At 71.3% G+C, this 50359-nt stretch carries 42 protein-coding genes and 3 tRNA genes (1 of these 45 cut by a window edge); 18 read left to right on the top strand and 27 right to left on the bottom strand.

The annotated features are described in order from the left end of the window. Window positions 1-319: 319 nt before the first annotated feature. A complete protein-coding gene (locus AB0947_RS26550; RefSeq protein WP_366752817.1) occupies window positions 320-1204 on the top strand; it encodes an AfsR/SARP family transcriptional regulator in 885 nt (294 codons plus the stop codon). Between the two features lie 825 nt (window positions 1205-2029). Here AB0947_RS26550 and AB0947_RS26545 read toward each other — a convergent pair. The 3 genes from AB0947_RS26545 to AB0947_RS26535 form a co-directional block, all read right to left on the bottom strand. Next, window positions 2030-3073, bottom strand: a complete 1044-nt coding sequence (locus AB0947_RS26545) for a 3-oxoacyl-[acyl-carrier-protein] synthase III C-terminal domain-containing protein (protein ID WP_366752816.1) — start codon at window positions 3071-3073, stop codon at window positions 2030-2032. After that, complete coding sequence (locus tag AB0947_RS26540) at window positions 3073-3567, bottom strand: cupin domain-containing protein (protein ID WP_366752815.1); 495 nt, start codon at window positions 3565-3567, stop codon at window positions 3073-3075. The genes AB0947_RS26545 and AB0947_RS26540 overlap by 1 nt, the downstream gene beginning before the upstream one ends. A gap of 227 nt (window positions 3568-3794) precedes the next feature. Beyond that, on the bottom strand, window positions 3795-4670 hold the full coding sequence (locus AB0947_RS26535; RefSeq protein WP_366752814.1) for a helix-turn-helix transcriptional regulator: 876 nt from the start codon (window positions 4668-4670) through the stop codon (window positions 3795-3797). Window positions 4671-4727: 57 nt separating this feature from the next. Between AB0947_RS26535 and AB0947_RS26530 the strand changes: the two genes are divergently transcribed. Continuing rightward, window positions 4728-6197 carry an MFS transporter gene (locus tag AB0947_RS26530; RefSeq protein ID WP_366752813.1) on the top strand — a complete coding sequence of 490 codons (1470 nt, stop codon included), beginning with the start codon at window positions 4728-4730 and terminating at the stop codon, window positions 6195-6197. A gap of 37 nt (window positions 6198-6234) precedes the next feature. After that, window positions 6235-7269: an aldo/keto reductase gene (locus tag AB0947_RS26525; protein WP_366752812.1), complete on the top strand. Its 1035-nt coding sequence runs from the start codon at window positions 6235-6237 to the stop codon at window positions 7267-7269. 263 nt (window positions 7270-7532) lie between these two features. On the opposite strand, the gene AB0947_RS26520 is transcribed toward AB0947_RS26525, so the two are convergent. After that, a tRNA-Leu gene (locus AB0947_RS26520) sits at window positions 7533-7616 on the bottom strand. 447 nt (window positions 7617-8063) lie between these two features. On the opposite strand from AB0947_RS26520, the gene AB0947_RS26515 reads away from it, so the two are divergent. From AB0947_RS26515 to pknB, 6 genes are all read left to right on the top strand, one after another. After that, window positions 8064-8933 (top strand): DUF3662 and FHA domain-containing protein, encoded by an 870-nt coding sequence (locus tag AB0947_RS26515; RefSeq protein ID WP_366752811.1) that lies wholly within the window; start codon window positions 8064-8066, stop codon window positions 8931-8933. Between the two features lie 10 nt (window positions 8934-8943). Next, window positions 8944-9474 carry an FHA domain-containing protein gene (locus AB0947_RS26510; protein ID WP_225808661.1) on the top strand — a complete coding sequence of 177 codons (531 nt, stop codon included), beginning with the start codon at window positions 8944-8946 and terminating at the stop codon, window positions 9472-9474. 140 nt (window positions 9475-9614) lie between these two features. Continuing rightward, window positions 9615-11228: a Stp1/IreP family PP2C-type Ser/Thr phosphatase gene (locus tag AB0947_RS26505; protein ID WP_366752810.1), complete on the top strand. Its 1614-nt coding sequence runs from the start codon at window positions 9615-9617 to the stop codon at window positions 11226-11228. Window positions 11229-11255: 27 nt separating this feature from the next. Continuing rightward, window positions 11256-12701 carry an FtsW/RodA/SpoVE family cell cycle protein gene (locus AB0947_RS26500; protein ID WP_366752809.1) on the top strand — a complete coding sequence of 482 codons (1446 nt, stop codon included), beginning with the start codon at window positions 11256-11258 and terminating at the stop codon, window positions 12699-12701. Next, on the top strand, window positions 12698-14185 hold the full coding sequence (locus tag AB0947_RS26495; protein WP_366752808.1) for a penicillin-binding protein 2: 1488 nt from the start codon (window positions 12698-12700) through the stop codon (window positions 14183-14185). Before AB0947_RS26500 ends, AB0947_RS26495 begins: the two co-directional genes overlap by 4 nt. 195 nt (window positions 14186-14380) lie before the next feature. Next, entirely contained in the window at window positions 14381-16399 is a 2019-nt protein-coding gene (gene pknB, locus AB0947_RS26490) for a Stk1 family PASTA domain-containing Ser/Thr kinase (RefSeq protein ID WP_366752807.1), read from the top strand. 60 nt (window positions 16400-16459) lie between these two features. Here the strand turns inward: pknB and AB0947_RS26485 are convergent, their stop codons facing one another. The 5 genes from AB0947_RS26485 to AB0947_RS26465 form a co-directional block, all read right to left on the bottom strand. Then, window positions 16460-17215 (bottom strand): class E sortase, encoded by a 756-nt coding sequence (locus AB0947_RS26485; protein WP_366752806.1) that lies wholly within the window; start codon window positions 17213-17215, stop codon window positions 16460-16462. A gap of 28 nt (window positions 17216-17243) precedes the next feature. Next, window positions 17244-18416 (bottom strand): class E sortase, encoded by a 1173-nt coding sequence (locus tag AB0947_RS26480; RefSeq protein ID WP_366752805.1) that lies wholly within the window; start codon window positions 18414-18416, stop codon window positions 17244-17246. Beyond that, window positions 18413-19051, bottom strand: a complete 639-nt coding sequence (locus AB0947_RS26475; RefSeq protein ID WP_366752804.1) for an aminodeoxychorismate/anthranilate synthase component II — start codon at window positions 19049-19051, stop codon at window positions 18413-18415. Before AB0947_RS26475 ends, AB0947_RS26480 begins: the two co-directional genes overlap by 4 nt. Continuing rightward, on the bottom strand, window positions 19048-19209 hold the full coding sequence (locus tag AB0947_RS26470; protein WP_103813562.1) for a hypothetical protein: 162 nt from the start codon (window positions 19207-19209) through the stop codon (window positions 19048-19050). Before AB0947_RS26470 ends, AB0947_RS26475 begins: the two co-directional genes overlap by 4 nt. A 219-nt stretch (window positions 19210-19428) precedes the next feature. Continuing rightward, entirely contained in the window at window positions 19429-20217 is a 789-nt protein-coding gene (locus AB0947_RS26465; protein WP_366752803.1) for a DUF881 domain-containing protein, read from the bottom strand. Window positions 20218-20369: 152 nt separating this feature from the next. Here AB0947_RS26465 and crgA point away from each other — a divergent pair, with 152 nt between their 5' ends. Then, the gene (crgA, locus tag AB0947_RS26460; RefSeq protein WP_014673794.1) at window positions 20370-20624 is read left to right on the top strand and encodes a cell division protein CrgA; all 255 of its coding nucleotides are present in this window, start codon (window positions 20370-20372) and stop codon (window positions 20622-20624) included. A 248-nt stretch (window positions 20625-20872) separates the two neighbouring features. On the opposite strand, the gene AB0947_RS26455 is transcribed toward crgA, so the two are convergent. After that, a complete protein-coding gene (locus AB0947_RS26455) occupies window positions 20873-21760 on the bottom strand; it encodes a rhomboid family intramembrane serine protease (protein ID WP_366752802.1) in 888 nt (295 codons plus the stop codon). 85 nt (window positions 21761-21845) lie between these two features. Beyond that, window positions 21846-22376 carry a peptidylprolyl isomerase gene (locus tag AB0947_RS26450; protein WP_366752801.1) on the bottom strand — a complete coding sequence of 177 codons (531 nt, stop codon included), beginning with the start codon at window positions 22374-22376 and terminating at the stop codon, window positions 21846-21848. Window positions 22377-22664: 288 nt separating this feature from the next. On the opposite strand from AB0947_RS26450, the gene AB0947_RS26445 reads away from it, so the two are divergent. Continuing rightward, the gene (locus tag AB0947_RS26445) at window positions 22665-23366 is read left to right on the top strand and encodes a DUF5324 family protein (protein WP_366752800.1); all 702 of its coding nucleotides are present in this window, start codon (window positions 22665-22667) and stop codon (window positions 23364-23366) included. A gap of 140 nt (window positions 23367-23506) precedes the next feature. Here the strand turns inward: AB0947_RS26445 and AB0947_RS26440 are convergent. Continuing rightward, window positions 23507-23579, bottom strand: a tRNA-Ala gene (locus AB0947_RS26440). A 182-nt stretch (window positions 23580-23761) separates the two neighbouring features. On the opposite strand from AB0947_RS26440, the gene AB0947_RS26435 reads away from it, so the two are divergent. Next, entirely contained in the window at window positions 23762-24310 is a 549-nt protein-coding gene (locus tag AB0947_RS26435; RefSeq protein ID WP_366752799.1) for a DNA-binding protein, read from the top strand. Between the two features lie 111 nt (window positions 24311-24421). Continuing rightward, window positions 24422-25780 carry a serine/threonine-protein kinase gene (locus AB0947_RS26430; RefSeq protein WP_366752798.1) on the top strand — a complete coding sequence of 453 codons (1359 nt, stop codon included), beginning with the start codon at window positions 24422-24424 and terminating at the stop codon, window positions 25778-25780. On the opposite strand, the gene AB0947_RS26425 is transcribed toward AB0947_RS26430, so the two are convergent. Further along, window positions 25744-27036 (bottom strand): hypothetical protein, encoded by a 1293-nt coding sequence (locus tag AB0947_RS26425; protein WP_366752797.1) that lies wholly within the window; start codon window positions 27034-27036, stop codon window positions 25744-25746. The genes AB0947_RS26430 and AB0947_RS26425 overlap by 37 nt on opposite strands. A gap of 371 nt (window positions 27037-27407) precedes the next feature. After that, window positions 27408-27536 (bottom strand): DLW-39 family protein, encoded by a 129-nt coding sequence (locus tag AB0947_RS26420; RefSeq protein ID WP_003999697.1) that lies wholly within the window; start codon window positions 27534-27536, stop codon window positions 27408-27410. A gap of 254 nt (window positions 27537-27790) precedes the next feature. Between AB0947_RS26420 and AB0947_RS26415 the strand changes: the two genes are divergently transcribed. Together AB0947_RS26415 and AB0947_RS26410 are read left to right on the top strand one after the other, a co-directional pair. Continuing rightward, the gene (locus AB0947_RS26415) at window positions 27791-28168 is read left to right on the top strand and encodes a DUF6344 domain-containing protein (RefSeq protein ID WP_366752796.1); all 378 of its coding nucleotides are present in this window, start codon (window positions 27791-27793) and stop codon (window positions 28166-28168) included. 159 nt (window positions 28169-28327) lie between these two features. Then, window positions 28328-29110: a glycosyltransferase gene (locus tag AB0947_RS26410; RefSeq protein ID WP_366752795.1), complete on the top strand. Its 783-nt coding sequence runs from the start codon at window positions 28328-28330 to the stop codon at window positions 29108-29110. 24 nt (window positions 29111-29134) lie between these two features. Here AB0947_RS26410 and AB0947_RS26405 read toward each other — a convergent pair whose 3' ends face one another. Further along, window positions 29135-29335: a ferredoxin gene (locus tag AB0947_RS26405; RefSeq protein ID WP_366752794.1), complete on the bottom strand. Its 201-nt coding sequence runs from the start codon at window positions 29333-29335 to the stop codon at window positions 29135-29137. A gap of 539 nt (window positions 29336-29874) precedes the next feature. Here AB0947_RS26405 and AB0947_RS26400 point away from each other — a divergent pair. Both AB0947_RS26400 and AB0947_RS26395 read left to right on the top strand, forming a co-directional pair. Continuing rightward, the gene (locus AB0947_RS26400) at window positions 29875-34353 is read left to right on the top strand and encodes a WD40 repeat domain-containing protein (RefSeq protein WP_366752793.1); all 4479 of its coding nucleotides are present in this window, start codon (window positions 29875-29877) and stop codon (window positions 34351-34353) included. A 216-nt stretch (window positions 34354-34569) separates the two neighbouring features. Next, the gene (locus AB0947_RS26395) at window positions 34570-34740 is read left to right on the top strand and encodes a hypothetical protein (protein ID WP_366752792.1); all 171 of its coding nucleotides are present in this window, start codon (window positions 34570-34572) and stop codon (window positions 34738-34740) included. Between the two features lie 274 nt (window positions 34741-35014). On the opposite strand, the gene AB0947_RS26390 is transcribed toward AB0947_RS26395, so the two are convergent. The 3 genes from AB0947_RS26390 to AB0947_RS26380 form a co-directional block, all read right to left on the bottom strand. After that, entirely contained in the window at window positions 35015-35314 is a 300-nt protein-coding gene (locus AB0947_RS26390; protein ID WP_366752791.1) for a hypothetical protein, read from the bottom strand. 621 nt (window positions 35315-35935) lie between these two features. Beyond that, on the bottom strand, window positions 35936-36601 hold the full coding sequence (locus tag AB0947_RS26385; RefSeq protein ID WP_366752790.1) for a YdcF family protein: 666 nt from the start codon (window positions 36599-36601) through the stop codon (window positions 35936-35938). Further along, the gene (locus AB0947_RS26380) at window positions 36598-37392 is read right to left on the bottom strand and encodes a GntR family transcriptional regulator (protein ID WP_366752789.1); all 795 of its coding nucleotides are present in this window, start codon (window positions 37390-37392) and stop codon (window positions 36598-36600) included. The genes AB0947_RS26385 and AB0947_RS26380 overlap by 4 nt, the downstream gene beginning before the upstream one ends. Window positions 37393-37484: 92 nt before the next feature. Between AB0947_RS26380 and AB0947_RS26375 the strand changes: the two genes are divergently transcribed. Beyond that, on the top strand, window positions 37485-38177 hold the full coding sequence (locus tag AB0947_RS26375; RefSeq protein WP_366752788.1) for a site-specific integrase: 693 nt from the start codon (window positions 37485-37487) through the stop codon (window positions 38175-38177). Between the two features lie 55 nt (window positions 38178-38232). Here AB0947_RS26375 and AB0947_RS26370 read toward each other — a convergent pair. The 9 genes from AB0947_RS26370 to dnaA all read right to left on the bottom strand — a co-directional run. Then, a tRNA-Ile gene (locus AB0947_RS26370) sits at window positions 38233-38309 on the bottom strand. A gap of 112 nt (window positions 38310-38421) precedes the next feature. Then, window positions 38422-39171 (bottom strand): DUF3566 domain-containing protein, encoded by a 750-nt coding sequence (locus AB0947_RS26365; protein WP_366752787.1) that lies wholly within the window; start codon window positions 39169-39171, stop codon window positions 38422-38424. Window positions 39172-39189: 18 nt separating this feature from the next. Beyond that, complete coding sequence (gene gyrA / locus AB0947_RS26360; RefSeq protein WP_366752786.1) at window positions 39190-41784, bottom strand: DNA gyrase subunit A; 2595 nt, start codon at window positions 41782-41784, stop codon at window positions 39190-39192. A gap of 42 nt (window positions 41785-41826) precedes the next feature. Then, window positions 41827-43908, bottom strand: a complete 2082-nt coding sequence (gene gyrB / locus AB0947_RS26355; RefSeq protein WP_366752785.1) for a DNA topoisomerase (ATP-hydrolyzing) subunit B — start codon at window positions 43906-43908, stop codon at window positions 41827-41829. Between the two features lie 395 nt (window positions 43909-44303). Beyond that, window positions 44304-44864, bottom strand: coding sequence for a DciA family protein (locus tag AB0947_RS26350; protein WP_366752784.1), 561 nt, complete (start codon window positions 44862-44864; stop codon window positions 44304-44306). Further along, entirely contained in the window at window positions 44861-45982 is a 1122-nt protein-coding gene (recF, locus tag AB0947_RS26345; RefSeq protein ID WP_366752783.1) for a DNA replication/repair protein RecF, read from the bottom strand. The genes AB0947_RS26350 and recF overlap by 4 nt, the downstream gene beginning before the upstream one ends. A gap of 76 nt (window positions 45983-46058) precedes the next feature. Next, entirely contained in the window at window positions 46059-46934 is an 876-nt protein-coding gene (gene gnd, locus AB0947_RS26340) for a phosphogluconate dehydrogenase (NAD(+)-dependent, decarboxylating) (RefSeq protein ID WP_225808687.1), read from the bottom strand. A gap of 228 nt (window positions 46935-47162) precedes the next feature. Continuing rightward, window positions 47163-48293, bottom strand: coding sequence for a DNA polymerase III subunit beta (gene dnaN / locus AB0947_RS26335; RefSeq protein WP_366752782.1), 1131 nt, complete (start codon window positions 48291-48293; stop codon window positions 47163-47165). Between the two features lie 914 nt (window positions 48294-49207). Beyond that, window positions 49208-50359 carry the 3' portion of a chromosomal replication initiator protein DnaA gene (gene dnaA, locus AB0947_RS26330; protein WP_366752781.1) on the bottom strand. The gene runs 798 nt beyond the window's last position, so only the last 1152 of its 1950 coding nucleotides appear in the window; its start codon lies off the right edge, out of view; its stop codon occupies window positions 49208-49210.

Below are 50359 nucleotides of genomic sequence, written 5' to 3'. Positions count from 1 at the left end.
GCCGCCCTCGGTGCGTGGGCCGACACTGATCGTCCCGCCGTAGAGCGTGGCCCGCTCCCGCATGCCAATCAAGCCGTGACCGCCCCCTGTGGGCACCGCCGCCTTTCCGTTGCCTCCGTGCGGTGTGACCTGCACAACATCCCGTGTAGCCGACTGATTAACTCTGGTTTCACACTCAAATAGGGGGGATGGTTTTCAGCCGGGTCCTGATATACTCGATTCGTCACTCAGGGTCACCGGCACGGCCGGCGTGCCCCTGGGCGGTGAATGAATCCGTCATACCGGTAACCGACGGGATGACGTGTGCCAACAAGGGGGAATGGTGCAGATTCATGTCCTGGGTCCGATGGTCGTCTTCGACGAGGAGTCGGAGCCGGTCGTCCTGGCTCCGAAACCACGGCGGATTCTCGCGATGCTGGCGGTCAACGCCGACCGGGCGATATCCGTCAGCGCGCTCGTACAGGAGCTGTGGGGAAATAATCCGCCCCGCACCGCAACTGCCACGATTCAGACATACGTGGGACATGTCCGGCGCACGCTCGCGGAAGCACTCCGGGTCAGCGTCGCGGAAGTCGCCGACGAAATCCTGGTCACCGAGGGCAGCAGTTACGTGCTGTCCTCGTCGCGGGTCGCGCTCGATATCACCGAGTACGAAATGCTGGCCGAGGAGGGAAATGCCGCGGTCGAACGCGGCGAATTCGCCCGCGGTGCGGATGTGCTCCGCCGGGCGCTGTCCCTGTGGCGCGGGCCGGCCCTCGTCAACGTCGAGGCCGGTGAGTTGCTGAGCGCGCGCATCGTCTGCCTGGAGGAGTCCATGCTCTGCGCCGCGGAGCACCGGGTCTACGCGGATCTCCAGCGGGGCGCCCACCGCACGCTGGTACCGGAACTGTCGGAACTCACGGCCCGGCACCCGCTGCACGAGAACTTCCACCGTCATCTGATGCTCGCCCTGTACCGGTGCGGGCGCAGGGCGGAGGCGCTGGCGGTCATGCGGAGACTGCGCACCCGGCTGGTGGAGGAGCTGGGACTGGAGCCCTCGCCGTTCCTGGTGCAGATGGAGCAGGACATCCTGCGCGGCGAGCCGTCGCTGGACCTGGTCCAGACCGCCGCGCCCTGCCAGGGCCCCACGAGGTCACCGGTCCGCCCGTCGGGTCACCTGCGGCTGCACCCGGCGTCGGCAGCGGTCATGCAGCCCACCGGCTGACGACACGCACGAGACCGGGGCCGCGGGGCGAACCACCCCGCGGCCCCCGCCGGTTCCACGACGCCCGCGGCCTCCCGCCGCCCTCCCCACGACCGACCCGGGCACCGGCCGAACGGAGCCGCGCACCCCAGAGCCGGCAACGCCGCGCCCCACAGCGCCCCCTCACCCCGGCCGCACCCACAGAGCCCGGCCCCGCACCACGGCATCCGCCGTACCGGCAGCCCACAGCCGGACGCAGTGCCCCACCAGCCCCGGCGGCAGCCGGACGGAGTCGCGCGGTCCCGGAGCCGAGAATTCGCGCCCCGCAGCTGCTTCGTCAGCCCCGGCCACCCACCCCGGCGTCACAGCCACCCCACCGGCCAACGGGCCGCGCACCCGAGCCGGCAGCACGCGCCCCACCCTCACCCCGGCCACACCCACAGAGCCCGGCCCCGCGCCACGGCATCCGCCGTACCGGCAGCCCACAGCCGGACGTAGTGCCCACCGGCCGCGGCGGCAGCCGGACGGAGTCGCGCGGTGCCGGAGCCGAGAACTCGCGTCCCGCAGCTGCTTCGTCAGCCCCGGCCACCCACCCCGGCGTCACAGCCACCCGACCGCCCACCCCACCGGCCGAACGGAGCCGCGCACCCCAGAGCCGGCAAGGCCGCGCCCCACAGCGCCCCCTCACCCCGGCCGCACTCGCAGAGCCCGGCCCCGCACCGCGGCATCCGCCGGTACCGGCGAGGGACGGACGGGCGCCGTGGGGCCGGCCGGGGTGGTCGCCGTGCCGTGCCGGGTGGACGCGCGCTCGTTCCGGCCCGCGTCAGCGCACGCGGCACGGTGTGGTCAGGCCGCGCTCACCAGCAGGCACGACCAGGTGAAGCCGGCGCCGGCGCTGACCACCAGGGCGTACTCACCGGGTTCCAGCAGCCGGTCCGCGTGCAGTTCCGCCAGGCTGGCGGCCGCGTCCCCGGCGCCGAGGTGGCCGGTGCCGGCGCCGGGGCGCAGGAGTTCCGCACCGGTCAGCTTCGTCAGCAGCGGCGCGTAGGCCAGGTCCACGGTCTTGCGGCCGAGCCGCGGGGCGACCACGTAGCGCAGGGGCTGATCACCGGTCGCCGCCAGGCCCGCCGCCTCCAGGCAGGACTCCACGGCCGACCGCAGGGCGCGGGCGCTGGCCTCCGTGAACGCCTCCAGGCCCTCCGCCGCCAGGAACGCCTTCTTGGTGCGGCGGATGTCCACCCGGGGCCCGAGCGTGCGGGCGGCGGGGCTGAACGGGTCGTCGCCCCGGTGCATCCGCTCCAGCCGCGGCGCCGCCACCGTGGAGATCGAGTGCAGCACGAGGTCGGCGGGCCGTCCGCCCTCGGTGTCCGCCAGGTGGTGCAGCACCAGCGCGGTGGCCCCGTCGCCGTATCCGATGCCGTAGTCCCCGCTCCACCGGTCGAAGCCCGGTTCGCGGAACGCGTCGGCCGTGGTGACGAGCGCGCTGCCCAGCCCCGGCTCGACGAACAGCCGTGCGGCGGCCAGTTCCACCGCCGCCGCGCCGCCGTTGCACACCTGCTGCACGCCGACGGGCACGGCGTCCCCGGCACCCAGCCGGTCGGCGATGAAGTGGGCCGGGGACCACAGGTCGTGGCCCTGGTAGTGGATCCACGCGTGCAGGACGGCACCGACGTCCCCGGCCGGCACGCCCGCCGCGGCCAGCGCGCGCCGGCCCGCCTCGCAGGCCATCTCCGGCGGCGCCAGATCGGCCACCGGCAGCCGGTCGTAGCCGAGTTCGTCGGCGGTCTCCGCGTCGAGCAGGCCCAGTGCGACGGCTTCCCGCGCGCTCTGCCGCCGCTCGGGCAGCCACACCGAGGGACCGGAGATGCCCAGCGGGCGGGGCAGCCGCATCACCGGCTCCGGCCGCCGGCCGGGGACACCGTGCCGCAGCCCGGGTCGGCGACGGGCACGGAGGGTGCCGTGGCGTCCGTGGGGAGGATGTCGACGACGTACAGCTCGACCGGTGTGGTGCCGCGGTTGATGCCCATGTGCACGGTGCGCGGGCCCACCGGCTCCACGAGCGAGTCCCCCGGGCCGTACTGCTTCTCGGAGCAGTCCGAGCCGTCGATCCGCGTGAAGGTTCCGGAGTTGATGACGGCGATCTCCTCGCCCACGTGGTAGTGCCAGCCCGTGGAGGCGCCCGGCTGCACGACGGCCTTGCGGTAGAGGACCTTGCGGTCGCCGTCCGCCTTGATCTTGAACGGGGCCGAGGTGAGGCCCTGGCTCAGGGTCACCGAGCTGACGGGCGGCTCCTCCGCCACGGCCGCGGACCGGGTGGCGAAACCGATGCCCAGGGCCACCACCACGACGGCACCGGCTGTTGCGACCTTGCTTCTGTGGATCACGGACGTGCTCCTCCGCTCGCTGGAAGACGGCAGGCGGGCCACGCCACCGCGCCCCCGCCTGCACCTGTGTAGCAGAGCATTGGCACTCGGAGTACGTCTGTCTTGATGATGAAGGCTGTCTTCCGCCGGGCCTTGGGCGGTTCTTCAGCGGACCTCGACCGGACCGCCGACCGGACCCACGACCGGACCGCCGGCCGAACCCCCGCCGAGCCCTCCGGCCCGCCTCGTCACCCCGCCTCGACCAGCGAGATCCGTCCCTTGCGCGCGTCGCGGTCCAGCAGCTCCCGCACCTTCTCGGCGGTGTCCGTCCCGGCCTGCGCCGTGTGCAGCATCAGCCGGACACCGGGGCGGTCCGGGACCTCCAGGACCGAGTGGTCGAAGATCAGGCACCCCGCCCGCGGATGGTCGATCGCCTTCACCCCCTGGTTCGTCGACCTGATCTCGTAGCGCGACCACAGCTCGGCGAACTCCGGGCTGCATCCGGCCAGTTGCTCGCAGATCCGGGCGAACTCCGGCTCGTCGGGGTAGCGGGCGGCGTCCCTGCGGAACTCGGAGACCAGCCCCGGCGCGATGTCCGCCCAGTAGCGGTGCCGGGCCCGGAACGCCGGGTTGGTGAAGAAGGCCACCAGACAGTTGGTGTCGCCTTCCCGGAACCCGAAGACCAGTTCGGCGGCCCGGTTGGTGCCCGCGATGTTCCAGCAGCGGTCGATGGCGTAGGCCGGGGACGGCATCCAGCCCTCCAGCAGCGACGTGAGCCGGGAGATGTCGCCGGGGTCGCCCGCCGTGTGCCGCGGCGGGTTCAGCCCGACCAGCCGGTAGAGGTGGTCGCGTTCCGCCGCGTCCAGCCGCAGCGTCCGGCTGATGGCGTCCAGGACCTGTTCCGACACCTTGATGTCCCGGCCCTGCTCCAGCCACGTGTACCAGGACGCCCCGATGCCGGCCAGCATCGCCACCTCCTCCCGGCGCAGGCCCGGGGTGCGCCGGCGCGCCCCCGGGGGCAGACCCACGTCCTGCGGGGCGAGACGCTCCCGGCGCGTGCGCAGGAAGAGCCTGAGTTCCTCCCGTCGGCGCGCGTCCCCTACCGGTTTCAGACTGGTGGTCATAAACCCAGGATAAGTACGGGCTACCCGGCGTGTATGGACGACGGAGAACCTCGCCTCATGACTTCCGACACCGTCCCTCCGTCCGCCAAGGCGCGTTTCACGACGCGCCAGTGGCTCGTCATCGCCCTTCTGTGCGGCGCCCAGTTCATGCTCGCGCTGGACTTCTCCATCCTCAGCGTCGCCCTCCCGGTCCTCGGCAAGGACCTCGGCTTCGCCCTGAGCGACCTGCAGTGGGTCGTCACCGCGTTCGCCCTGCCCTCCGGCGGCCTGCTGCTGCTCTTCGGCCGCGCCGCCGACCTCTACGGCCGCCGCAACTGGTTCATCGTCGGCATGGCCCTGTTCACCGTCGCCTCCCTGGCCGGCGCCCTGGCCACCACCCCCGGCTTCCTGCTCGCCGCCCGGGCCGTCCAGGGCGTCGCCGCCGCCATGCTGACCCCGGCGGCCATGTCCCTGCTGACCACCAACTTCGCCGAGGGCGCCCAGCGCGACCGCGCACTGGGCATCAACGGCGCCCTGCTCTCCCTGGGCTTCCTGTCCGGCGTCGTCCTCGGCGGCGTCATCACCGAGCTGACCAGCTGGCGCGTGACGCTCTTCATCAGCGTCCCGGTCGGTGTCGCCGCCGTCATCGCCGCCCCGGTCCTGATCAAGGAGAGCCGCAACGAGGAGACGCCCCGCCTGGACGTCCTCGGCGCCCTGACGGTCACCGGCGGCCTGCTGTCGGTCATCTACGGCGTCACCTCCGCCGAGCGCAACGGCTGGGGAGCCGCCACCACCCTGGTCTCCTTCGCGGCCGGCGCGGTGCTGCTGGCCGCGTTCTTCGCCGTCGAGTCCCGCGTCGCCGCCCCGCTCGTCGACCTCGGCGTGCTGCGCCGCCGCACCGTCAGCTGGGGCAACACCACCGGCCTGATCACCTTCGCGATGATGACCGGCATGGTCTTCCTGCTCACCCTGTACATGCAGAAGGTGCGCGGGATGACCCCGCTCGACGCCGGCTTCTCCTTCGCCGCGCTGGGTGTCGCGGCCGTCCTCGGCGGCGCCTTCGCGGCGCGGATCATCGGCCGGATCGGCGTCCACCGCGCCCTCGTGTACGGCCTGGTCCTCCAGGCGGCCGCCACGGCGGTGCTGTACCTCCTCGACACCGACGGCGGCATGCCGCTGCTGCTCGTGGCCACCGCGGCGGGCGGCTTCGGCCACCTCCTCGCCGTCGTCGGCTACATGATCACCGCGACGTCCGGGCTGCCGGACCACGAGCAGGGCCTCGCGACCGGCCTCGCCTACACCGGCCAGCAGCTCGGTGTGACGGTGGGCACCCCGATCCTGGCCACGGTCGCCGCGTCCGGCATCGAGTCCGCCGGCGGCAGCGGTCCCGCCGCGGTGCTCCACGGCGTGCAGGGCGGCCTGCTGACCGCCGCGGCCGCCCTGGCCGTCGCCGCCGTCATCGCCGTCGCCTTCCTGCGCCCGGCCCGCACCACGGCCGCCCCGGTCGCCGGCGGCGCCGCCGAGACGGTCCCGGCCGACGCGCACTGACGGCGCGGACCACGACCACGAGAGGACCACGAACCGTATGCGCATGCGCTACCTGGGCCGCACCGGCCTGCAAGTGTCCGAGATCTGCCTGGGCACCATGACCTTCGGCGGCCGGCACGGCTTCCAGCACATGGGCCGGCTCACCACCGTCGAGGCGCGCCGCCTGGTCCACCGGTGTCTGGACGAGGGCGTGAACTTCTTCGACACCGCCGACATGTACTCCGCGGGACAGTCGGAGGAGGTGCTCGGCGCGGCGCTGTCCGGCCGGCGCGACGACGCGATCATCGCGACGAAGGTGCGCTGGCAGATGCCGGACGGCAGCGGCGGACCCAACGACCGCGGGCTGTCCCGGCACCACATCGTGCGGTCCGTCGAGGCGAGCCTGCGCCGCCTGGGCGTCGACCACATCGACCTCTACCAGACGCACGGCTGGGACGGCCGCACCCCGTGGGAGGAGACGCTGCGGGCCCTGGACGACCTCGTGCGGGCCGGCAAGGTCCGCTACGTCGGCGCGTCCAACCTGACCGGCTGGCAGCTCACCCGGGCGCTGGCCACCAGCGAACAGCGGGGCCTGGAGCGCTTCGCGTCCCACCAGATCCAGTACAGCCTGGCCGCCCGCGAGGTGGAGTTGGAGCTGCTTCCCATGGCCGAGGCGGAGGACGTGGGCGTCATGGTGTGGAGCCCGCTGGCGGGCGGTCTGCTCAGCGGCCGTCAGGAGCGGGGCGCCACACCCCCGCCCGGCACCCGGCGGGCCGTGGGCTGGTTCGAACCGGTCGACCCGGAACGCACCTTCGACACCATCGACGTCCTGCGCGACATCGCCGCCCGACGGGGGGTGTCCGCGGCCCAGGTCGCGCTGCGGTGGGTGCTCGAGCGGCGCGGCGTCACCTCGGTCGTCATCGGCGTCCGCAACGAGGCCCAGCTCACCGACAACCTCGCCGCGACGCGCTGGTCCCTCACGCCCGAGGAGCGCGCGGCCCTGGACGAGGTCAGCGCACCACCGCTGCCGTACCCGTACTGGCACCAGGAGTACTGCGACGCGGACCGGGTCCGGGAGGGGGAGCCGGCCTGAGCGGGCGGAGCCGTGCGCGGGCCTTCCCCGGCGCGGGGGCGCCGCCGCCGGCCGGTGGCGGCGCCCCGTGCGCGTCGTTCGGGGACGAGGAGCGGGACGCGTCACCCGGGGCCCCGCCGGACGCCGCACCACCCGACCGCCCTCGCCCGGTGCGGCCGTTGACGCCCTGAGAGCTTCCTCACACCCCGGCCGGGCGGCGCCCGTGAATGACGCCGCATACGACCAAGGGCCCATCGTTTTCACGATGGGCCCTCGGCCTTCTGTGCGCGAGGGGGGAGTTGAACCCCCACGCCCTTGCGGGCACTGGAACCTGAATCCAGCGCGTCTGCCTATTCCGCCACCCGCGCATTGGGTGTGTCTTCCGGCTCCGGCCCTTTCGGTCCGGCCCCTTCCGACACCCAGAACATTAGCACGTCGTACGGGGTGGATTCACATCGCTTCCCGCCGGCCCGCCCCCGGTCACGACCCCCGTCGCGCGCCGCGCGCGCCCCAACGACGCACCCACCGAACGCCGCACGTATCAGGGAGGCGCGCTTCTCGTATCAACCTCGTACCGGTCCCGGCCATCTGCCGGGAGGCGGGCCGGGTGCACAGCCGGGTGCGGGACACTGGACTTCGCCCGCCTCTACGATCCATGGCAGCAGGACACGCACCCGGGAGTTCGAAGGGGAGCCGCTGGGGGAACCGGCTGATTGGCGGGCGCGTAGATACGATCAGTGAGCAGTACCCGCAGTACCCGGCAAGGCAGCGGCACAGAGCAGGCAAGACGACGGCAGGGACGGAGGAGGTGCCCCATGGGAGTCCTGAAGAAGTTCGAGCAGCGTCTCGAAGGTCTGGTGAACGGCACCTTCGCCAAGGTCTTCAAGTCCGAGGTCCAGCCCGTGGAGATCGCCGGAGCGCTCCAGCGGGAGTGCGACAACAACGCCACGATCTGGAACCGTGACCGGACCGTCGTGCCCAACGACTTCATCGTGGAGCTGAGCGCGCCGGACTACGAGCGCCTCAGCCCCTACTCCGGGCAGCTCGGCGACGAGCTGGCCGGCATGGTGCGCGACTACGCGAAGCAGCAGCGCTACACCTTCATGGGCCCGATCAAGGTCAACCTGGAGAAGGCCGACGACCTGGACACCGGTCTGTACCGGGTGCGCTCGCGCACCCTCGCCTCCTCCAGCGACCAGCAAGGGGCCCCGCAGGCCCCCGGCGCACCGGCGGCCGGGCGCCCCGCGGCGGGCGCCCCCGGCGGCTACGGCTACCCGCAGCCCGCCACGCCCGCCGGCGCGCCCCCGATGCCGTCCGCGCCGCCGCCCGGCACCCGCCCCGGCGGGTACGGTTACCCGCAGCCCGCCACGCAGCGGCCGGCCGCGGCCCCGATGAGCGGCGCGCGCACCCGCTACTGGATCGAGATCAACGGCACCCGCCACCAGATCTCCCGCCCGACGCTGGTGCTGGGCCGCAGCACCGACGCCGACGTGCGGATCGACGACCCCGGCGTGTCCCGCCGGCACTGCGAGATCCGGACCGGAACGCCCTCGACGATCCAGGATCTCGGTTCCACCAACGGCATCGTGGTGGACGGGCAGCACACCACCCGCGCTACGCTCCGCGACGGCTCGCGGATCGTCGTGGGCAGCACCACCGTTATCTATAGGCAAGCCGAAGGGTGAAGCGGGGGCAATGTCAGAGCTGACCCTCACGGTCATGCGGCTGGGTTTCCTGGCCGTACTGTGGCTGTTCGTGATCGTGGCCGTGCAGGTCATCCGGAGCGACCTGTTCGGTACGCGCGTCACCCAGCGCGGATCGCGTAGGGAGGCGGCCCGGCCGCAGCAGCCGGGCCGCCAGCAGACCCGGCAGCAGGCCGCGCCCCCGCCGCAGCGCGGCCAGCAGGGCGGCGGCGGCCGGCGCGGCCGCAACGCCCCCACCAAGCTGGTCGTGACCGAGGGCACCCTCACCGGCACCACCGTCGCGCTCCAGGGCCAGACGATCACCCTGGGCCGGGCGCACGACTCGACGATCGTGCTGGACGACGACTACGCCTCCAGCCGCCATGCGAGGATCTACCCGGACCGTGACGGCCAGTGGATCATCGAGGACCTCGGTTCCACCAACGGCACCTACCTGGACCGGTCCCGGCTGACGACCCCCACACCGATCCCGCTGGGCGCGCCGATCCGCATCGGCAAGACCGCGATCGAGCTGCGGAAGTAGTGCTACGTCATGAATGAGCGCGAGCGGAGCGAGCACGCAGCGGCAGGCCGCAACCCGGCCTCCGGCGCGCTCCCGACCGGAGGGTGGGCAGTGTGGCTCGACACGACCGGCTGCATTCGGAGCCGACGGGCGAGGTGCGCATGAGTCTGTCACTGCGCTTCGCCGCCGGATCGCACAAGGGCATGATCCGGGAGGGCAACGAGGACTCCGGTTACGCCGGCCCGCGCCTGCTCGCCATCGCCGACGGCATGGGCGGCCAGGCGGCGGGCGAGGTCGCCTCCTCCGAGGTGATCTCCACCCTGGTCACCCTCGACGACGACGTGCCCGGCTCCGACATCCTCACCTCCCTCGGCGTGGCCGTGCAGCGCGCCAACGACCAGCTGCGCGCCATGGTGGAGGAGGACCCCCAGCTCGAAGGCATGGGGACGACCCTCACCGCGCTGCTGTGGACCGGCCAGCGGCTCGGTCTCGTGCACGTCGGCGACTCCCGCGCGTACCTCCTCCGCGACGGTGTGCTGACCCAGATCACCCAGGACCACACCTGGGTGCAGCGGCTGGTGGACGAGGGCCGGATCACCGAGGAAGAGGCGACGACCCACCCGCAGCGCTCGCTGCTGATGCGCGCCCTCGGCAGCGGCGACCACGTCGAGCCCGACCTGTCGATCCGCGAGGTACGGGCCGGCGACCGCTACCTGATCTGCTCCGACGGCCTGTCCGGCGTGGTCTCCCACCAGACGATGGAGGAGACCCTCGCCAGCTACCAGGGCCCGCAGGAGACCGTGCAGGAGCTGATCCAGCTCGCGCTGCGCGGCGGCGGCCCCGACAACATCACGGTGATCGTCGCCGACGTGCTCGACCTGGACACCGGTGACACCCTCGCCGGGCAGCTGTCCGACCAGCCCGTCGTCGTCGGCGCCGTCGCCGAGAACCAGCACCACCTGCACGACAACGGCATCATGCAGACCCCGGCGGGCCGCGCCTCCCACCTGGGCCGGCAGGGCCAGGGACACGGCGGCGGCGAGTTCGGCCCGCCCGGCTCCGGCGACACCACCGGCTACATCCCGGCCGACGGCTTCGGCGACTACGCCGACGACGACTTCACCAAGCCGCGCAAGCGGCGCAGATGGCTGAAGACCTCGTTCTACGGCGTCCTCGCCCTCGCCGTCGTCGGCGGCGGCCTGTACGGCGGCTACCGCTGGACGCAGACCCAGTACTACGTCGGCGCCAAGGACGAGCACATCGCGCTGTACCGCGGGATCAGCCAGGACCTGGCCTGGGTGTCGCTGTCGAAGGTGGAGAAGGACCACCCCGAGATCGAACTCAAGTACCTGCCGCCGTACCAGCAGAAGCAGGTGAAGGCGACGATCGCGGAGGACGGCCTGGAAGCGGCCCGGGCGAAGGTCCAGGAGCTGGCCGTACAGGCCTCCGCCTGCCACAAGCAGGCCGAGCGCCAGGCGGCCGAACGCGCGCGGAACGACGCCAGGAACGGCAAGGACAAGACCGGCCAGGACAAGACCGCCGGTACCGGCACGACCACCGGCACCGGCGCGTCCACGGGCACCGGCACCACCACGCAGACCGCGTTCGTCAAGGCCTCCCCGACGCCGAACACGACCCCGAACCCGTCGGCCTCGAAGACGTCCCCGACGTCCCCTTCGAAGGCTCCGTCCACGACCCCGTCCGCGACCCCCAGCCCCGGCCCCACTCTCTCGGAGGACGAGCAGAAGGTCGTCTCGCTGTGCGGTAAGCAGTAGGCAAGCCGTGAGAGGCCCTGTCACACGATGAGCAGTACAACGAACTCGCCGACGCACCACACGTCCACGATCGGCGCGATCGGCGCGCCGAGCCGCCGCAACACCGAGCTGGCCCTGCTGGTCTTCGCCGTGGCCATCCCCGTGTTCGCCTACGCGAACGTGGGCCTGGCCATCGACGGCCAGGTCCCCGCGGGCCTGCTGAGCTACGGCCTCGGGCTCGGTCTGCTGGCCGCCGTAGCCCACCTCGTCGTACGGAAGTTCGCCCCGTACGCCGACCCGCTGCTGCTGCCGCTCGCCACCCTGCTCAACGGACTCGGGCTGGTGTGCATCTGGCGGCTGGACCAGTCCAAGCTGCTCCAGCAGATCCATGTCGCGGGCGGCAAGGCGACCAACCAGCTGCTCTACACGGCGATGGGCATCGCGCTGTTCGTGGCGGTGCTGATCTTCCTCAAGGACCACCGCACGCTCCAGCGCTACACCTACATCTCCATGGTGGCCGCGCTGTTCCTGCTGCTCCTGCCGCTGGTCCCGGGCCTCGGCGCGGACGTGTACGGCGCCAAGATCTGGATCTCGATCGGCAGCTTCACCATCCAGCCCGGTGAGTTCGCCAAGATCGTGCTGGCGGTGTTCTTCGCCGGCTACCTGATGGTCAAGCGGGACGCGCTCGCGCTCGCCAGCCGCCGCTTCATGGGCCTGTACCTGCCGCGCGGCCGCGACCTCGGCCCGATCCTCGTCGTCTGGGCGATCTCGATCCTCATCCTGGTCTTCGAGACCGACCTCGGTACGTCGCTGCTGTTCTTCGGCATGTTCGTGATCATGCTGTACGTCGCCACCGAGCGGACCAGCTGGATCGTCTTCGGTCTGCTGATGTCCGCCGTCGGTGCCATCGGCGTGGCCAGCTTCGAACCGCACATCAAGGTCCGTGTGCAGGCCTGGCTCGACCCGATGCGCGAGTACACGCTCAGCCGCACCCCCGGCGTCCCCGGTACCCACTCCGACCAGCTCCAGCAGGCGCTGTGGGCGTTCGGCTCCGGCGGCACCCTCGGCACCGGCTGGGGCCAGGGCCACTCCGAGCTGATCCGGTTCGCCGCCAACTCCGACTTCATCCTGGCCACCTTCGGCGAGGAGCTGGGCCTGGCGGGCATCATGGCGATCCTGCTGGTCTACGGCCTGATCGTGGAACGCGGCGTGCGCACCGCCCTCGCCGCCCGCGACCCGTTCGGCAAGCTGCTCGCCATCGGCCTGTCCGGCGCCTTCGCGCTCCAGGTCTTCGTCGTGTCCGGCGGTGTGATGGGCCTCATCCCGCTGACCGGTATGACGATGCCGTTCCTCGCCTACGGTGGTTCGTCGGTCATCGCCAACTGGGCGCTGATCGGCGTGCTGATCCGCATCAGCGACACCGCCCGCCGCCCGGCGCCCGCACCCGCCGCCAACCCCGACGCCGAAATGACCCAGGTGGTCCGCCCGTCATGAACAAGCCCCTGCGCCGGATCGCGATCTTCTGCGGCCTCCTCGTCCTCACCCTGCTGCTGCGGGACAACTACCTCCAGTACGTCAGGGCCGACAAGCTCAAGGACGACCCGAACAACCGCCGCGTCACCATCGCCCGCTACGCCACCCCGCGCGGCGACATCATCGTGTCCGGCGGCGACCCGATCACCGGGTCCACCCTGACCAGCAAGACCGGTCTGAACGACCTGAAGTACAAGCGCACCTACAAGAACGGCCCCATGTGGGCGCCGGTCACCGGCTACGCCTCGCAGGCCTTCGGCGCCACCCAGCTGGAGTCCATCGAGGACGGCATCCTCACCGGCAACGACGACCGGCTGTTCTTCCGCAAGACGCTGGACATGATCACCGGCAAGGAGCAGCAGGGCGGCAACGTCGTCACCACGCTCAACGCCGCCGCGCAGAAGGCGGCGTACGACGGTCTGAAGCAGCGCGGCGGCAAGGGCGCGGTCGTCGCCCTCGACCCCTCCACCGGCAAGATACTGGCGCTGGCCTCCTACCCGTCGTACGACCCCTCGTCGTTCGCGGGCAACACCAACGACGACGCCGCGGCCTGGAAGAAGCTCCAGAAGAAGTACAACCCCAACGACCCGATGCTGAACCGGGCGCTGCGCGAGACGTACCCGCCGGGTTCCACCTTCAAGGTGGTCACGGCCGCCGCGGCGCTGGAGAACGGCAAGTACACCTCGGCCGACGAGCGGACCGAGTCGCCGCTGCCGTGGACCATGCCGGGCACCACGACCCAGCTGAAGAACGAGGGCAACATCCCGTGCGAGAACGCGACCATGCGGGTCGCGCTCCAGTACTCCTGCAACACCGTCTTCGGCAAGATCGGTGCCGACCTCGGCAACGACAAGATGCTCGCGGAAGCGAAGAAGTTCGGCTTCGACGCCGAGCAGTTCACTCCCGTCCGCTCCAGCGCCTCGGTGTTCTCGGACGGCATGAACCAGTCGCAGACCGCGCTGTCCTCCATCGGCCAGTACAACACCGCCGCCACCCCGCTGCAGATGGCCATGGTCGCCTCGGCGGTCGCCAACGACGGCAAGCTGATGAAGCCGTACATGGTCGACTCGCTCCAGTCCTCCAACCTGGACCCGGTCGCCACGACCAAGCCGGAGGAGCTGAGCCGGCCGCTGTCGCCGAAGAACGCGCAGATCCTCCAGGACATGATGCAGACGGTCGTCGAGAAGGGCACCGGTACCCGGGCGAAGATCGACGGCGTCACGGTCGGCGGCAAGACCGGCACCGCCCAGCACGGCGTCGAGAACAGCGAGAACCCGTACGCCTGGTTCATCTCCTACGCCAAGCTCGGCGACGGCAGCTCGCCGGTCGCCGTGGCCGTCGTGATCGAGGACGAGAGCGCCAACCGCGACGACATCTCCGGTGGCGGTCTGGCCGCGCCGATCGCGAAGAACGTCATGAAGGCGGTCATCGACTCAAAGAAGTGACCGTCGTCCGCCACCGGGAGTGAGGCCGCTCACAGCTCCTTCACATCGCCGCACGTTGCGATACCGGTCCTGTATCGGGTTACGGGCTTGGCCAGGTCACACGGAACGAGCCGGGTACGGTAGGCCCGGACGGCAGCCTCCGGCCGCGCACAGGGGTGCGCGGCCGAGACCGACGGAGAGGGCTGGTAGGTAGCTATGGAAGAGCCGCGTCGCCTCGGCGGCCGGTACGAGCTGGGCCAGGTGCTCGGCCGCGGTGGCATGGCGGAGGTCTACCTCGCGCATGACACCCGGCTCGGCCGCACCGTGGCGGTGAAGACGCTGCGCGCGGACCTCGCGCGCGACCCGTCCTTCCAGGCCCGGTTCCGCCGGGAGGCCCAGTCGGCCGCCTCGCTCAACCATCCCGCGATCGTCGCGGTCTACGACACGGGCGAGGACTACATCGACGGGGTCTCCATCCCGTACATCGTGATGGAGTACGTCGACGGTTCCACGCTGCGTGAGCTGCTGCACTCCGGCCGCAAGCTGCTGCCCGAGCGCGCCATGGAGATGACCATCGGCATCCTCCAGGGCCTGGAGTACGCCCACCGCAGCGGCATCGTCCACCGCGACATCAAGCCGGCCAACGTCATGCTGACCCGCAACGGCCAGGTCAAGGTGATGGACTTCGGCATCGCCCGCGCCATGGGCGACGCCGGCATGACCATGACCCAGACGGCGGCGGTCATCGGCACCGCCCAGTACCTCTCGCCGGAGCAGGCGAAGGGCGAGCAGGTCGACGCCCGGTCCGACCTCTACTCGACCGGCTGCCTCCTGTACGAGCTGCTGACGGTACGGCCGCCCTTCGTGGGCGACTCCCCGGTCGCCGTGGCCTACCAGCACGTCCGGGAGGAACCCCAGGCCCCGTCGGTCTTCGACCCCGAGATCACGCCCGAGATGGACGCGATCGTCCTCAAGGCACTGGTCAAGGACCCCAACTACCGCTACCAGTCGGCCGACGAGATGCGCGCCGACATCGAGGCGTGCCTGGACGGCCAGCCGGTGGCGGCCACGGCCGCGATGGGCGCGATGGGCGCCGTCGGCTACGGCGGCTACCCCGACGACCAGGCGACGACCGCCCTGCGCTCGGAGCCGGCGGGAGCGACCACCATGCTCCCGCCGATGAACCCCGACGACGGCGGCTACGGCTACGACGAGCGTCCGGACCGCCGCCGCCAGCAGAAGAAGTCCAACAGCTCCACGATCCTGCTGGTGGTCGCGGGCCTGCTGGTCCTGGTCGGCGCGATCCTGATCGGCATGTACGCGTTCGGCGGTGACGGCAAGGGCGACGGCAAGGTGCCCGTGCCGTCGTTCGTGGGCCAGCCGGAGAAGACGGCCCGCAAGATGGCCGAGAACGTCGACCTCAAGGTGACCGTCACCAAGAAGGCCTGCGAGAACCAGGCCACGGGCAACGTGTGCTCCCAGAACCCGGACGAGGGCACGAAGGTCGACAAGAACAGTTCCGTCACCCTGGTGGTGTCCACGGGCGCGCCCAAGGTGACCGTGCCCAGCGTCATCGGCCTCAGCCTCAACGATGCCAAGGCGAAGCTGGAGGGGGACGACTACAAGTTCACGGTGAAGACGCAGGCCCGCGTCTCCACGGAGAGCCCGGACACCGTGCTCGACCAGGACCCGATCGGCGGCAAGCAGCGGGAGAAGGGCTCTGAGATCACCCTCACGGTCGCCAAGGCCGAGGAGAAGGTCACCGTCCCCGACGTCACCGGCAAGTCCTGCGACGAGGCGAAGGCCGAACTCCAGGGCAAGGGTCTCGCCCCGACCTGCAACGACACCCCGGTCTCCGACCCGGCGCAGGACGGCAAGGTCCAGAACACCAACCCGTCGGCGGGCCAGCAGGTCTCCAAGAACACCCCCGTCGCGATCAACGTGGGCAAGGCGCAGAACACCCAGGTGCAGGTGCCCAACCTTCAGGGGCAGAAGCTGAAGGACGCCAGGAAGCTGATCGAACAGGCGGGCCTGGTGGTCGGCAACATCACCGGCTCGCAGGACGACAACGCCATCGTGTTCACGTCGGACCCCGGCCAGGGCAACCCGGTCGACAAGGGCACCGCGATCAACCTGGTCACCGTCGGGGGCCAGGGCGGCAACGGCAACGGCAACAACGGCGGCGGCAACGGCGACAACAACAACGGCGGCGGCTTCTTCGGCGGCATCGGCTGACACGCCCCGCACACACGTGGGCCCCTGCCGGGACATCCCGGCAGGGGCCCACGCGCACGCTCAGCGCAGTTCCCTCGGCAACGTCCGCTCGGCGTCCACCTTCTGCACGCGGACCAGTTCGCCCCAGACCACGTACCGGTAGCGGGAGGTGTAGACGGGGGTGCAGGTCGTCAGGGTGATGTAGTGGCCCGGCTTCTTCCTGCCGGACTCCTCGGGGACGGCGGAGAGGACCTTGACGTTGTACTTCGAGGTCTCGGGCAGGACCGAGTAGACCTTGTAGACGTACCAGTCGTCCCGCGTCTCGAAGACGATCGGGTCGCCCTTCCTCAGCTTGTCGATGTTGTGGAACTTCGCGCCGTGCCCGTCCCGGTGGGCGGCGACGGCGAAGTTGCCCGCCTTGCCGGTGGTGGGAAGCGTGGCCTTGACCGGGTCCGTGTAGTAGCCGGCCACACCGTCGTCGAGGACGTCCGTGCCCGTGCCCTTCTCGACCAGCACCTCGCCGTTCCGCATCGCCGGCACGTGCAGGAACCCGATGCCGTCCTTGGTGTCGAGCGCGCCGGGACCGGAGTGCTGCCGCTCGGCCCAGTGCTCGCGCACCTTGTCGGCCTGCCGGTCCGCCTTGCGGTCCGCTATCACGTTCGTCCACCACAGCGAGTAGACGACGAACAGGCCGAGCAGCACGCCCGCCGTGATGAGGAGTTCCCCGAAGACGCTGAGCGCGAGGGCTATCCGGCCGGGGCGCCGGCGCGGAGCGGGATCCGGAGCCGGATCGGACGCGTCCGTGGTCTCTTCGGTCTCGTCGGCGGTCGCTGCCACTGTGTCCTCTGCCCTTGGTCGGTGAGCCCTACTCGATGAGCGCGTCCGGCTTGCCCTTGCTGCGCGGGCGTTCCTGGACCATCTTGCCCCAGACGATCAGCCGGTACTTGCTGGTGAACTCCGGTGTGCAGGTGGTGAGGGTGATGTAGCGGCCGGGCCGGGTGAAGCCGGAGCCCGGCGGGACCGGGTTCAGCACACTGGTGTTGGACGGCGGCGTCACCGGGAGCATCGAGGTCACCTTGTACACGAAGTAGGTGTCCTGGGTCTCGACCACGACCGCGTCCCCGGCCTTGAGCCTGTTGATGTACCGGAACGGCTCACCGTGCGTGTTGCGGTGCGCGGCGAGGCCGAAGTTGCCGGTCCTGGCGTCGGGCATCGCCGTCTTCAGCGGGGCCTCGCCGTAGTGCCCCACCATGCCCTTGTCGAGCACCCTCTTGTTGCTGACGCCCTCCGCGATGGGCGCGACCACGTCCAGTTTGGGGATGTGCAGGATGGCGAAGCCCTGCCCCGGCTCGAAGACGCCCGGATTGCGCTTCCCGTTGGCCCAGTCGTCCTGGAGCTGGTGGGTCTCGCTGCCGGCCTGCGCGTGCGCGCGGACGTTGGTCCACCACAGCTGGTAGGTGACGAACAGCAGCATCAGGACGCCGGTGGTGATGAACACCTCGCCGATCGCCCGGCTCGCGACGGTCGCCGGGCTCGGCTTGCGCAGCCGGGCCTGCCGCCGGGCCTCCACCCGGCTCAGGGGCCGCTGCGGGTCCCGGCCCGTCGGGGCAGCCGCCGGCTCGCGGGCGTCCCGGGGACCGCCGTGCCGCCCTCCACGCCGCTTGGCGGCCCTTCTGCGGGCCGCACGGCCGCCCGGCGCGGCCCGGGAGGCCGCGGCGGCCGGCAAGGCTCCAGAGGCCCCTGTGCCCGCCCGGGTGGCACCGCCGTCCGCGCCGTACTCCGCCGGCCGCGGAATCCGCAGCGCCATCGTCTCCTCGTCGACGCGGGGCAGGGGTGCCCCGCGGACCGCACCGGCGGCCGGGGACGCCGCGAGGTCCTCCTCCGTCAGCCGGGGCATCGGGGCCGTCGGCGGATCCTGCCGCCGCCCTGCGGACGGCCGCGTGCCGCGGGAGGACTCGTACGGCCGCGCACCGCCGGAGGACTCGTACGGGCTCCCGCCGTCGTACAAGTCCTCGCGCTCGGGGCGCAGCGCGGTCACGCCGTGGCCCTGCCCACCACCGGGGCGAGCCCCGCCGATCTCGCCACGGCGCCCTGGTCGCCGCACTCCGCCAGCCAGTTGGCCAGCATCCGGTGCCCGTGCTCGGTCAGCACCGACTCGGGGTGGAACTGCACACCCTCCACCGGCAGCTCCCGGTGGCGCAGGCCCATGATGATGCCGTCGTGCGTGCGGGCGGTAACTTCCAGCTCGGCCGGGACCGTGGCCGGTTCGGCGGCCAGGGAGTGGTAGCGGGTCGCCGTGAAGGGCGAGGGCAGGCCCGCGAAGACGCCCCGGCCCTCGTGCTCGACCGGCGAGGTCTTGCCGTGCAGCAGCTCGGGCGCCCGGTCCACCACACCGCCGTACGCCACCTGCATCGACTGCATGCCCAGGCACACGCCGAAGACCGGCACCCCGGTGGCCGCGCAGTGCCGGACCATGTCCACGCACACGCCCGCCTCCTCCGGGGTCCCGGGCCCGGGCGAGAGCAGCACGCCGTCGAAGCCGTCCTGCGCGTGCGAGGTCGAGACCTCGTCGTTGCGCAGCACCTCACACTCCGCGCCCAGCTGGTACAGGTACTGGACGAGGTTGAAGACGAAGCTGTCGTAGTTGTCGACGACGAGAATCCGCGCACTCACTGGTTGTCCACCGTCACATCGTTGAAGGGCAGCAGTGGCTCGGCCCACGGGAAGACGTACTGGAACAGGACGTAGACCACGGCCAGGATCAGTACGAGGGAGATCAAGGCCCTCACCCACGCGTTGCCCGGCAGATGCCGCCAGATCCAGCCGTACATGCCGTCCCCTGCCGTCCCTTCCGTATCCGCTACGGCACCAGACCCACGCCGTACGTCACCAGACTAGCGGCGCGGAGCCCCCGGTCCGCCTGTCTCCACAGGCTGTGCGGAGTCCGGGCGTGTACCCGGAGGTACGGAAAACAGGGTCGATCACCTCGGCATCGGCCGGCGCCGTTTTGCAGGGGTCTTTGTCGATCCGATACGTGAACCGGGTGGTCCCTACCCCACCGGCTTCGCGTAGTGCAGATCCACCGTGCCGGAGTAGCCGGGAAGAGTCACCGTCCCGTCGTCGGTGACCTTCCAGCCGAGGCCGTAGACGTTGACGTAGACCATGTAGGTCTGGATCGCCTTGCTCGCGGCGAGCGCCTGCTTCAGCCGGCCGGGGTCCCCGACGGCGGTGATCTTGTACGGCGGTGAGTAGACGCGGCCCTGGAGGATCAGGGTGTTGCCGACGCAGCGCACCGCGCTGGTGGAGATCAGCCGCTGGTCCATGACCTTGATGCCCCGGGCGCCGCCCTGCCACAGCGCGTTCACCACGGCCTGGAGGTCCTGCTGGTGGATGACCAGGTAGTCCGGCTGCGGCTCGGGATAGCCGGGGAGCTTGGCGGTGGCGTTGGGCGGGGCGTCGTTCAGGGTGACGGTGATGGCCTTGCCGGTCAGCCGCCGGGTGCCCGCGCTCTTCTCCAGCCGGCCCAGGTTCTCGTCCTCGGCCTTGGTGCTGCCGTCGTCGTTCTCGGCCAGCGACTCGACGCTGTCGCGCAGGGTCGCGTTGGACTCGTCCAGCTCCTTGTTCTTGCGGCTGCGCTGCTGGATCAGGTCGGACAGCTTCAGCAGGGAGCCGTCCTGACGGAGGTCGGTGCCCTTGGCCGTGTTGAAGCTGGTGAAGAAGATGAGCCCGGCGAGCGCGAAGACGGCGGCCGTGAGGATCCGCACGGGCCGCACACGCGGCCGGCGGACGGGGCCCGGACCCGTTGATCCCGTCCCGGGGGAGTCGGCAGAATTGCTCAACGTACCCTTATCTCCTTCGACGCCGCGGAAGCACTACGCTAACGGACGCCCGGGGGAGCACACAGAGTCGTCATGTTGGCCCCTTGTACGCTGCCCCGAGCCCGACCCAGTTACCTGCGCGGCCACGCAGCGCATCGACAGGAGAGACCCTCGTGCCGAAGTCACGTATCCGCAAGAAGGCCGACTACACGCCGCCGGCGGCGAAGCAGGCACAGGCCATCAAGCTCACCAACCGCGCGTGGGTCGCGCCCGTGATGCTGGCCATGTTCCTGATCGGCCTGGCCTGGATCGTCGTCTTCTACGTGACCGACGGCTCGCTGCCGGTCGACAGCCTGGACAACTGGAACATCGTCGTCGGTTTCGGCTTCATCGCCGCCGGCTTCGGTGTCTCCACGCAGTGGAAGTAGCTCTGCCCAGGGCTATCCGGCGAGTTATCCACAGGCCAGGGGTGCTGTCCACAATCCCCTGGGGAAAAGAAACTACGATCTGTGGATAACTCATCGGGCGTTGACGCCGGTGTGACCGGCCAACCGATCCCCATACACCTGTTCGCCCCCTGTCCGACCTGCGGAAACACATCCGAGCGACAGGGGGCGCAGCTGTGTCCGCACGCCATGCACAAGATCCGCCACAGCCTGTGGACAACGGTTCGGTATCAAGTGAGCTGAGCGGTCCTGACCAGGGCCAGCGCCACCGCCAGCACCAGGACGACGGCACAGGTGCCGTACTGCACCAGCGCCCGCTTCTCGCGCGGGGCGTGCACCATCGCGTACCCGGTCACGACACCGGCGACGAGCCCGCCGATGTGCGCCTGCCAGGCGATGTTGCTGAACCCGAAGGTGAAGAGCAGGTTGATCACCAGCAGCGCGATGACCGGGCGCATGTCGTAGTTGAGCCGGCGCATCAGCACGGCGGTCGCGCCGAAGAGCCCGAAGATCGCGCCCGAGGCGCCGAGCGAGGCCGTCTGCGGGGAGGCGAGCAGATAGGTCAGCGCGCCGCCGGCCAGCCCGGAGACGAAGTAGACCGCCAGATAGCGGACCCGGCCGAGGGCCGCTTCCAGCGGGCCGCCGATCCACCACAGGCTCAGCATGTTGAAGCCGATGTGCCAGTACTCCTCGTGCGCGAACATCGACGTCACGAAGCGGTACCACTCGCCTCCTGCGACGCCCGAGGTCGGCGCGAACGGCTTCGGCGGCCAGGCGCCGTAGAGCACCAGGTGGTCCAGGAGGGAGCGGTCGGCCTGGACGGCGATGAACACCGCGAGGTTGATCCCGATCAGGATTTTGGTGAGCAGGCGGGGGTCGGCCGTGACCGTGCCCCCGGCGACCGTGCGCGGCCGGGACGCCGCCGGCGCGTGCCCCGTGCCCGAGCCCTCGCGGACGCAGTCCGGGCACTGGAAGCCCACCGAGGCGCTGATCATGCACTCGGGGCAGATGGGCCGGTCACAGCGGGTGCAGCGCACGCCGGTCTCGCGGTCCGGGTGCCGGTAGCACACGGGCACGCTCCGGGCGGCGTCCTGCGCGCTCCCTGCGGCCTGGTCCATCAGATCCCCTTGCTTCGTCGTGTCCGTCCTCACGGTACGGTCCTGCTCCGCCCATCCTTACGGACGAGCGGCGCGTTTGGTTCCCTCAGTCCTCGCGCGTCTCCACCACCACCGTCTCCAGGACGACGTCGGTCAGCGGGCGGTCGTTGCGGCCGGTCGGCACGTTCGCGATGGCGTCGACCACCTTCTGGGAGGCCGGGTCGGTGACCTCGCCGAAGATGGTGCGCTTGCCGTTCAGCCAGGTGCTCGGGGTGACGGTGATGAAGAACTGCGAGCCGTTGGTGCCCGGCCCGGCGTTCGCCATGGCCATCAGGTACGGGGTGTCGAAGGCCAGGTCCGGCCGGCACTCGTCCTCGAAGCCGTAACCGGGCCCGCCGAGGCCGTTGCCCAGGGGATCACCGCCCTGGATCATGAACCCGCTGATCACGGAGTGGAAGACCGTGCCGTCGTAGAGCGGGTTCCTGCTCCTTACGCCGGTGCCCGGGTGGGTCCACTCGCGTTCGCCCCGGGCGAGCTCGACGAAGTTCCTGACCGTGACGGGGGCGTGGAGGGGGAGGAGCCGCACCTCGATGTCGCCGAGGGTGGTCTTCAAGGTGGCATACAGCTGCTCGGCCACGATCCGCCTTCCGTCGTCGTCCGCCGCACACCTCCGATCCTTCCACGGTCCCGCCCGCGCGTCGCCGGGCGGCCGTGACTTCCGCCGCGCGGGCGGCGCGCGCCGGTGATTCGTGGCAGTGTCGACCACGAGCCCCCCGGTGCCCCGGATCGTCGCCCCGGATCAGGCCGAAGGGGGCCGATCGGCACCCGTATGCGCGCCCGCACATGCCACAGCGGCCGCGGGCAGGCATGATCCGTAAAAGGGTGGAAAGTCGAAATACCGTACGCCACCGAGGAGGAGGAACCCGTGACCCGCATCGACAGCGTGCGCGCCGCGACCGGCTCGGCGAAGGACAGCGTGCTGCACGCCGCGGAAGTGGTGGCGCCCTACGCCGACACGGCCAAGGAGCGTGCCGCGTACTACGCGCAGGAGGCACGCGTACGGCTGGCGCCCGTGGTGTCGCAGGCCGCCGAACAGGCCCGCGTGCAGTACGACGCCCGGCTCGCCCCGCGCCTGGAGCAGGCCCGCACGCATGTACCGCCGAAGGTGGACCTGGCCGCGCAGGAAGCCGCCGTCCGCACCCGCAAGGCGGCCCAACAGGCCGCCGCCTACTCACGTCCCAAGATCGAACAGGCCGTGGCCGCGACCGCTCCGGTCCGCGACGAGGCGGCCGCGCGCGGTGCCGCCGCGCTGGCCGCGCTGCGCGGCCAGGTCTCGGCCCGGGACATCCAGAAGCTGGCCCGGCGCAACGCCCGCCGGTCCCGCACCGGCCGCGCCCTGAAGGCCGTCGTGGTGCTGACCGCCCTGGCGGGCGGCGCCTTCGCCGCCTGGAAGTGGTGGGACAAGCAGGCCAACCCGGACTGGCTGGTCGAGCCGCCCGCGGCGACGGAGGTCACCGACGAGGGGCGCATCACGTCCGTGGACGGCAGCGAGGCCCAGGCTCTGGACCCCGAGGTCCAGGCGAAGCAGGCGGAGGACGACGCCACGGGCCGCGAAGACGAGATCTGAGCGGCCGCACACATCAGCGGATTCATCAGCGGACACCAGCGGACCCTCCGGCCGTGATCGATCGGGCCGGAGGGTCCTCCCCTGCACGCGAAAATGCCCCCTGACACTGCGTTCGAGCAGATCAGGGGGCATTTCTCGGGTGGAGCCTAGGGGAGTCGAACCCCTGACATCCGCCATGCAAAGACGGCGCTCTACCAACTGAGCTAAGGCCCCGGGAAGGAGCGACCTGCCGGACGGATCACGTTCCGGCGGGCGCCGCAGACCAGAGTACCGGGTCACCCCCCGTATCCCGCAAAAAGATTGGGGGTCCCCGCGGATGACCACTCTCCGTAAGATGCTCGACGTGGTTCGCTACAGCGAACCGCGGTTTTCAGGGGAAGCGATGGGGAGACGCAATGGACGCCGCACAGCAGGAAGCCACCGCCAGAGCGCGGGAGCTGCAGCGGAACTGGTACGGGGAGCCGTTGGGGGCGCTCTTCCGTAAGCTCATCGACGATCTCGGGCTGAACCAGGCCCGGCTCGCGGCGGTCCTGGGCCTGTCCGCGCCGATGCTCTCGCAGCTGATGAGCGGCCAGCGCGCGAAGATCGGCAATCCGGCGGTGGTCCAGCGGGTGCAGCTGCTCCAGGAACTGTCGTCCCAGGTCGCGGACGGCAGCGTCAGCGCCGCCGAGGCGACCGAGCGGATGGACGAGATCAAGAAGTCGCAAGGGGGCTCCGTGCTCAGCAACACCACCCACACCACGAACAGTTCGGGTGCGCCCACGGTCAAGCGGGTGGTGCGCGAGATCCAGTCGCTGCTCCGCTCGGTGGCCGCCGCGGGTGACATCATCGACGCCGCGGACACCCTCGCCCCGAGCCATCCCGAACTCGCGGAGTTCCTCCGCGTCTACGGCGCCGGCCGCACCTCCGACGCCGTCGCGCACTACCAGTCCCACCAGAACTGACCGCGCGACCGGTCCGGGACGGGGGGTCCGGGCCGGCCGGACGCGGGGCGCGTACGGCAGGGGCGCGGTGGCGCGGGGGTTCGTCGGACCAGGGGAGGAGCGGCGGCTGCCATGGGTGAGGTCTTCGCCGGCCGGTACGAGCTGGCCGATCCGATCGGGCGCGGTGGCGTGGGCGCCGTGTGGCGTGCCTGGGACCACCGCCGCCGGCGGTACGTGGCCGCCAAGGTCCTCCAGCAGCGCGACGCCCACTCCCTGCTCCGCTTCGTCCGCGAGCAGGCGCTGCGCATCGACCACCCGCACGTCCTCGCCCCGGCGAGCTGGGCCGCCGACGACGACAAGGTGCTGTTCACCATGGACCTGGTCGGCGGCGGCTCCCTGGTGCACCTGGTCGGCGACTACGGCCCCCTGCCGCCGGCGTTCGTGTGCACGCTGCTGGACCAGTTGCTGTCCGGGCTCGCGGCCGTGCACGCCGAGGACGTGGTCCACCGGGACGTCAAGCCCGCCAACGTGCTCCTGGAGGCCACCGGTACCGGCCGGCCCCGGCTGCGGCTGTCCGACTTCGGCATCGCGATGCGGCTCGGCGAACCACGGCTGACGGAGACCAACCTGGTGGTGGGAACGCCCGGTTACCTCGCCCCCGAGCAGATGCTGGGCGCCGAACCCGACTTCCCGGCCGACCTGTTCGCCGTCGGCCTGGTCGCCCTGTACCTCCTGGAAGGCGCCAGGCCCGACGCCAAGGCGCTGGTGCGGTACTTCCTGGAACACGGAACGCCCGGCCCGCCCAAGGGAGTTCCCGAACCGCTCTGGCAGGTCGTCGCCTCCCTGGTCCAGCCCGATCCCGCGGACCGCTTCCGCACCGCCACGGGGGCGCGCAAGGCGCTCGCCGCCGCCGTCGAACTCCTTCCGGAGCCGGGCCCCGACGACGAACTCATCGAGATCTTCGACCAACTGGGCCCGCTTCCGCCCGGTTTCGGTCCCGACGGCCCCCTCCGGCGGTCCTCCGGTGTGGCGCCGGACCCGGTGCCGGGCGGGGTGGAGGAGCCGGGCGCGGCATCAGATCCGTTCGGCAGCCCAGCAATTGGGCGCGCCGGCGGTGGACCGGCCGGCCGCGGCCCGGGATCGTCGGTGCGGGTGCCTTCGACGCCCACCTACACCGGTTCCCTCTCGGACACGGGCAGCTTCCGCCTGCCGCCGCCCCAGCGGACGCCGGTCCCCCCGGTCCCAGCCCACCCGCTCCCCGTGCCGGCCCCGGCCCCGGACCCCCGTGTCGACACCGCCACCGCCGCGTACACCACCCGCGACCCGCAGGCTCCCCCGCCGTCACCGCAGGCCCCGCGAACCGCCGCCCGAGGGCGCCGGGCCCGGCGTGCCGCCCCCCGGCCCGGTCCCCCGGCCAGGGCCGCGATCCCGCTCCTGCTGCTGGCGCTCGCCTGCTATGCCGTGGGCTTCTGGGCGCTGGCCCGGGTGTGAGCCCGCCGGGCCGCCACCGTCCACCCGCCCAGGACCAGCAGCAACGCGGTGCCCGTGCCGATCCCGCCGACGGCGACCAGCCGCATCACCCGCGCGTCGGCCCCGCCCCCGGTGTTCCCGGACAGCGCGGCCCGCCGGTCCTCGTCGGTGACCGTGAAGACACCGGCCGGCATGGGCCGGCCGGCGTACGCGGGCCCCGCCTGCTGCCGTCCGCCCACCCGGACCCGCAGGGTCACCTCGAACGGGCCCTGCCCGAAGGTGCCGGCCACGTGCGCGCTGAGGTGCAGGACCAGGTAGTACGCGCCGGCGAAGCGGACGGAGGTCACCCCGGCGGGAACGGCGTACCGGTTGGTGTACTCCACCGGCGGGAGCGGTGCGAGAGCGGCGGACTTGGGGGCTCCGGTGTAGCCGAGGGAGACGTCGTCGACGTAGCCGCGGACGGGGTTGTAGAGGGAGAGGTTCAGGGCGCCGCCGACGTAGCCGTGGCCCGGGGCGCCGTCCAGGCCGGCGGAGGCGTGCAGGTGCCGGCCCCAGTCCAGCGGCACCTTGTAGAAACGGGTCTCGCCGGGGACGAGACGGGTGCGCCAGACCCCTTGTCCCACCGGGCGCGCCGTGGCGAAACCCGTGCCGCCCGAGCGGTCCCGGGGGGTGCCGGTGAGGGGTTCCGGCGTGGCGGAGTCCCAGGTCGGCGGCGCGGTGGTGGGCCCGGCGGCGGCCAGACGGGGTTCCGTGACGGGCGTGATCTCCAGGTCCCACGGCCCGGACGCGGCCGCCGTGCCGGAGCCCTCGGCGTCGAGGCGTTCGACGAGCAGGTAGTACGTCCCCCCGCCCTGGCAGAGCGCCTTGCCGGCCTCGCGCTGGGCCACGGCCGTGACCGGGCGCGGGCTGAGCCCGGCGCCGATCCGGGCGGAGGCGTAGGAGCAGGACGCGCCGTCGGCGTCCCGCAGCGAGACCCGGATGCCGTCGGTGGCGGAGACGGTGGCGTCCGCCGGTGGTACGGCGGTGACGGCGGCGTACGCGGTGTCCGCGGCGGCCAGGCGGAGGCGGTAGTAGAGCCTGCCGTCGCGGGGCAGGGAGCTGCGGTAGGTGTGGCGGGGGTCGAGTAGTCCGGCGTCCGCGGTGCTCTTCGTGCCGGCGACGGTGCGGGCGCCGGGGGCGAAAGCGTACGGCCCCGGGTGCGTGTCGGCGGCCGGCAGGGCGAGGACGGGCGCCGGCGGGGCGAGGACCGCGGACAGTGCCAGCAGCAGGCCGGTCACGGCACCCCGGGCGGCGGCCCGCCGCCGTGCCCGCGCCCGTGCCGGACACGCCGCCTGCCGCCCGGCCGCCCCGGCCCCCACCGCCGTACCGCCCCCTCGGCCCCGCACGCGCCGCACCCCCAGTAGTCGTCGGACGGCCGTGCCGGACCGGCGGACCGTGAGGCCCATCCTGCCCCGGCCGCCGCTGTGCCATCCGGGCAACGCGTACGCCCGTCCGAAACGCCCGGCACCGTCCGGCCCCGCCGTCCCGCGCGTCTACCGCACCCGCCGGGGCCCCGCAACACGGAGCAGGGGCCCGCGCGACACGGCCGGGGAACGCGAAACCCCGACCGCGCAGGCGGCCGGGGTCGGTACAGATCGGGTATCGGGACTCACGAACCCGTGGGCACGGAGTCAGTCGCCTCCGTCCACAGATCCTGCTCGGCGCGATCCGCCTGGATCTGGCGGTACACGAGGAGCCCGCCGATGGCGGCCAGTGCGACCAGGAGCAGCTTCTTCACCGCGCGACCTCGTCTTTCCTTGACGTAGGGGACCTCTGGCGCCCGACTATACACACCGACCGATATCGATCGGTGACCTGCGCCGGGGCCCGGGTCCCGCCTCGGCCGCGGCGCGAATTCCCCGCCCCCGTGCACCCGTCCGAGTGGTGTTGATCTGAACATCGACGCGCCACGGGCGTCGGTCCACCACTTCCCGGCCCACATACACATCATGAGCAAAGTACGCAAATCGCCCAACCCGAAAGTGAGGGGCCATGACCGCGCAGAACAAGGTCATGAAGCTGTGGACCGCCATCGTCACCGCCTTCCTCGCGCTGTGCACGGCGCTCGGACTCGTCTCCGCCACCACCACGACCGCCGCCGCGGCCGCACCCCGGACCGAGACCCCGAGCACCGGCACCGCGCACCGCACCATCCCGACGATCCCGGCGATGCGCCACTGGGCCTGGTCCCATGCCAAGGCCCTGCCCCCCACGATGAAGCAGCGGATCCGGGCGGAGGCCCACGGCAGGACGCCGAGCTGCCGCCACCGCCCCCTCGACGGGACACAGACGGAATCGCAGCCGCGGGTACCGGAGCAGACGGACGCCAGGTCCCACGAGCAGCACCTCTCGGACTCCCTCGACTGCTGAGCCCTCCCCACCGCTGTACCGCAACGTCTCGACCGCACGGCGACTTGCGTACGCACCAGTCGACACGAACAGACCCCCGGCCGGGTTCGGCCGGGGGTCTCGCGCTTTTCCCGGTAGGTCATCCTCGTACGGCAACGACCCGCACCCGCAGGAGAGGTGGTGAGCGCTGCCGTGAACCGGCGCGTCACCGTAGTCACCGCTGTCCACGGCCCGTCCGCCCGGTTCCTGGCGGACGCGTACGCGTCGCTGTGCGCGCAGCGGCTGCCCGCCGGCTGGGAGTGGGAGTGGGTCGTCCAGGAGGACGGCACGACGGACGCGGTCCGCCCGTACGTCCCCGACGACGCCCGCGTCAGCTTCCGCCAGGGCCGGCCCGGCGGACCCGGGGTCGCCCGGACGATCGCGCTGGCGCGCGCCGGGGGCGCCTACGTCAAGGTGCTGGACGCCGACGACCAGCTCACGCCGGGCGCGCTCGCCCGCGACCTGGCCGTACTGGAGGCGGACCACACCGTCGGCTGGACGACGTGCCGCGTCCTCGACCTGCTGCCCGACGGCTCCACGGCCGCCTTCCCCGGCGATCCCGGCGAGGGCCCGATCGAGCGCGGTACCGTCCTCGACCACTGGAAGCGGAACGACTTCCTGGCCCCGGTCCACCCGGCGGGCCTGTGCGTACGGCGGGAGCTGCTCACCGCACTGGGCGGCTGGATGGCGCTGCCCGCCTCGGAGGACACCGGTCTGCTGTTGGCGCTGGACGCGGTGAGCCGCGGCTGGTTCTGTGCGGAGCCCGGTCTGCTGTACCGCAAGTGGGAGGGGCAGGTGACGGGGCAGGCGGCCCACGTCGACCCCGCCGAGCGGGCGGCCCGCATGGCCGTGGCGGAGGCCCGGGCGCGCGCGCTCGCCACCTTCGGCTGGAACTACCCACCGGCTCCTTCCGCCGCCCGGTGAGGACGGCCGTGCCGCCCCCGGCGCCTACTCGGTGAGGACGATCGCCTGCGACGGGCACTTCTCGGCGGCCTCCAGGACCGCCTCCCGGACCCGCGGGTCCCCGGCCGTGTCCGCACCGACGGGCCGTACGACGCCGTAGCCGTCCTCGAACGCGAACACGGCCGGCGCCCGGTGCGCGCACTCGGCGGAGCCGTAGCACAGGGAGCGGTCGACGGAGACCTTCATCTGTCCTCCAGTCGGGGCGGGTGACCTCCGGGCGGTCTTCAGGGCGTCACTGCCCGGCCGCGCACCTCCCGAACCGGGCCACCGGACCGGAACGCGGCTTCGGGAACGGCGTGTGAGCCGCGACGTCCCGTCGAGCGGCCGGGTTCCCGCCCGCCCGGCACCGGTCCCTCCCCTCGTGGGGACCGGTGCCGAACGGTGCGGGGCCGTCGACCCGCGCCAAGTCGGCGGGGTGGCGCGGGTCGAAGATCGGGGACGGTTTCCGGTGCTGCGCCCGGATCGGCGCGGGTCGGCGCGGCGCGATGGGAAGTGGCCGATTTTGACCGAGAACGTTCGGTGCCATGGGCTGTCTCTCCGAGCGCTGGGCCGGTGGCCTGTCCGGACGGTGTGTGACGGGTCCGCTACCGGGTTCGGATCCTGCCACCTGTCACCCCCGTGGAGGAGGTACCGGTCTCCGGTCCGGCCCTTAACCGCAGGTCAGGCGTATAAGGTGAGTTTTCCGGTCCGGACGTCACTCGCGAGGGAGAGTAAGGGGTGGGACCTTGAGTTCCGACTCAGGGGCACGCACAGCCTTCGCCGAGCGCCTCGCGCTGCTGTACAAGGAGGCCGGAAACCCTCCCCTCAAGAGCGTCTCGGAAGCGGTCGTACGACTCCAGCGGATCGACGAACGCGGCCGGCCGGTCCGGGTGTCCGCGCAGCGGATCAGCGACTGGCGCAGGGCCAGGAACGTACCGGCCCAGTTCGCCGCCCTCGCGGCGGTCCTGCAGATCCTGATCCCGGAGGCGCGGCGGCTGCGTCCCGCTCCGGTCTCCGCCGGCCTGTACGACCTCGGCCACTGGCAGCGGCTGTGGGAGCTGGCGGTGGCCGGACCGGCCGTCGACCGGCCCGCGCCGCCCTCGCAGGAGAACCGGCGGCCACCGGCCCAGGCCCCGCCCGTCGCCGGCGGCGTGTGTCCGTACCGGGGGCTGGCCCCGTACCGGCGGGAGGACGCCCGGTGGTTCTTCGGCCGGGAACGGAGCACGAAGGCCCTCGTCGCCCAGCTCCGCGCGGCCGAGCGGTCCGGCGGACTGGTCATGCTGGTCGGCGCCTCGGGAGCCGGAAAGTCGTCCCTGCTGAACGCCGGCCTGGTCCCGGCGATCCGCGGCGGAGCCTTGGACACGGGGGCGCCCGGCGGGGCGGGGAGCGTGGGTGCCGGGGTGCATGGCGGGGCCGGGCACGCGGGCGCGGAGGCCGGCGCGGGTGCTTATGGCGGGGCCGGGCATGGGGGCGCGGAGGGTCCCGGCGAGGCCGGGAACGCGGGCGCGGGTGCTCATGGCGGGGCCGGGAACCTGGGCGCGGACACGGGGGCGAGCGGCACGGGGCCGGGAGCCGGCGGGGCATCGGTCCCTTCCCGGCACGAGACGGGCCCTCTTCGGCACGAGACGGCCCCTCCCCGGCACGAGACGGGCCCTGCCCGACAGGAGACGGTCCCCTCCCCGCGCGAGGAGGCGCCCGCACCCGCCGGGGAGGCCCCCGCCCAGCCCGCCGACCACCCCGACCGCCCCACGGGCCACCCCACCGGCCGTCCCACCGACGACTCCGCCCACCCCGTCGGCGACCCCACCGACCCGCCCGGCCCGCCCGGCCCCGTCCTCCAGTTCGTCCCGGGTGCCGATCCGCTGGGTGAGCTGGTCCGCCGTGTCCCCGAGCTCGCCGCCGTCGCCGAGGACGCCCGCAGGGCCGAGCGGGAAGCCGCGCGGAACCCGGCGCTGCCGGGCTGCGACGCCCCGCACCTCACCCGGGCCGTGCGCGAGGCGGTCGCGGCCTGGGCGGACCGCGCGACGGGCCCGGACGACCGGCCGGTCGTCATCGTGGACCAGTTCGAGGAGGCGTTCACCCTCTGCGCCGACGAGGCCGGCCGGCGCGTCTTCATCCACTTCCTGCACACCGCCTGCACCCCGCCCGCCGGCGCCGCGGGCCCCGCGCCCGTCCGGGTCGTCCTCGGCATCCGCGCCGACTTCTACGAGCAGTGCCTCGACCACCCGGAACTCGCCGACGCGCTCCAGCACCGGCACATGGTGCTCGGCCTGCTGACCGGCACCGAACTGCGCGAGGCGGTGACCGGTCCGGCCAAGGCAGTGGGTCTGGAACTGGAGCCGGGCCTCGCCGAGCTGATCGTGCGCGAGGTGAGCGCCGACGGCCCGCGCGGCGCGCACGACGCGGGTGTGCTCCCGCTGCTCTCCCACGCCCTGCTGGCCACCTGGCAGCGCCGCAAGGCCGGCCGGCTGACCCTGGCCGGCTACCGCGCGGCGGGCGGCATCCAGGGCGCCGTCGCGGCGACCGCCGAACGCGCCTGGTCCGGTCTGGACCCGGCGGCCCGCGCCGCCGCCCGGCTGCTCCTGCTGCGGCTGGTCCGGCTGGGCGAGGACACCCAGGCCACGCGCCGGCGCGGCACCCGGCGGCAGCTGGCGCAGGAGTCGTCGGACCCCGGCAAGACGGAGGAGTCGCTGGAGGCCCTGGTGCGGGCCCGGCTGGTGACGCTGGACGCGGACACCGTGGAGATCACCCACGAGGCGCTGCTGCACGCCTGGCCCCGGCTGCGGCACTGGATCGACGAGGGCCGGAGCGACCATCTGCTGCGCCAGCGGCTGGAGGAGGACGGCCGGGCCTGGGAGGACTCGGGCCGGGACAGCTCGCTGCTGTACCGGGGGTCGCGGCTGGAGCAGGCCCGCGGCTGGGCGAGGTCGGCCGGGGACACGTATCTGACCCGCAGCGCGGTGGAGTTCCTGGCCGCCTCGGTGCGGCTGCGCAAGCGCTCGGTGTGGCTGAGCCGGGCCGCGGTGGCGGCGCTGGTGGCGCTGGCCGTGCTCGCGGCCGGCACGGCGGTGATCGCCTGGAAGCAGCGCGACGACGCCGTGTTCGAGCAGGTGCTCGCCGAGGCCGACCGGGTTCAGCACACCGATCCGTCCCTGGCCGCCCAGCTCGACCTGGTCGCGCACCAGCTGCGCCCCGGCGACGAGGGCACGTACAGCCGCCTGATCTCGATCGTGAACGCGCCGCTGGCCACCCCGCTCGCCGGCCACACCGGCGCCGTCTACCTGACCTCCTTCAGCCCGGACGGCGACACGCTGGCGACGGCCAGCTACGACCGCACCATCCGGCTGTGGGACGTGACCGACCCCAACCGCCCCGCCCCGCTCGGCGCACCCCTGACCGGCCACACCAGCTGGGTCAGCAGCGCCGTCTTCAGCCCGGACGGCCGCACCCTGGCCAGCGCCGGCGACGACGGCACGATCCGGCTGTGGGACGTCTCCGACCCCGCGCACGCCCGCCCGCTGGGCACACCGCTCACCGGCCACCAGGGCACGATCTACCTCGTCGCCTTCAGTCCCGACGGGCGCACGCTGGCCACGGCCGGCGAGGACCGCACCGTGCGGCTGTGGGACGTCACCGACCCGCGCAGGCCCGGTGCCCTCGCCACCCTGCGGGGGCACGGCGCCGCGGTGCGCTGTGTGGCGTTCGCCCCGGACGGGCGGACGCTCGCGACGGGCGGCGACGACGACACGATCCGGCTGTGGGACGTCACCGCGCCCCGCCGGCCCCAGCCGGTCAGGACGCTGCGGGGGCACACGGACCTCGTGCACTCGGTGGCCTTCAGCCCCGACGGGCACACCCTGGCCAGCGGCAGCGCGGACGACACCATCCGGCTGTGGGACGTCACCGAGCCCGCCCGCGCCGCGGCGGTCGGCTCGCCGCTGACCGGCCACACCGGCCCGGTCTGGTCGGTGGCGTTCAGCCCGGACGGCGGCCGGCTCGCCGCCGCGAGCGCGGACAGCACGGCGAGCCTGTGGAACGTCAGCGACCCGGACTCCCCGTCCCAGGTCGGCGAGCCGCTCGCGGGCAGCAGCGGCGAGATGTACGCCCTGGGGTTCCGCCCGGACGGCCGGACCCTCGCCACCGGCAGCGGGGACGGCAAGGTGCGCCTGTGGTCGGTCCCGACCTCGGACATGATCGGCCGGACCGGAGCGTTCCGCCCCGACGGGCGGGTGCTGGCCACGGCCGCCCGGGACGGCAGGCTGCGGCTGTGGAACGTGACGCGGCCCGGCCGGCCCGTCCTGCTCGGCGAGCCGTTCATGCGGGCCGACGGCGACGAGCGCTCCCTGGTGTTCTCCCCCGACGGCCGCACACTCGCCGTCCTCACCGGTGTCCGGACCGTCCACCTGTGGAACGTCACCGACCCCGCCCACCCGGTCGCCGCCGGCCCGCCGCTGCGCCTGCGCACCCGCTTCATGGGCCCCGAGGCGCTGGCCTACAGCCCGGACGGCCACACCCTGGCCACCGCCTACGACGACCGCACCGTCCAGCTGTGGGACGTGGCCGACCCGGGCCGCCCGGCACCGCTCGGCAGGCCGCTCACCGGCCACCGGGGCTACATCGACAGCCTCGCCTTCAGCCCGGACGGCCGCACCCTGGCCAGCGGCAGCGCGGACAGCACGATCCGGCTGTGGGACGTGACCGACCCCGCGCACACCCGCCCCCTGGGCAGGCCCCTCACCGAGCACTCCGGCCCGGTCAACGCGCTCGCCTTCGCCCCGCGCGGCCACACCCTGGCCAGCGGCAGCGACGACGACACGGTCCGCCTCTGGAACACCGCCGATCCGGCGCGCGCCGCACCCCTGGGCAAGCCGCTCACCGGGCACACCGAGGCGGTCACGTCCCTGACGTTCGGCGCCGGCGGCTCCACCCTGGCCAGCGGCGGCAGCGACAACACGGTCCGCCTGTGGAACGTCACCGACCCCGCCTCGGCGGCTCCGATCGGCCAGTCGATGAGCCCCAACGCCAAGACGGGCAACTTCCTCATCTTCAGCCCCAAGAGCCACGTCCTCGGCGTCTCCAGCGGTGCCGACACGGTCCGGCTGTGGAGCCTGGACGCCGGCACGGCGATCCGGCACATCTGCTCGGTCACCCGGGGAGTCCTGACCCCCCGGCGCTGGCACGAGTACCTGCCGCGCCTGGGCTACGACCCCCCGTGCGGTCGATGATCGGCCAACCTGCCCCTTTCCCCCCGGACTTGGCCCCACACAACCGACAACCTTGTTACCCTTGGCCATAGCCCGATCGCTGGTGCATCCCCCGTCGCCAGCGGTCGGGCCTTTTTCTTGCGCCGGCGCCCGCACCCGCCCGCCCGCCCGTGAGCCTGCCGCAGCGTGACCACCGGTATGCGGGGCACTCGTGCGACGCCGGAGGAGGCGGTGCACATGACCGACGACGAGTTCTACAAGCGAGACCAGACCGAAGACGCGGCGCTCCCCGAGGACCGCCCCAGGGAGGGAGCACTCCCGAGCCCGTCCCGGGGCGGCAAGGGCGTCTGGGTAGTCCTGGGCATAGTGGTTCTTTTCATCATCATCTTCGCACTCATACTGGTATGAGCGACGGATGCGTTCCCCGCCCCGGACACCCACCCGAAACGAAAGACCCCCGGTCCTGCTGGACCGGGGGTCTTATCGCTGGTGGGGCTAACAGGATTTGAACCTGTGGCCTCATCCTTATCAGGTCGATCACGAGGGACCGTCGACACCGGCCAACCGGGTCTGCGTCTGGGCCGATCGTCCACTGAGGTGCGGCACGGATCGCTGCTGTTCGCGCCTGTTGGTGTCAGCTGCTGGTGTCAGTCGCCGCGCGCAGTCTTGACAAGCATTGCCGTCACTCAGCGGACGGCCCAGAACCGACCTGCCGCTTCGCCGGTACGACCAAGACCAGCGCCGCGGCGACCCCCAGCACAAGACTCAACGAGTCGGCAGTCATCACGACGGCGAAGGGCGCGTCCACCAGGTGCGGCGACTTGCCGACGATCATGCCAAGACCTATGAGCAGGGGGATCAAGTGCAAGCGCACGCCCTGGCGGGGGCTGGCTCCTTTGCGAATCTTCGCCTGCTCCCACCAGCGGCAGCCGAAACCGAGAAGAACCAGCAAGCAGCCCATCACGACGACGGACCAGTCCATGAACCTGAGCATCGGTACCCCTCGTCGGCAGGCCCCACGACATCACTGCGGCTTGTTCCCGCAGCGCGAGAGCCTGGCAGGCCGCTCATACGACAGGGAATGAATCGCTCAAGTTCTTAGCGCGATCTTTGCCCCTCCCTGCAGAAACCGATGGCAGATCCAGTACCCACCACTCTCCCCAGCTCCCATCCCGTCCGCCGTCGACCCACACGCATGTGGAGCGGGCGTGGTCCATGGCGTCCAGGTGGAGCGCGCCACTGTACGAACGACCTGGACGCCATGGACCACGTCTGCTCGGCTCTGCCTGGGTCGACGGTGGACGGGATGGGAGTCCCCACGCACGCCACTACGGGCCCGCAGTCGGGAACGGCGCCCCCTCCATCCCGGTGCCGGCCGATCCCCCGCCGGAGGCATTGCCTTGACCGCGGGCCGATCTCTGCGGTGATCGACTCATGGCCATCGGCCCTATCCACACGTGGGCGCGCGTCGGCGCAGCGCGGGCGGAGCGGGCCGAAGGCAGGAGCGTCGCCCGCGGCGGAGCCGGGAAGCGCGCCCGGCGGAGCGGAGCGCAGCCGGGGCTTGATGAGGTAGAGAAACCTGTAACAGCTCTCGTTCCGCTGGTCAGGTCGAAGATGTCGCGGCGGCTGTAAGTCGGCTCGTGTACCCGGCTTGGCACAGGCGCTCGTACGCCTCGGCCACGTCGCTGGGTACTGGCTGGCGGATCATGAATCCCTGATCCGGGTAGATCATCAGCCGTTGCAGGGCGCCGACCAGCATGTCGATCACCAAACGGGCGTCACCGATGGAGTCGACGTACTCGTCGAAGGTCATGGGCGTGGAAGCGCTGACGACATCGACCTCGGGCCAGAGCTTGCGTGCCGTGGCGTACGCGCGCCGCTCCTCGTACGGCTTGCTGATCAGCAGCACCGAGGAGACCTCCACCCCGCTCTCCTCCAACAGCTTCCGGGAGAAGCGGATGTTCTCCCCCGTGTTCCGGGCGTGCGGCTCCACCAGGATGGCCTCGCTGGGAACCCTCAGCTCCAATGCCCGCTCGCGGTAGTGGACGGCTTCGCCGCGGGGCATGCGCTCCCGGGTCGTCGGGCTGGTGGCTCCGGTGAACACGAGTAGAGGGGCCAGGCCGCGCTTGTACAGGTCCACGGCGGTGTCGGCCACTCCCAGGTCATGACTGCCGAGTCCGATGGCCACTGAGCACAGCCGGGGGGCATGGCCCATCTGGTGGTAGTCCCATACGCGCCGGGCGTCAGCCCAATCCTGCGTCGAGATCACTGCTGTCCTTCTCCGTCCCTCGCCGAGTCGGGCACCTTGAAGTCGTACTCCCACGCGAAGCGTGATGCCGCGTGTACCCCGATAGCGAACTCCACGACGGTGCCGTCCGCCGTGTACGTCGTCCGGTGCAGCTCGACCACCGGTTCGCCCGGCGGCAACTGAAGCTGCTTCACCTCGTCCGGTGTGGCGGCGCGAGCGAACAGCTGTTCCTTCATGTGGTCGATCTCGTATCCCGCGTCGTACAGCACGCGGAATCCGCCGCCTCGGCCGGCGGGGCCCGGAGTGGGGTCGACCAGTCGCGTCCCTTCCACGTGCTCGGGCCGGTAGTAGCTGGTCAGCGTGTGCGTCGGTCGGTCGCCTTCCTTGACCAGGCGGGCGCGTGCGTAGACCTCCGCGCCTTCCGGCAGCCCGTGTGCGGCTGCGACCTCCGGCGGCGCCACGACGCGGCTCACCGTCTGGGTCTGCTCGTTCCGTCGGTAGCTGCGGCCCGATGCCACGCGGTCAGCGATGAACGCGACCTCGTCGCCGTCTCGCCACTTGGCCTTGTCGTAGCGGGCGATACCCAAGCGCTTGAGAGGGACTTGCTGGCGCACGACCGTGCCGTGGCCGCGCGATGAGGTGACCAGGCCCTCGGCTTCCAGGGCCTTGTAGGCCGCGTGCACGGTGGCCTTGGAGCCTTCGCCCGACTCGACAAGCGTCCTGATGTGCGGAAGCTGCTGGCCCGGGGCGTAGTCACCCCTTCTGATCTGCTCGGCCAGCTTGTCCGCCAGCTCCCGCCACTTGGGCGCCATCTCGAACCCCTCTCGACGAGGTCTAGTGAAACATAGTCCTAGGACTGTTGACAGTCCTAGGACTGCGATATCGGGCCATGCGCGAGGAGCTGGTGACGCGGAATGTCGCTCTCCTGGTCGACATGCCCAAGGTCAGCAAGGACAGGGGCACAGCATGGAACGCTCGGGAGGCGATCACCTTCCTGCGCTCGGTGCGCGTCCACCGGCTCTACGCGGCCTGCGTCCTCGTCCTGGTCCTCGGCCTCCGCCGCAGCGAGGTTCTTGGGCTGCGCTGGCAGGACATCGACTTCGAGGCCGGCCACTTCACCCCGGTCAAGCAGGTGCAGCGTGTCAAGGGCGTGGGCCTGGTCCTCAAGGACCTCAAGACGGAGTCCTCACAGGCCGTGCTCCCGCTTCCCGGCTTCTGCGCTCGCGTCCTGGAGGAGCGCCGAGAGCTTCAGGAACTGGAACGGAAGATCGCCGGTGAGCACTGGTCGCAAGAGCCAGACCATGACCTGATCTTCTCCTCCGAGCACGGCGGCATGATCGACCCTGTGGGCTTCTTCCGTACCTTCGATCGGCTCGTCAAGCGGGCCGGCGTCCGCCGGATCACGGTCCGCCTCGCTCGGCACACCTGCGGGACCCTGCTCGCCTTCCTGAAGGTGCACCCCAAGGTCGCTCAGGCGATCCTCCGGCACAGCCAGATCAGCATGACCATGGACGTCTACACGCACGTGGTCGGCGACAGCGAGCGGGAAGCGGTCGGCATGCTCGCCGAGCTTCTGGAAGATCCACTCATCGGCTGATGTCAGCCATGGATGTCAAAGACCCCCAGCCGATACCGACTGGGGGTCTTCGTGCTGGTGGGGCTAACAGGATTTGAACCTGTGGCCTCATCCTTATCAGGGATGCGCTCTAACCAACTGAGCTATAGCCCCGCCGCGCTCTGCGGTGTGTGTCCCGCGCGCTGACTCCTGAAGATTAGCGCACGACCGCGCCAGTCCCAAAATCGGTTGTCGGGGGGCCGTCAGAACGCCGCTGGTCCGCGGGTCACTCGTCCTCCGCCAGCGTCAGCTCGATGCCGCCCACGAAGCCCGCGGAGAGGTTGTAGATGAACGCGCCGAGCGTCGCGAGCGCCGTGGCCAGGACCACGTCGATGACCGCGATGATCGCCGCGAACGTCAGGACGTGGGGGAGCGACAGGAACGCCTGGAGGTCGAAGCCGTTCGCCTCGTTCGAACCGGTCGCCTCCGAGATCGTGCCGCCGACCGTCGAGAACACGCCCATCGCGTCCATGACCATCCACAGCACCGCCGAGGCGACGACCGTACAGATGCCGAGCGCGATGGAGAGCAGGAAGCTGACCTTCATCACCGACCACGGGTCGGCCTTGGCCACCCGCAGCCGCGCCTTGCGGGTCCGGGGGGCCGTCCGCACGCCCGTACGCGGCTTGCGCGTCGCACCGGCCGGCGCCTGCGCCGGATAGGCCTGCGGCGGGTGGTAGGGCCCGTCGGCCTGCTCCTGGCGCCGCTCCCCGGGTAGCGGCGACGCCGGCCGCGCCTCACCGGACGCGGCCGGGCCTCGGGTGTCCGTCACAGTTCCCCCCTGGGATCCAGACGTACGGGAAGAGTCCGTCTCGGACACCTTCACCGGCTTCAGGTTCGTCGTCTGCGGGTCGTGCGCACCACCGGCGGGCGCACTGCCCGCCGGCAGTCCGCTCGCGGCGGAGCCACGGCCGCCGCCGTCCGTTTCCGTACCCGTGGAGGTACCGGCCGATCCGGCGCCCGTGGCTCCGCTCACGCTGACTCACTCCTCGTGCTACTCGGCCGAGGGTGCCTCACCCTCGTCCGTGCCGGTGGTCGCGGCACCCTCGGCGGTCTCGTCCACGGCCACGTCGCCGTCGACTTCCTCCGCCTCGCGCCCCGCTTCGGCGTTACGTGCGATACCTACGACGGCATCGCGCTTGCCCAGATTGATCAGTTGGACGCCCATGGTGTCACGGCCCGTCTCCCTGACCTCGCTGACTCGCGTGCGAATCACACCGCCGGACAGGGTGATCGCGAGGATTTCGTCGTTCTCCTCGACGATCAGCGCGCCGACGAGCGACCCGCGGTCCTCCACGATCTTGGCGGCCTTGATGCCGAGGCCGCCGCGGCCCTGGACGCGGTACTCGTCGACGGCGGTCCGCTTCGCGTACCCACCGTCGGTGGCAGTGAACACGAACGTACCGGGTCGCACCACATTCATCGAGAGGAGCTCGTCGCCTGCCCGGAAGCTCATTCCCTTGACGCCGGAGGTGGCGCGGCCCATCGGACGCAGCGAATCGTCGGAGGCGGTGAACCGGATCGACTGCGCCTTCTTGCTGATCAGCAGCAGGTCGTCGTCCGCCGAGACCAGCTCGGCGCCGATCAGCTCGTCGTCCGAACCGTCCTCGCGTTCCCGCAGGTTGATGGCGATGACACCACCGGAGCGAGGCGAATCGTAATCCTTCAGTGGCGTCTTCTTGACCAAGCCGGACTTGGTGGCGAGCACCAGGTAGGGCGCCGCCTCGTAGTCACGGATGGCCAGGATCTCCGCGATCGCCTCGTCCGGCTGGAAGGCGAGCAGGTTCGCCACGTGCTGGCCGCGGGCGTCCCGGCCGGCCTCGGGCAGCTCGTACGCCTTCGCCCGGTAGACCCGGCCCTTGTTGGTGAAGAACAGCAGCCAGTGGTGCGTGGTGGAGACGAAGAAGTGGTCGACGATGTCGTCTTCCTTCAGCTTCGCGCCGCGCACGCCCTTGCCGCCGCGCTTCTGCGCCCGGTAGTCGTCCGTCTTCGTCCGCTTGACGTAGCCGCCGCGCGTGACGGTGACGACGATGTCCTCCTCGGCGATCAGGTCCTCGATGGACATGTCGCCCTCGTACGGGATCAGCTTGGTCTGCCGGTCGTCGCCGTACTTCTCGACGATCGCGGCCAGCTCCTCGCTGACGATCCCGCGCTGGCGCACCGGCGAGGCGAGGATCTGGTTGTACTCGTTGATCTTCGCCTGGAGTTCGTCGTGCTCCTGGACGATCTTCTGCCGCTCCAGGGCCGCCAGCCGGCGCAGCTGCATCTCCAGGATCGCGTTCGCCTGGATCTCGTCGATCTCCAGCAGGCCCATCAGGCCGCTGCGCGCGACGTCGACGGTGTCACTGCGCCGGATCAGCGCGATGACCTCGTCGATGGCGTCCAGGGCCTTGAGCAGACCGCGCAGGATGTGCGCGCGCTCCTCGGCCTTGCGCAGCCGGAACCGGGTGCGGCGGACGATGACCTCGATCTGGTGCGTCACCCAGTGGCGGATGAACGCGTCCAGCGACAGGGTGCGCGGCACGCCGTCGACCAGCGCCAGCATGTTGGCGCCGAAGTTCGTCTGCAGGTCCGTGTGCTTGTACAGGTTGTTCAGCACGACCTTGGCGACCGCGTCCCGCTTCAGGACGATCACCAGGCGCTGGCCCGTACGGGACGACGTCTCGTCGCGGACGTCCGCGATGCCGCCGATCTTGCCGTCCTTCACCAGGTCGGCGATCTTCTGCGCCAGGTTGTCCGGGTTCACCTGGTACGGCAGCTCGGTCACCACCAGGCACTGCCGGCCCTGGATCTCCTCGACCTCGACCACCGCGCGCATCGTGATGGAGCCGCGGCCGGTGCGGTACGCCTCCTCGATGCCCTTGCGGCCCACCACCAGGGCGCCGGTCGGGAAGTCGGGGCCCTTGATGCGCTCCATGAGCGCGTCCAGCAGCTCCTCGTGCGAGGCGTCCGGGTTCTCCAGGTACCACTGGGCGCCGGCCGCGACCTCGCGCAGGTTGTGCGGCGGGATGTTGGTCGCCATGCCGACCGCGATACCGGCCGAGCCGTTGATCAGCAGGTTCGGGAAGCGGGCCGGCAGGACGGTCGGCTCCTGGGAGCGGCCGTCGTAGTTGTCCGTGAAGTCGACGGTCTCCTCGTCGATGTCCCGGACCATCTCCATCGACAGCGGCGCCATCTTGCACTCGGTGTAGCGCATGGCCGCCGCCGGGTCGTTGCCCGGCGAGCCGAAGTTGCCGTTGGAGTCCACCAGCGGCATCCGCATCGACCACGGCTGGGCGAGGCGCACCAGGGCGTCGTAGATGGAGGAGTCGCCGTGCGGGTGGTAGTTGCCCATGACGTCGCCGACGACACGGGCGCACTTGTAGAAGCCGCGCTCGGGGCGGTAGCCGCCGTCGTACATCGCGTACAGCACGCGGCGGTGGACGGGCTTGAGGCCGTCCCGGACGTCGGGCAGCGCACGGGACACGATGACGGACATCGCGTAGTCCAGGTACGAGCGCTGCATCTCCGTCTCGAGCCCGACGGGCTCGACACGCATCACGAGTTCGCCGCCCTCTTCGGGGGTGACGGGAGTGTTCTCGTCGGCCATTGCTGGTGAGGATCCTTCCTGGTGCGGTCAGCTGAGACCGACTCAGATGTCGAGGAAGCGGACGTCCTTGGCGTTGCGCTGGATGAACTGGCGACGGGCCTCGACGTCCTCGCCCATGAGGACCGAGAACAGGTCGTCGGCCTGGGCGGCGTCGTCCAGGGTGACCTGGCCGAGGACCCGGTGCTCCTGGTCCATGGTGGTCACGCGCAGCTCCTCGGCGTTCATCTCGCCGAGGCCCTTGAAGCGCTGGATCGAGTCCTCGCGCACGCGCTTGCCACGCTGGCGGCCCATCTCGATCAGCGCGTCGCGCTCACGGTCCGAGTAGGCGTACTCCACGTCGTCCCGGCCCCACTTGATCTTGTAGAGCGGGGGACGGGACAGGTACACGTGCCCGGCCTCCACCAGCGGCCGCATGAAGCGGAACAGGAAGGTCAGCAGCAGGGTGCTGATGTGCTGGCCGTCGACGTCGGCGTCCGCCATCAGGATGATCTTGTGGTAGCGCAGCTTCTCGATGTCGAAGTCCTCGTGCACACCCGTGCCGAAGGCCGAGATCAGCGCCTGGATCTCCTGGTTCTGCAGGATCTTGTCGATCCGCGCCTTCTCCACGTTCAGGATCTTGCCGCGGATCGGGAGGATCGCCTGGTACTGCGGGTTCCGGCCGGACTTGGCCGAGCCGCCGGCGGAGTCACCCTCGACGATGAAGATCTCGCACTTGGCCGGGTCGTTGGACTGGCAGTCGGCCAGCTTGCCCGGCAGCGACGCCGACTCCAGCAGCCCCTTGCGGCGGGTCAGGTCGCGGGCCTTGCGGGCCGCCACGCGCGCGGTGGCCGCCTGGATGCCCTTGCGGATGATGTCCGCCGCCTCGACCGGGTTGCGGTCCAGCCAGTCGTTGAGGTGCTCGTAGACCGCCTTCTGCACGAAGGTCTTCGCCTCCGTGTTGCCCAGCTTGGTCTTCGTCTGGCCCTCGAACTGCGGCTCGCTCAGCTTGACCGAGATGATCGCGGTCAGACCCTCGCGGATGTCGTCGCCGGTGAGGTTGTCGTCCTTCTCGCGCAGCAGCTTCTTGTCGCGCGCGTACTTGTTGATCAGGCTGGTGAGGGCCGCGCGGAAGCCCTCCTCGTGCGTGCCGCCCTCGTGGGTGTGGATGATGTTCGCGAAGGAGTACACGCCCTCGGTGTAGCCGCTGTTCCACTGCATGGCGACCTCGAGGGACAGGCTCTTGTCCCTGTCCTCGGCCTCCAGCGAGACGACCGTCGGGTGCACCGCGTCCCCCTTGCGGGAGTTGAGGTACTTCACGAAGTCGACGATGCCGCCCTCGTAGTGGTACGTGACGGTCTTGACCTCCGCCTTCTCGTCCGCACCCGCCTCGTCCGCGCCGCTGGTGGCCTTCGCCGACTCACGCTCGTCGGTGAGCCGGATCGTCAGGCCCTTGTTGAGGAACGCCATCTCCTGGAAACGCCGGGACAGCGTCTCGAAGGAGTACTCGGTGGTCTCGAAGATCTCCGGGTCGGCCCAGAAGGTGACCGACGTCCCGGTCTCCTCCGTCGCCTCGTGCTTGACCAGCGGCGCCGTCGGGACGCCCATCTTGTAGTCCTGCGTCCAGCGGTGGCCGTCCGTCCTGACCTCGACGGCCACCTTGGTGGACAGCGCGTTCACGACGGACACACCCACACCGTGCAGACCGCCGGAGACGGCGTACCCGCCGCCGCCGAACTTGCCGCCCGCGTGCAGCACGGTCAGTACGACCTCGAGGGCCGGCTTGCCCTCGGAGGGCACGATGCCCACCGGGATGCCACGGCCGTTGTCGACGACGCGCACGCCGCCGTCGGCGAGGATCGTCACGTCGATGGTGTCCGCGTAACCGGCCAGCGCCTCGTCGACCGAGTTGTCGACGACCTCGTACACGAGGTGGTGCAGTCCGCGCTCGCCCGTGGAGCCGATGTACATGCCGGGCCGCTTGCGGACCGCGTCAAGCCCTTCGAGCACGGTGATAGCGCTGGCGTCGTAGGACGCGGAGGCCGCGGCGGACTCCGTGGCCTCGGCGTTCACGCCGGCGTCGGTGGACGGGATGTTCTCGTTGGGGTTGCCGGAATCGGCCACGAAGCGCCCTTTCTGGCACAGCACGAGCCGGGCTCGTCGGCAGGTTGCCGGAGCGGCTGCGGCATGTTGCGTTGGTAAGCCTTGATCAGCGTTGCTCAGCTTTTCCCGGGCGGTCCCCACGTTGGGGCGGGATTGTCTTCCAGTCTACCGGTAGCACTGACATCGCTGGGGGTTTGCGGGCACCTGGGCTCCCATGTGCCGCCCTCAACCGGTCTCCGCCGGGTACCGATATACGGAAGGGGGCTCCAAGGGGCTCACAGCGGCACTCAGCGCTTCGAGCCGTCAACCCGTGGCTACTGGCGGGTCAGATGGCGATCCGAGGCCTGCCGACGGGGGCTGCGGGGCACCCCACAGCGGTGATCCACACCTGTGGACGGGGTGCGACGGCACGCCGGGCCGGGCGCCCGACGTGAGGTACATCACCCGTAGGTGTCGCCGGGTCCGGTGCTCCCCGGAGCCCGCAGCGGGCCGTAGCGACGGGCCTGGCCGCCCGGATTGAGCACCTTGATCATCCGGACGCTGCCGTGCCCGAGGTCCTCGTTGATCCGCGCCACCAGGGCGGGGGCGAGCACCCGCAGCTGGGTCGCCCAGGCCGTCGAGTCGCACTGGACGGTCAGCACCCGCTCGTCCTCGTCGTACCGCTGCGGCACACAGTGCCGGGCCAGGTCCTCGCCGACGATCTGCGGCCAGCGGCCCATCACCCCGCCCACCGCGGCCGGCTTCTCCCAGCCGCGCTCGGTGATCAGCCGGTTGATCGCCGCGCCCAGCGCCATGGGATCGCGTCCGTCGGCGCGCGCGCCGGAGCGCAGACCGCCGCCCCGCCGCGCCTGCTTCTTCTGCCGCGCCGCGTCCCCCCGCGCGCGTGCCTGCTCCTTCGCCGCGCGCAACGCCACGCGCGCGAGGTCGACGCCGGACGGCTCGTCACCGCCCGGCGCGGCCGTCTTCCGGCGATCGGGGGTGGCCGGCCCGTCGGTGCTCATACGCGCTCCACCGCCCCGCCGGCCACCGTGTACCGCGCGCCGGCCAGCACATGGGGTACGTCGTCGTCCACGGCGGCGGTGACCAGCACCTGCTCGCCCGGCGCGACCAGCTCCGCCAGCCGCTCCCGGCGGCGCGCGTCCAGCTCGGCGAAGACGTCGTCCAGGATCAGCACCGGCTCGTTGCCCTCGGCGCGCAGCAGGTCGTAGGAGGCCAGCCGCAGCGCGAGGGCGTAGGACCAGGACTCGCCGTGCGAGGCGTAGCCCTTGGCCGGCAGCTGACCGAGTTTGAGGAGCAGGTCGTCGCGGTGCGGCCCCACCAGGGTCACGCCCCGCTCGATCTCCTGCTTGCGCGCCTCCGCGAGGGCCTCCGTCAGCTGGGCGTAGAGGTCCTCGCGCGTGTGCGCCTCGCCCGGCGCCGACGGCTTGTACTCCAGCGCCACCGGACCGCCCCCGGGAGCGAGCTGCTCGTACGCCTTGTCGGCGAGCGGCCGCAGCGCGGCGATGAGATCCATCCGCTGGGCGAGCAGCTCCGCGCCCGCGCGCGCGAGATGCTGGTCCCACACGTCGAGCGTGGAAAGGTCCATGGACCGCCCACCGTGCCGGCGGGCCAGCGCGGCCGTCTTCAGCAGCGTGTTGCGCTGCTTGAGCACCCGCTCGTAGTCCGAGCGCACACCCGCCATCCGCGGGGACCGCGCGGTGATCAGCTCGTCCAGGAACCGCCGCCGCTCACCCGGGTCGCCCTTGACCAGCGCGAGGTCCTCGGGCGCGAACAGCACGGTCCGTACGATCCCCAGCACGTCCCGCGGCCTGACCTGCGAGGAGCGGTTGATCCGGGCGCGGTTGGCCCTGCCCGGGTTCAGCTCCAGCTCGATGAGCTGCTGCCGGTCGCCCTGCCGGACCTGCGCCCGCACGACCGCCCGCTCGGCGCCCATGCGGACCAGCGGGGCGTCGGAGGCCACCCGGTGGCTGCCGAGGGTCGCCAGGTAGCCGACCGCCTCCACGAGGTTGGTCTTGCCCTGTCCGTTGGGGCCGACGAAGGCGGTGACGCCCGGGTCGAGCGGGACCTCGGCCCGGGCGTACGAGCGGAAGTCGGCGAGCGACAGATGCGTGACGTGCATGGCGGGACCGCCGACCTCCCTCAGGCTTGTGGATCGCGGAACGACCCTCTTGTGGATCGCGGGGCGACCCTGTGGATTACTTCTTCTCCACCGCGTGGCCGCCGAACTGGTTGCGCAGCGCGGCGATCATCTTCATCTGCGGCGAGTCCTCCTGGCGGGAGGCGAACCGCGCGAACAGCGACGCGGTGATCGCCGGAAGCGGCACCGCGTTGTCGATCGCGGCCTCCACCGTCCAGCGTCCCTCACCCGAGTCCTGCGCGTACCCGCGCAGACCCTCCAGGTGCTCGTCCTCGTCGAGGGCGTTCACCGCGAGGTCCAGCAGCCAGGAGCGGATGACCGTGCCCTCCTGCCAGGAGCGGAAGACCTCACGGACGTCCGTGACGGAGTCGACCTTCTCCAGCAGCTCCCAGCCCTCGGCGTAGGCCTGCATCATGGCGTACTCGATGCCGTTGTGGACCATCTTCGCGAAGTGGCCCGCGCCGACCTTGCCCGCGTGCACCGAACCGAAGTCGCCCTCCGGCTTCAGCGCGTCGAAGACCGGCTGCACCTTGGCGACGTTCTCGGCGTCGCCGCCGTACATCAGCGCGTACCCGTTCTCCAGGCCCCAGACGCCGCCGGAGACACCGCAGTCGACGAAGCCTATGCCCTTGGCGGCCAGCTCCTCGGCGTGCCTCTCGTCGTCCGTCCAGCGGGAGTTGCCGCCGTCCACGACCACGTCGCCGGGCTCCAGCAGCTCGGCCAGCTGGTCGATGGTCGACTGGGTGGGCTCGCCGGCCGGGACCATCACCCAGACCACGCGCGGGCCCTTGAGCTTGCCCACAAGCTCTTCCAGGCTGTGGACATCCGCGAGGTCCGCGTTGCGGTCGTATCCGAGGACGGTGTGGCCCGCGCGGCGGATCCGCTCGCGCATGTTGCCGCCCATCTTGCCGAGGCCGACGAGACCGAGCTCCATCAGTTGTGTCCTTAGGTCGCTGTGTGGCGTGAGAGGCACCGAAGTGCCGAGCCGAGCCTAAACCCGGACGCTCATGCACAGCTGTGGGCATAGCCGCTCACCTGCGGGAACAGCCCCGTCCACGGACTCGTGCCGCCCTGGCCGCGCGGCCGGCGCCCCCGCCTGGGCCGACCGCGGTGCCGGGCGCCTCATGCGGCACCCGGCACCGTGCACAGCTGTGGACAACGATCAGCCGCTGAGCCGCACCGGCATGATCAGGTACTTGTAGGCCTCGTCGGCCTCCGCGTCCACCGCCGGCTTGCCGCTCAGCAGCGCCGGCTTCGTGGACGTGGTGAACGACAACTGCGCCACCGGCGAGTCGATCGCGCTCAGACCGTCCAGCAGGAACGTCGGGTTGAACGCGATGGAGATGTCATCGCCGTCCAGCTGGGCGTCCACCCTTTCCACAGCCTGTGCGTCGTCGCTCGACCCGGCCTCCAGGATCAGCACGCCCTGCTCGAAGCTCAGCCGCACCGGGGTGTTCCGCTCGGCGACCAGCGCCACGCGCTTGACGGCCTCCACGAAGGGCGCGGTCTCGATCACGGCGATGGAGTTGAACTCGGTCGGGAACAGCGTGCGGTACTTCGGCAGGTCGCCCTCGAGCAGGCGCGTGGTCGTCCGCCGCCCGGCGCCCTCGAAACCGATCAGGCCCTCACCGGCACCGGACCCGGACAGCGCCAGCGTGACGCTGTCCCCGGCGCCCAGCGACTTCGCGGTGTCCAGCAGCGTCTTCGCCGGGACCAGGGCGACCGCGGACGCGTCCGGGTTCTCCGGCTTCCACAGGAACTCGCGGACCGCGAAGCGGTAGCGGTCGGTGGAGGCCAGGGTGACCATGTCGCCCTCGATCTCGATGCGCACACCGGTGAGCACCGGCAGCGTGTCGTCCCGGCCGGCCGCGATGGCCACCTGGGAGACCGCCGCGGCGAAGACCTCGCCGGGGACGGTGCCGGTCGCGTTCGGCATCTGCGGCAGCGCCGGGTACTCCTCCACAGGCAGGGTGTGGAGGGTGAACCGGGAGGAGCCGCACGTCACCGTGGCTCGTACACCGTCTGTGGAAATCTCCACCGGCCGGTTGGGGAGGGCGCGGGAGATGTCGGCGAGCAGCCGGCCGGAGACGAGGACGGTGCCCTCCTCCTCGACCTCCGCCTCGACGTTCACCCGCGCGGAGACCTCGTAGTCGAAGCTGGACAGGCTGAGCTTGCCGTCCTCCGCCTTCAGCAGCAGGCCGGCGAGGACAGGCGCCGGCGGACGGGCCGGGAGGCTGCGTGCGGCCCACGCCACTGCCTCCGCGAGTACGTCGCGTTCCACCCGGATCTTCACCGTAAGCCGCCTCCTGATGCTGCCGTTGCTGCTGAGTCCTCCGACTCGGTGTCACCGCCCTCTGCGACGGGAAGGACACCGGAACCAGTCTGACGCACGGCACTGACAGTAGGTGCCCGTTGGGGTCAAGTCCGACCGAGGGGCAGCCGGGCGCGAGACGGCGAGTTGTGCACAGGCCCCGCTTCGAAACGATTGCCGAGCTCTCTCTAGTCGGGAGTAGTAGTAGGGCCTGTGGATACCGTGGATAACCACGTTTGCCCAGCTCAGCGCGGATATTTTGTCCACCGGCCCTGTGGGTGGAGGCAGTGGACAACCGGGGCTGTCTGTGGAGAACGGAAAGTTCTGCACACGCCGCCCACAGGCTGAGGGCAGTTCTCCCCAGCTGTGTCCCCAGGAATACCCAGGTTTCCCACACCCCAATCCGGCACCTTCCTGTGACGGCTTTCACTCGACGCGGTGAGCGGGTGCGCCGGGTTGCCGAACAGTGGACAGCGCTGTGGAGAAGCTGGGGATCGCTGGGGACAACTGCCCCCAGCCTGTGGGCCGCCGGTGGACAACTCCGTTCACAGGCTGTGGATCCCGGAGTTGTCCACAGTCTGTGGAGATCGTTCGTCCACGATTCCACAGGCCTCTGAGCTGGGCGGAAGCCGGGGCCGAGGCTTCCCTGTGGACACGGTTCGGGACAACTTCACAGTCCCCAGGATGTGGACGGAAGAAAGTCACCGAATCTGTGGAGAGTGGCCGTAACCAGGCAAGTAATCGAACACCGGGTGGCGGGCGGGGCCACCACGGGAGCCGTGCCGCCGGCGGCTGACGGGCCGTCCCGGCCGCCTGCGGGGACGCGAAAGGCGCCCCCGGGAGCTTTCGTCCCGAAGGCGCCTCGGTGCGGCCGTACGCCCGGCGCCGGCCGCGGGTCAGCCGTTCTTGATGCGGTTGGTCAGCTCGGTCACCTGGTTGTAGATCGACCGCCGCTCGGCCATCAGCGCCCGGATCTTGCGATCGGCGTGCATGACGGTCGTGTGGTCCCGCCCGCCGAACTGCGCCCCGATCTTCGGCAGCGACAGGTCCGTCAGCTCCCGGCACAGGTACATCGCGATCTGCCGCGCGGTGACCAGCTGACGGCCGCGCGAGCTGCCGCACAGGTCCTCGACCGTGAGCCCGAAGTAGTCCGCGGTCGCCGCCATGATGGCCGTCGCGGTGATCTCCGGCGTCGAGTCCTCGCCCCCGGGGATCAGATCCTTCAGGACGATCTCCGTCAGGCCCAGGTCCACCGGCTGCCGGTTGAGCGAGGCGAACGCCGTCACCCGGATCAGCGCGCCCTCCAGCTCACGGATGTTCCGCGAGATCCGGGAGGCGATGAACTCCAGCACCTCCGGCGGTGCGTTGAGGTGCTCCTGCACCGCCTTCTTCCGCAGGATCGCGATGCGCGTCTCCAGCTCGGGCGGCTGGACGTCGGTGATCAGGCCCCACTCGAAGCGGTTGCGCAGCCGGTCCTCCAGCGTGACCAGCTGCTTGGGCGGCCGGTCGCTGGAGAGCACGATCTGCTTGTTCGCGTTGTGGAGCGTGTTGAAGGTGTGGAAGAACTCCTCCTGCGTCGACTCCTTGTCCGCGAGGAACTGGATGTCGTCGACGAGCAGGATGTCCATCTCCCGGTAGCGCTTGCGGAAGCTGTCGCCCTTGCCGTCGCGGATGGAGTTGATGAACTCGTTGGTGAACTCCTCCGAGCTGACGTACCGCACGCGCGTGCCCGGGTAGAGGCTGCGCGCGTAGTGCCCGATGGCGTGCAGCAGGTGCGTCTTGCCGAGCCCCGACTCCCCGTAGATGAACAGGGGGTTGTAGGCCTTCGCCGGAGCCTCGGCGACCGCGACCGCCGCCGCGTGCGCGAACCGGTTGGAAGCGCCGATCACGAACGTGTCGAACAGGTACTTCGGGTTCAGCCGCGCGGTCGGCTCACCGGGGCCGCTCGCCGGCGCGGGCTGCGCGGCCGGCGGTCCTGCGGGGCCCGCCTGGGGCATGTCCGGGCGGCCGGGACCACCGCGGTGCACCGGCGGCTCGGGCAGCTCGCG

The sequence above is a fragment of the Streptomyces sp. NPDC047841 genome (assembly GCF_040704085.1).
GTDB lineage: Bacteria > Actinomycetota > Actinomycetes > Streptomycetales > Streptomycetaceae > Streptomyces > Streptomyces argyrophylli.
This window is presented reverse-complemented; position numbering and strand designations above follow the sequence as displayed.

Bases quoted from the DNA above. Each gene is read 5' to 3' on its own strand.
- AB0947_RS26545 (WP_366752816.1), bottom strand. From the start codon at position 3,073: ATGCGGCTGCCCCGCCCGCTGGGCATCTCCGGTCCCTCGGTGTGGCTG.
- AB0947_RS26495 (WP_366752808.1), top strand. From the start codon at position 12,698: ATGAACAAGCCCCTGCGCCGGATCGCGATCTTCTGCGGCCTCCTCGTC.
- pknB (WP_366752807.1), top strand. From the start codon at position 14,381: ATGGAAGAGCCGCGTCGCCTCGGCGGCCGGTACGAGCTGGGCCAGGTG.
- AB0947_RS26500 (WP_366752809.1), top strand. From the start codon at position 11,256: ATGAGCAGTACAACGAACTCGCCGACGCACCACACGTCCACGATCGGC.
- AB0947_RS26405 (WP_366752794.1), bottom strand. From the start codon at position 29,335: ATGAAGGTCTCCGTCGACCGCTCCCTGTGCTACGGCTCCGCCGAGTGC.
- AB0947_RS26530 (WP_366752813.1), top strand. From the start codon at position 4,728: ATGACTTCCGACACCGTCCCTCCGTCCGCCAAGGCGCGTTTCACGACG.
- AB0947_RS26455 (WP_366752802.1), bottom strand. From the start codon at position 21,760: ATGGACCAGGCCGCAGGGAGCGCGCAGGACGCCGCCCGGAGCGTGCCC.
- AB0947_RS26390 (WP_366752791.1), bottom strand. From the start codon at position 35,314: ATGGACTGGTCCGTCGTCGTGATGGGCTGCTTGCTGGTTCTTCTCGGT.
- AB0947_RS26350 (WP_366752784.1), bottom strand. From the start codon at position 44,864: ATGAGCACCGACGGGCCGGCCACCCCCGATCGCCGGAAGACGGCCGCG.
- AB0947_RS26505 (WP_366752810.1), top strand. From the start codon at position 9,615: ATGAGTCTGTCACTGCGCTTCGCCGCCGGATCGCACAAGGGCATGATC.
- AB0947_RS26415 (WP_366752796.1), top strand. From the start codon at position 27,791: ATGACCGCGCAGAACAAGGTCATGAAGCTGTGGACCGCCATCGTCACC.
- AB0947_RS26510 (WP_225808661.1), top strand. From the start codon at position 8,944: ATGTCAGAGCTGACCCTCACGGTCATGCGGCTGGGTTTCCTGGCCGTA.
- AB0947_RS26435 (WP_366752799.1), top strand. From the start codon at position 23,762: ATGGACGCCGCACAGCAGGAAGCCACCGCCAGAGCGCGGGAGCTGCAG.
- AB0947_RS26525 (WP_366752812.1), top strand. From the start codon at position 6,235: ATGCGCATGCGCTACCTGGGCCGCACCGGCCTGCAAGTGTCCGAGATC.
- AB0947_RS26395 (WP_366752792.1), top strand. From the start codon at position 34,570: ATGACCGACGACGAGTTCTACAAGCGAGACCAGACCGAAGACGCGGCG.
- recF (WP_366752783.1), bottom strand. From the start codon at position 45,982: ATGCACGTCACGCATCTGTCGCTCGCCGACTTCCGCTCGTACGCCCGG.
- AB0947_RS26535 (WP_366752814.1), bottom strand. From the start codon at position 4,670: ATGACCACCAGTCTGAAACCGGTAGGGGACGCGCGCCGACGGGAGGAA.
- AB0947_RS26380 (WP_366752789.1), bottom strand. From the start codon at position 37,392: ATGGCGCCCAAGTGGCGGGAGCTGGCGGACAAGCTGGCCGAGCAGATC.
- AB0947_RS26470 (WP_103813562.1), bottom strand. From the start codon at position 19,209: ATGTACGGCTGGATCTGGCGGCATCTGCCGGGCAACGCGTGGGTGAGG.
- gyrA (WP_366752786.1), bottom strand. From the start codon at position 41,784: ATGGCCGACGAGAACACTCCCGTCACCCCCGAAGAGGGCGGCGAACTC.
- AB0947_RS26515 (WP_366752811.1), top strand. From the start codon at position 8,064: ATGGGAGTCCTGAAGAAGTTCGAGCAGCGTCTCGAAGGTCTGGTGAAC.
- AB0947_RS26550 (WP_366752817.1), top strand. From the start codon at position 320: ATGGTGCAGATTCATGTCCTGGGTCCGATGGTCGTCTTCGACGAGGAG.
- AB0947_RS26430 (WP_366752798.1), top strand. From the start codon at position 24,422: ATGGGTGAGGTCTTCGCCGGCCGGTACGAGCTGGCCGATCCGATCGGG.
- gnd (WP_225808687.1), bottom strand. From the start codon at position 46,934: ATGGAGCTCGGTCTCGTCGGCCTCGGCAAGATGGGCGGCAACATGCGC.